Source organism: Pseudomonas plecoglossicida NBRC 103162 = DSM 15088, from assembly GCF_000730665.1.
In the GTDB taxonomy this organism is placed as follows: domain Bacteria; phylum Pseudomonadota; class Gammaproteobacteria; order Pseudomonadales; family Pseudomonadaceae; genus Aquipseudomonas; species Aquipseudomonas plecoglossicida.
On the sequence record NZ_BBIV01000032.1, the window covers coordinates 1 to 57,671 of the forward strand.

A 57,671-nucleotide genomic window follows, 5' to 3' on the forward strand; every position below is an offset into this window, starting at 1 on the left:
GCTCGCGATGCGCCGCGCGGGCGGCGCTCGATCTCAAAACCACCGTTATCCTCAAGACATGCACTTCGCCCCCATCACCTTCAGCGCTCACGCATGAAGAACCCCGCCACATACTTGCGGAAGGTCTCCAGGCTCTTGAAGTCGGCATAGCGCTTGAAATTTTCCGCATCCGGTTCCGGCCCGAGCGGTTGCTCCAGCAACGACACCGACAACACCCGATCCTGATCCGACGTCAACACCAGTTCATCCATCACTTGGCCACCGATCACGGGCCGGCGCATCTGCACTTTCACGCCCTTGCCGGCCATCCAGTCGATCAACGAGACCAACGCCTTGAGCGGCTCGCGCTCTTCGTCGCGATAGACCGGGAACATATGTGAACGCGACAGCACCGGTACGCTGGCCACGTGGATCAGCTCATAGAAATGGCTGCCTGCCGTGGCCGGGGAGTACAGTGCCAAAGCCAGCAGGGGCCCGGACGCGCGGCTGCCACCCCAGTACAGATGATGGCCCTGGAAGTCGAAGCCATCCTCGCTGCGGTTGTTGAACAGCTTGCGCCCGCGCACTTGATCGACGCAGTCGAGCATCAGCCCGTGGCGGCGGTGGTTGCCGAACACCGTGGCCTCGCGCAGGCGCGCCTTGAGCATCATCATGTGCTTCATGTCCAGCCGGGTTTCCAGGTAGTTGCTGGCCGGCACCCGCTCGAGCAACGGGTAGCGGCTGGCGACACTGCGCAGTTCGGCGAACTGGACGGTGAGGTCCTTTTTCAGGTGTGTGGCATACAGGTTCAGGCCGCTGGTCTCGATCCAGGTCAGCAGCAGCGAGAGCAGGCGCTGCTGTTCGCGCCGCTCGCTGGCGTCGCCGCTGCCACCATCGCCTTCGCTGGCCTTGCGAAAATCACCGATCAGGCGCAGTGGCGTATCCGGTGCCAGCCAGGCGGCGGGCGTGACGGGCTCGGCCTCGCGCTCGGCAGCCTCGCGTTCGTCCTTGGTGAACGGGCAGCCGGGTGCATGTTCGGCGGTGCCGGGGTTGTTCTTGAGAAACAGCGTGCCGGTGTTGCCGTTGAGGGTGACATTGAGCACCGGCAGCGCATCCTTGCGGCAATCGCAAGCCAGCCACTGGTTGGCGCTGCGCACCTTCATCAGCAGCTGGTTGGCCTGCAACAGGCGGGGGCCGGCGAGGCTACCGCTGGCGAAACCCGCCAGCAGCTCCTCTTCGGCCGGTGTCAGGCTGCGCACCTGCGCGGCGGTTTTGTCGATGATTCGCATGAGGCAGCTCCAAGCTACGAGCCCCAAGCTTCGGGCAAAGCCGCGTCGCTTTCAACCTGGCGTTCAGTTGCCGCCGAACATCTTCGCGGCGCGGGCGCGAATCTCCTCGGGGCTGAGGTCTTCCTTGTGAGTGGAGACGAACCACAGATTGCCGAACGGGTCTTTCAGCGTGCCGCTGCGGTCGCCGTAGAACTGGTCTTTGACCTCGTGCAACTGGGTGGCGCCGGCGGCAAGGGCCTGGGCGTAGACCTTGTCGCAGTCCTCGACATACAAGTGCAGGCCTACCGCAGCGCCGTCGAGCTTCTGGCTGGCGGTGAGGCCGCCTTCCATGTTGTCGCAGGGGTCGGCAAGCATCAGCGACGAATCGCCGATCCTGAGTTCGGCATGGCCGACGCGGCCGTCCGGGCCTTCGAGGCGGAACATCTCCTGCGCGCCAAAGGCTTTCTTGTAGAACTCGATGGCCTTGGCGGCGTCCTTGATGGCCAGGTAGGGGGTGATGCTGTGCTGGCCTTCGGGAATGGGTTTGACTGCCATGTTCGTTGCTCCTGTATGACTTCGGTTGCAAGGGGCACTCCACGCGCCCCTTTTGCATAGAGTCGTTTGCAGGGATGAAAGATCGACGAGCCGGCTAGACCGATTGTCTATAAACCCCAGGCCTTCAGAAGATGTAATCGGTAGTGAGGAAGCTCGACTGCCGATTGCGGATGATCTCGCTGATCAGCGTCTTGTTGGCGTCCTGGAAGCGGGTCGCCACCAAGGTGCGGATCGAGAACACGCGCAAGGCGTCATGCACCGACAGCGTGCCCTCGGCGCTGTTCTTGCGGCCGTTGAACGGGTAGGTGTCGGGGCCACGCTGGCACTGGGCATTGAGGTTGATGCGGCCGACCTGGTTGGCGAAGATGTCGACCAGGCTGCCGATGGTGGCCGGGTCGTTGCCGAACAGGCTCAATTGCTGGCCGTAGTCGGAGTCGAGCACGTAGTCGATCACGGTCTGCAGGTCGCGGTAGGGCACCACGGGCACCACCGGGCCGAACTGTTCCTCGTGGTACACGCGCATGTCGCGGTTCACCGGGTACAGCAGCGCCGGGTAGAAGAACGAGCCGCGGCTGAGCCCGCCGCCTTCATTGAGCACGCGGGCACCCTTGGCGGTGGCGTCGGCCACCAACTGGTCGAGGTAGTCGACCTTGCCGGGTTCCGGCAGCGGGGTCAGGGCGACGCCGGGCTCCCAGGGCATGCCTGGCTTGAGTGCGGCGAGCTTGCGCTGGAACTTGTCGATGAACGGCTCGACCACGTCTTCATGCACGAACAGGATCTTCAGTGCGGTGCAGCGCTGGCCGTTGAACGACAGCGCGCCGGTCACGGCCTCTTCGACCGCGTTGTCCAGGTCTACCTGCGGCAGCACGATGCCGGGGTTCTTGGCATCCAGGCCCAAGGCCGCACGCAGGCGGTGGGGGCGCGGGTGCAGCTTCTTCAGGTCGCTGGCGGCCTTGTGCGTGCCGATGAAGGCGAATACGTCGACGTTGCCGCTGGCCATCAATGCGCTGACGGTCTCTCGGCCACGCCCATAGATGACGTTGATCACCCCTGGCGGGAAGCTGTCGCGGAAGGCTTCGAGCAGCGGCCGGATCAGCAGCACGCCGAACTTGGCCGGCTTGAATACCACCGTATTGCCCATGATCAGCGCCGGGATCAGCGTGGTGAAGGTCTCGTTCAGCGGGTAGTTGTAGGGGCCCATGCACAGCGCCACGCCCAGCGGCGCCCGGCGGATCTGGCCGAGGGTGCCTTGTTCGAGCTCGAAGCGGCTGGAGCGACGGTCGAGGTCCTTGAGGGCGTTGATGGTGTCGACGATGTAGTCGCAGGTGCGGTCGAATTCCTTTTCCGAATCCTTGAGGTTCTTGCCGATCTCCCACATCAGCAGCTTGACCACGGCAGTGCGTTGTTCGCGCATGCGCGCGAGGAACGCCTCCACATGCTGGATACGCTCGGCCACGCGCATGTTCGGCCATTGGCCACGGCCCTTGTCGTAGGCCTGCACGGCGGCGTCGAGTGCGGTAAGGGCGGTGTCGGCGTCGAGCAGCGGGGCGCTGCCGAGGATCACTTGGCGCTCACCGTCGGCGTGCTTGAGCCACACCGGGCTGCGCACCGTGGCCAACGGCCCGTCCCAGCGCCTGAGTTCACCGTTGACCAGGTAATCACGTTGCTCCAGGGGAGCGTCGAGGTGCCACGCTTCGGGGATGTCGTCAGGGCTGGGAAACAGCGAATCGAGCAGGGAATCCATGGGTGCCGCACCTCGCAAGTCTGGGTAGGTGAATCGCTTCAGCTTCGAGCATGCACCTGGCCAAAGAAAAATACCAGTCTGGCTCAACATTGCCGGCCCTGCGCCGATACAGAAGCAATCGACCGCGTTCGCAGGCTTATGATCCCGTCCAAATCCCCCTTTCCAGAAGCGCAGGAACCGACCGTCGGCACGCTGCGCCAAGCCTTTTGCCGCTGGCTGCCAGTCGGATTCGCCGTGGTGGGTATTGGCGTCTCTGCGTGGCTTGGGCGGCTGGCTGTGCAGCGGCCAACGGATGGCCTGCCGGCCAATGCGTTCGCCTCGCCGGTGTTTTGGTTCGCCCTGGCCTGCACCGGCCTGACCTGCCTGTTTCTCACCCAGACCCATCGCAAGCAACGCCAGTTGCAGCAGCGCAACCGCGAATTGCGCCGCTCTCAGGCGCAGCTGGAACGCCTGGCCCATTACGACACCATCACCGGTCTGCCCAACCGGGTGTTGTTCCAGCGGCAGCTGGCCGAGGCTGTCCTCAAGGGCGACGGGTTGGCGGTACTGTTGCTGGACATCGATGGCTTCAAGCAGGTCAACGACAGCCTCGGCCATGCCATGGGCGACCTGTTGCTGCAGCAAGCCACTGCGCGTTTCCTGCAGGAGCTCGACAGCCCAGACCGGGTATGTCGCCTGGGGGGCGACGAATTCGTGTTCATGCTGCGCGGCACCCAAGGCCAGGTGAACCACCAACTGGCCGGCCTGCTGCGCTGCCTGCAGCGGCCATTCGACCTCAACGGCAATGCCGCGCTGGTCACCGGCAGCATCGGCCTGGCCTGGTGCCCCCAGCACGGGGCGGACGTCGACAGCCTGCTGCGTCACGCCGACACCGCCATGTATGTGGCCAAGGAAAGCGGTCGCAATACCTGGCGCCCGTATCATGCCGACATGACCGCACGCCTGCAGCAGCGCCTGGACCTGGAACGCAACCTGCGCCGGGCGTTGCAGGCGAACGAATTCGAGCTGTGGTACCAACCCAAGGTCGACCTGTTCAGCGGCTGCCTGGAAGGCGTGGAGGCGCTGCTGCGCTGGCGCGACCCGGTTCATGGGCTGATACCGCCTGGCGAGTTCATTCCGCTGGCCGAGCGCACCGGCCTGATCATTCCGCTGGGCGAGCGAGTGCTGGAGCTGGCGTGCGCGCAGATGGCGGTCTGGCGTGACCAGGACCGCATTCCCGGGCCGCTGGCGATCAACGTGGCGGCGCTGCAGATCGAACGCAGCGATTATGTCTCGAGCCTGGCCCAGGCCCTGGAGCGTCACGACCTGCCGCCCAAGCTCCTGGAGGTGGAAATTACCGAAAGCCTGCTGATGGAAAGCCAGCAACAGGCCTGCGCGGTGCTGGCCCAGTTGCAGGCCATGGGCGTGACCACGGCGGTGGACGACTTTGGCACCGGCTACTCGTCCCTGGCCTACCTGCGGGCCTTGCCGATCGATCACTTGAAGATCGACCGCGCCTTCATCAAGGACTTGCCGGACGACGACGATGCCGTGGCGGTCGCCAGGGCGATCATCGACCTGGGACATGCGCTGGGCTTTCGCATCACCGCCGAGGGTATCGAAACCCAGGCCCAGTACGACTTCCTGCGCAATGCCGGCTGCGACCAGGGCCAGGGCTTCCTGCTGGCCCGGCCGATGCCGGCGGCGGACCTCGCGCGCTGGCTGGCGGCCCGCCGCGAGCAGGGCGGCCAGGTCGGTGCGTGAGCCTTCAGAGATCCAGCAACAGCGAGGCCGACGTGGCCAGCGCCCGCTCGCGGAACTCGGCGTCTTCATTCATGCGCTCGAGCGCTGACCAGATTTCCTGATAGCCAGCAGCGACATCGTCACGTTCGGCAACGTCGTCGATCAGCAGGCGCAGTTCGCGGCGGTAGTGCAGCGGTACGCGCGACCATAGCTGTAACTGGGCGGTGCTGGCGTCCAGTAGCAAGGGTTCGTACTCGAAGTCCGAAACCAGCAGATCGGCGCCATGAAGCTGGTAGTAATCCTCGATCTGTTCGCGGATCGGCAGGCCCAGGGTTTCGCTTTCCAAGCTCAGGGCATTGGCGGTCGCGGTGGGCAATACGAACCCTGCGGGCAGTCGCACGAAAAGGTTGTCCGACAGATCGATGACCCTGGGAGAGGCGAGACGCTCCAGCCCGTTTGGCAGCTCCGAAAGGCCGCACTCGACCATGAACAACGACCTGATCGTGCTCATCCTGGTCATGTCGGGTGCGTTGACCAGCCGATTCAGTGACAAGTCCAGCACCTGCAGCGAGGTCATCTGCTCCAGTGTCGCCTGGGCATGGGCATCCCATGAAATACGGTTGTGCTCCATGTCCAGCCAGGTCAGTTGGCCGGGTTCGGCAAGCTGTGGCAGACGCTCGAAGGCGCAGCGACCCAGGATCAGCCTACGCAGGTTGGGCAGACCGTCGAGCCAATGCCCTGGCAACTCGCTCAAGGTGGCATTGCCGCCAAGGTCCAGCTCGATCACATGTTCCAGGCCGTTGGGCAGTCTCAGTGTGGCCAGATCGAGGTTTTCAAGCCCGAGGCCAGCCAGGTCCAGGTTCGGAATGTGCTCGCCATTGGGCAGGCGCAGTATCGAATTGTACCGCCAGCTGTTGAGTATGGCGGTACTGGCCCGTTGCCGACGCGCGGTGCCGGCAGCCCAACGCTCCAGATGAGTGCGAAATGCTTGCAAGGCGTTCTCGCGTATTTGCAGTTCCAGTTCCGGCGAGCGCATGGCGTGTTGCCAGCCACGGCGCAGTTGGTCGACCTGTTCCGGTGAGATGGACGGGTACAGCCTGCGCAACCGTGCTGGCACCGAGTCATTGAAGAACGGTGAAGGTGGCGGCAACGGGTCCAGCGGCGCTCCGCCGCGCAGTCTGAGCCGCGGCGCCGTGCGGCTGGCGGTCGGCCCCCACAGGCGATAGGGCCAGAACCGTCGCTCGCTTGCAGCCAGTCCCTGCACCCGTTCGCGCAGTAGGTCGAGGTCGCCCCAGGATTGCCTGAGCTGCGCTGGCACAGCGGCATACAAAGCCTGGTAGCGGTCGGCGAACACGGGGCCGGGTGCGGGGCGTTCAGCTCGATACACTTCGTAGCCTTGGCTTGATTTGAGCAGCAGCACGCGCCGGCCGGCCCGCGGGTCGCCGAGACTGGCCAGCAACTCGCCGTCAGGGCTGGCGGCACGAATCTCCAGGTGAAGCTCACTGGGCCATTGGCCCAGCCGCTGCATGCAGACGAGCAGCAAACGGTCGCTGTCGATGCTTCCCAGGCCGGGTTCATAGAGGCCCTCCAGCGCCCTGGCCAGCAAACGCTCATGCCCGGCTGGTTCAGCCGCTATTGTCAACGGCGATAGAAGGCTATCCCGTTGCGTGGCTGACAGCTCCGGCAGGCGCCTGGCCAATGCCATGCGCTGCAAGGTTTCGGTCAGCAGGGGAGGCGTGGCGGCCCCCGCCAGGTGGACTGCCTGCAACTGTGCGCGATCCACGCCGCTGATGATCAGCGCTTGCCGTAGCGCGGTGTCATCCAGTGCCGCCGTGTCCAGCCCCAGGCGCCGCACTGCCTGGCTGTCGGACCAGGCCTGTGGCACTTCGTGTTCTTCGCGCCAGGCACCTTGGCCATTGTGTTCGAGCAGCGGCGGGTAGGCCTTCGGGTTGTGCGGGTGGACGATGCGCCAGCGCTGGGTATTGTCGTCCCAGCGCACCTCGAACAGCTCATCCCTCATGCGCACGTACCGTGCGCCCTCATGCAGAAACTGGCCCGTGCTGTCAGCTGCAAGCTCCGCGGGGAGCTGGACGGCGCTTGCGTAACCGGAAAGGTCCGCGTCCCAGAGTCGCTTGCTGCCATCTGTCAGTTGCACCGGATTGAGCTTTTCCATCAATGGGCTGCTGAACAACCTGGGTAGTGCCTGGCCGGCCATGTGCAAGCCGCCCAGCAAGGCGAGGTTGAGGCCCACGGACTCCAGGTGCCGCAAGGCCAGATGGTGATCGCCGATGCTCCAGGCCTCGTAACCTTCATAGACCTCGCCCAGCAGCTGGCACACCATGACCGCCGTCATGCAGGTGCCAAGGCCGGGGATGAAGAAGCCGGCGAGCATCAAAGTGTCCATGCCCAGGCTCTGCCACTGGGCAACGCGACGCTGGCGAGCCTGCTCGTCGACCTGTGCCGTGGGCACGGCCAGCAGGGCAGCTTCCGCCTTCAGGCGGCGGACATGCTCGGCATAGAGCCAGGGGAACAGCGCCGAATCCAGCGCGGTCAGGCTCAAGTGCAGGTCGATGTCGTCGCCATCGATGTTCTGCTGCAGCAGGTCGAGGAAGCGGTAGTGCTGATCCTTGGCCACATGGCGCAGGAAGGCGCTGCGATGGATGGGCTGCAACAACCGTGCAGCCAGATGCTGGCGAAGGGGTTCAGCGCCATCGAACTGCAGCAGGCTTCGCTCGCCGCCGGGGTTGTAGAACAGCAGGCTGCCGCGCCGGTCGTTGATGACCAGCACTTCATGCAACGGGATGCCGAATAGTGACGGCTGCCAGCAAGGCACCGGTTCGTCGGCTACCAGCGCGGCGATGACATCTTGTGCCAGGCCGTCGATATCGTTACGCACAAAGGCCAGATCGGCTGCCAGCTGCAGTTGCTCGCGCTGGACGGCGATGAAGGCGGCGCCCACCGTCTGCGAATGGGTGTCGAAGCACACCTGCAGGTGCTGCTGATAGCGCCGGCCGATGTCCAGTTGCCGACAAGTGCTGGCGAACGCCTCGGGGGACAGGTCAAGCGGTTCGATCACGAACGTTTCGGAAGGCAAGTCGATATCGACGTGTGTGTCACTGTCACCCAGGGTGGTCTGGCCGACCACGGTGGTGGGGGTGAATTGTGCCTTTCCTGCCAGCGCCAATGCGCTGTCGCGACCGAACGCCGTGGCGTCTTCGAAGTTGTGCAGGGCGGCTTCAAGCAGGCTCACCGTCTTGTGCTCGGTGACATAGGTGCCGAACGTGAACAGATGGTGGACCTGCACCAGTTCGGTAGTGCGCAAGGGGACCGATAGCCCGTGTTGGGTCTGCATGGCGTGCATCAGCAGTTCTTCCGCGAACTCGCCAATGTTGCGCAGGTCTTTGAGTGTAACGGCCAACGCGTTTTGAGCGCGGTGCAGCCGCTGCTGACGGGTGAGCACGGCCTCACGCAAGTCGGGGGCGGCATTGGCGAACCAGGGCGCTTGTGCGTCGGCAAGGCCCTGATCAGGCAGGAGACTTTCGCGCAAGGCGCGCCATTGTTCGGTAGTGGCATGGGTGGACCAGGCAGGCAGTTGTTCTGCAATCAAGTGATGATGCGGATTGAGAGGGGACATGGCACGGCTCCTGCTGAAATGGACTCGCAGGAGGCCCTGAAGTCATGTCTCAGGCGCAGTAGATATTTATCAATTGAATAAATGAATGGATAAAACGCTCGTGTCCGCAAGTTTGACGTCATAAAACAAGGCAGGGTGCTAGCAAAATGCCGCTTGCCAAGCAGCAAACCACCATCTTAAATTGTTACTTAATGTAAGAGTGATCGCTGAAAGTTATTTCATTTTTATCAGTAACTTATGCAACTGTCTTAAGTAAATGACATCGTTTTCTCCGCCCAGGCCAAGGAATCTACAAAGGACGTCGAAGAAGCATGAAAACGCAACTCAAGGCAGTGGCCCGCAAACTCATCTCGCCCTCCCTGCGCTATGAAATCAGAACCGTTTCAAGCACGTTACGGGACATGGCCGGTCGTGCCTGTTTCTGGCGCTGGGAGATCGCCCGCTTCAAGCTGCAGCAGGCCAGCCCTTACGAAATCCTCTATATCGGCAGGAAGCAGCAGCGCGAAATGGCCAAGCTGCTGATTGGCGGCAAGGCGCCTCGCGATGCCGGGCAGCCGCAGGAGCCGGCGCCTGCGGCTGGCCAGAACCATGTGGTGGTGGTCAGCGAAATGCCCAGCGCCGGCGCACTGTCGGTGCCCCATTACCTGAGTGCAGTGGTGCCGCTGGGGCGTTCGCTGGACGATATCACCGGGCGCTATGACAGCGAATTGCGTCGCAGCATTCGCAAGAACCGACCGCTGTACGAGATGCGACAGACCTTTGACGACGATGAAATCGCCATGGCCGACCGTGAGTTGCTGCGGCCCTATGCCACCGCCCGCCAGGGCATCCATGCTGCGCAGTTTGCTACCGAGGAGGTGTTCAGGCTGGCCAAGGGCGTGGGCCGGCTTGACCTGATCAGCTTGAACGGTGAAGTGGTGGCCTGCCATTTGGGCTGCGAGATCACCCGTGGCGGCAAGCGCTACTGGAGCACCCTGCGTTTCGGTTACTGCGAAGCGGTGTTTTCCGACGCCAAGCGACTGCGTGAAGTCAACTCCATCACCACCTTCATGGCATTGGAGTGGGCCCTGCAGAATGGCTACGACTATTACGACATCGGCCTGTGCCTGGCGCGGCCGGATGACGGCTTGCTCAAGTGGAAGCGCCGGCGCGGCGGCGATATCGACTCGTTGGGCAATCACGCCTATATGTTCGTGCGCCTGCCCCGAACCGGCACAGCGCAATTTCTCTGGGACACACCGCTGTTTGCCATGGAGGGCAATAAATTGACGTTGCACCTGGGCCTTCCTGACGGCGCCACGGATGAAGAAGTGGCCAGCCGTTATCACGAAATGGTCTTTGGCGGGTTGCACAAGATCTACCTGTATGGCGCCAAAAGTGCCGGGGAGTCGTTCCTGGAAACCTTGCGCACGCGCTATGCCACGTTCAAGTCACCGCCCCAGCTGGAGCGCGTGGCGTCCAGCTGAGCAGATCCGCCAGGCCGGTAACAGTCCCTTTGCTGCAGATCCTTGTCCTGTGCCCCGAGGAGGCCGCTTCATGCAAAGCGATATCTCGAAACTCAGTGATCATCCGGTAGCCAGCGATCATGCCTGGACGTTGGCGGCCTACCGGCACATGGCGCGAAAGCGGCTGTTGCGCAAAGCCGATATCGATCTCAAAAACTTCGCCGAAACAACTTGGGATATCGCACCTGGGGAAACTACCGTGTCACCGCCAGCCATCTACCTGCCCGATCAGCTGGCACGGGTTACCGGCTGGGAGGCCAAGCGCTTCTTCCCGTACGTGCATCCGGCGCGGACCATGGAGGGCGGTATCCAGATGGAGCAGGGGCCGACTCGGGGTCATCTGTTCAAGGACGTCTGGCTGATCGATGGCGCACTCTACAAGGGCAATGCCAGCCATTGGCTGTCACTCAAGCCCAGCAATTTCCCGAGTATCGTCGTCGAGCATGAAATTGAGCGTGGCGCCGCCTACTGCACGCAAAACGGCAATACCTGGTTCGGCACCTGGTTGATGGAAGACTGTCCAACCTATGCCTTGGCCTGCAACGAGGGAGTGCCGATTACCACCGCGCCCTCGGCACGCTACCCGCTGTTCACCCAGGGGCCGGCCTATGAGCAGTGGCTGGGCATGCAGCCCTTGCGCTTGCGCAGCGCCTTCTTCCATGAGCTGGTGCTGTTCGATGATGTCAGCAACAACCGCAGTCGGCACCTGCGTTACCGTGCCATGGGTGACAAACTCTTGTCGCATGTGGATGCAACACCGCACCCAGGCGTGTTCATCCTGCGTGGAAGTGACGGCGACCTGCGTCTGTTGCGCAATGAGCTTGAAATCGCCGAGCACCTGCGAAAGCACCGCGGTTTTCGGGTGATCAACCCGATGCAATCGGATGTGCCGAGCATCGTGGCGGCCTGTGCAGGGGCCAGGACGGTGATCGGGGTGGAAGGCAGCCAGTTGGTCCATGGCGTCAACGTGTTGCAAACCGGCGGCAATCTGCTGGTGTTGCAGCCGCCGAACCGTTTCGTCAGCTACTACAAGTACCTCACGGATCGTGATGGCCAGCATTTTGCATTCGTTGTCGGTATGCCCCAGGGCGACGGTTTTACCGTCGACATCGATGAAGTCGAACGTACGCTAGACCTTCTGCCGTCATGAACGGTTTGGGAAACGCAATGATTCGTACCTGTTCTCGCCGGTGAAACAGTTCCATGCGGCTGAAAAACGGTTTTGCAGACTTTCAGCACCTTCGAGAAACGGCGAGATTGAAAATGCAATATCGCTCAATTTCAAATACTTGCTCGTTGGTTATATAGTGAAGTCTCAACTGCAATTTCTGGGTGGCAGTAAATTGACGAACAGTGAGGCGGGTCATTGAATTTTATTATGGTGTCGGATCATTGACGTAGTGTCATTGTGCCCATAAGCTCCAATCACCAGCAGTCAAATCTTCTGACAAATCCACAGTCACTGTCCTCTTTTCTGGAGGGGAACATGCGCTCGACCTTGTTCATCAAATCGATTTTCTTGTTGGTGTTACTGAGCGGTGCAGCACGAGCAGCTGATTCATACATGAACCAGTCGAATATTGTTCCTTTAACTACCGCAGGTTGGCTTTTTACCTTTGCAGTCATTGGCTTCGTGGCGGTAGCCAATAGAAAGAAGATCTAAGGTTTCATCCCGTTGGTAGTCCAGAAGTTTGTATTTATTACCGCAATGCCAGCAACTTGACGCAGTACCAGAGGTTTTGGGGTTTGGGACCTGGCAGCTCACTTGTCAATTTTCCAACCATTGCTATATTCCACTAGCCAGCGCCCCATGGGGGCGATGGGCAGCAAGGGCAGGCAAAGCGGCATCGCGGTAATGGGCCTCCAGGATTGGCAGGCCAGCGCAGCGGGTTCGAGGCTGCGTCGTGGAGCGAGAGGTTTGCAGTTGTTCTCATTCAGTGCTCTTAACCCGGGCCGTTTGGCCGGAGGGATCCCTCATGGCGCGTTTGCTGATTTCCATGTTCTGCGTTCTGCTCGCCTGGTCTGGCGCGAGCGTTGCCGATGACAAAGCGTACCTGCTCAGCCCCGGCGACAAAGTCCTGATTTCCGTGTGGCAGGAAGACACCCTGCGCCAGGAAACCGTTGTCCTTCCCGACGGCAGCATCACCTTCCCCCTGGCGGGCCGCATCGATGTGGCCGGTCTCGACGTGACCGCAGTCGCCAACAAGGTCACCCAAGGCTTGAAACCCTACCTCGCCGACCCGAACGTCAGTGTTGTCGTGACCGGCACAGCCGGCAATCTGGTGTACGTTCAAGGCAAGGTGATCAAGCCCGGCCCGGTCTCGATGACCGGTCCTACCGCAGTACTGCAGGCCCTGAGCATGTCGGGTGGAATGGACAAATTCGCCGACGAAAGTGCCATCAAGGTGATCCGCGGCCAAAAAGTGATGCCGGTACGTTACAACGACCTGGTTTCCGGGCGTGACATGTCCACCAACTTCCAACTGCAGGCTGGCGATACGCTGGTCGTACCTTGACACTTCTAACAATTAAGAATTTCTAGTGCCTATTTTTCGACCAAAGCGTGTTGCAGCAGCAATCATGATGATGCCGCTCGCAGGGGTGGTTAATGCCGCCAATTGGCAGTCTACAGTCGTGGTCCCGACGACTGTCGAGTACGACAGTAACCCATTGCTCCTGACGTCCGAGGAGAAAGGTGTGACGCGTACCATCATTGCACCTGACTACAACCTGATCGGTCAGTTCGACCGCGACCAGTTGCGCCTGGGCCTGGGGATGCATCTATTGCGTTCTTCCGACCGCTCGGTGGTCGACGACCGTGAAGACCCCAACCTGAGCCTGGGCTGGCAGCGCCAGACCGAAACCGGTGGCTTTGGCCTGCTGGCGCAGTACAACGAAAGCTCGACGCTGTCCGGCACGGTGCTCGATACCGGCGTGGTGACCACCGACGGCACGCAGAAGATGTCCTCGCTGACGGCCAACTGGAGCAGCGCGGTGACCGAGCGCAGCACCCTGGCCAACGAAACCCGCTACAACCATGCCCGCTACGACATCGACACCCTGACCGGCTACGACGAGTACTCCAACTATTCGAGCTGGACCTACGCCTGGAGCGAGCGCACCGACCTGATCACTGGCCTGGAGGCCCGGCGTTACGAGCCCCAGGACACCACCACGGCGATCGCCAGCAACAGTTACGTGCCCAGCCTCGGCATCAAGCACCTGTTTTCCGAACGCCTGGAAGGTGCCGCGCATATCGGCGTCAACAAAACCACAGGCTCCGGTGGTGGGCGCCGCGGTGAAGGGGGGGCGTCGCTGTTCTATCGCGGTGCGCGTGCCGAGGCCAGCCTTAGCGCCGATCGCAGCACAGTGGCCAGCGCCGAGGGCGGTTTCGCTGAACTGGACATGGTGCGCGGTGGCTGGAGCTACCTGGTCACCGAAACCAGCCGGGTGGGGGTCGAGGCTACTTGGCAGGACGCCAAGGGCGAAACGCCCAATACCCTGCAGACCTACAGCGTGTGGGCCAGCCGCGAGCTCTCGCGGGCCTGGGACATGCGGTTCTCGTTGATGTACAAGGAGCGTCAGCAAGATGGCTTGCCAGATGCTGAAGCAACGATTGTTGGAATGACGCTGACATACCGATATCCCGACATCTGACTTTCGCAAGGGTGGCCACTGATGAAATCCGAGTACGAGCTTTCCCTCAAAGACTACATCGCCATCATCAAGGACCGCGCCTTGTTGCTGGGGGTGAGTATCGTAGTCGTGCTGGCGGCGACCGTGGGCGTCGCGCTCAGCGTGCCGCCCCTCTACCAATCGACCGGCACCATCCTGGTGGAATCGCAGCAGATCTCCCCGGACCTGGTGTCGGCGGGCAACAACAGCTTTGCCGACGAGCGCATCGAGGTCATTCGCCAACGCGTCATGACCCGCGAGAACCTGCTGCGGATCATCGACAAGTACGGCCTGTTCGCCGACAAGGGCCGGCAGTTCAGCCAAACCGACAAGATCGAGCAGATGCGCAATGCGATCGTGGTGGCCACGCTCAGCACCTTCATCAAGGGGCGGGGCGAAGCGACCGTGGCCTTCACCGTGTCCTACGAGGACAAGCGCCCGGAAGTCGCCAAGGAAGTGGCCGACGAACTGGTGACACTGTTCCTCAATGAAAACATCAAGCAGCGTACCGAACGCGCCACCGAGACCACGGAGTTTCTCTCCCAGGAAGCCAACAAGCTGGGTGCGGAGTTGGCCGACCTGGAAAACCAGCTGGCCGACTTCAAGCAGACCCATGCCAATGCCTTGCCGGAAAACCAGCAACTGCGCATGAGCATGCTGTCGCGTGCGGAACTGGAGTTTCGCGAAGTCGATCGCGATTACAAATCGGCCCAGGAAGAACTGCGTTACCTCGAGCTGGAACTGTCGGCTGCCTCTGCAGGTGTGAGCAGCCAGGCTGCCAATGGCAAGCCGACAACGGCCGACCAGCCGCAGGACCTGGCGAGCCTCAAGGCCGAGTACGCCCGGCTGATGACCAAGTACAAGGAAGCGCACCCGGACGTGCAGGCGGTCAAGCGCAAGATCGAAGTGCTGCAGGCCTCGGGCGAGAAGGGCATCGCTGCGGCGGCATCGCTGAACCTCGATGCAGCCCGGGTGCGGACCAAGATGGCAGCGGCGCAATCGCGCATCGCCTCGCTGGCTGAGCAGAAGCGTCAGCTGACCACCAAGATGGAAGCCTACGAGGCCGACATCCTCGAGGCACCACAGGTGGAGCGCGGCCTGATCACCTTGATGCGCGACCACGACAACGCGCGCAAGAAGTATGAAGAAATCCGCAACAAGGAAATGGGCGCGAAGATCACCGAAAGCCTGGAGCAGGAAAACAAGGCCGAGCGCTTCGTGCTGCTTGAGCCGCCGCTGATGCCGGAAAAACCGGTCAAGCCCAACCGCAAGAAAATCGTCGCCCTGGGCCTGGTGCTGGCACCGACCGTGGGTGGTGGGCTGGTGATGTTGCTGGAGATGCTCAACCAGCGTGTGCGCGGCGTCGGCGCGCTGGAAAGCGTGTTGGGCAAGCGGGTGCTGGTGGCGGTGCCGTATATCGCGACCCAGGCCGACAGGGCCAGGCGGCGAAAATGGCTGATGATGCTTATCGTCGCCGGTTTGGTCCTGGTGGCTATGCTGATGGTGGTCGTCCATGTCTTCTACATGCCGTTGGACGTCCTGCTGTTTAAAGCTATGGCGCGGTTTGAATAGGGAACGCAGCGATGGACAGAATTACGCCCGCTATTGGAAAGAACCTTCACCAGATTGCACCCACGTCAGTGGAAACACCGAAAGCGCCGATGCTGGCGGAAAAGTCCGCACTTCCAGGCGAGTTCGATTATGTGCGGACCAAAGTGGTCCCGCTGCGCGCGGATCACCTGGAGCGCAATCGGATTGTGTCGTACAACAAGAATTCGAACATGAGCGCAGCCATCGACTTGTTGCGCACGCAAGTGCTCAAGACCATGGACGAAAACGGTTGGCGCACCCTGGGGATCACCTCGCCGACCCCCGAGGCCGGCAAGACCGTGCTCGCAGTGAACCTGGCCATGAGCATTGCCCACCACACCACCAAGACCGCTTTGCTGGTGGACTTCGATCTGCGTCGGCCGCGGGTCGGCAGTACCCTGGGCTTGCCGATGGACAAGGCGCTGAACGATGTGCTCAGCGGCAAGGCGTGGCTGGAAGAGGCGCTGGTCAACCCGACGCTGCCCCGCTTTGTGGTGCTGCCGACCCGCGAACCGATCCCGATGTCCACCGAAATGTTGTCCTCGCCCAAGGTCGACGACATGATCACCGAACTGCGCGACCGCTACGAGTCGCGCATCTGCATTTTCGACCTGCCACCGTTACTCAGCTCCGATGACGCAATGACCGTGCTGCCGAAGCTCGATTGTGTGCTGCTGGTAGTGGCAAACGGCATGAACAGCAAGAAGGACATCGAGGATTGCCTGTATCACCTGGCCAACGCCAATCTGGTCGGGGCGGTGCTGAACAAGGCGGATGAGCAGCCGCGGACTTACTACTAAACCGCGCCGCCCGCGAGGCCCGATCGCCGGCTTGCCGGCGATTGGGGCCGACCCGATCATGCATCCGTAAGCATGCTCAACGCCGCCACGGATACGCGCGTTCCCAGTTCCAGGCATGCCCGACAATGTCTTCCAGCCGTGCAAACTGCGGCGTCCAGCCGAGGATGGTTTTCGCCCGCTCGGCATCCGCGACCAGCCTCGCCGGGTCACCTTCTCGACGTGCGGCCTCGATCACAGAGATTGGCCGCTCCGTCACCGCCCGCGCGGTATCGATCACTTCCTGCACCGAGAACCCCAGCCCATTGCCCAGGTTGAATGCCGTGCTGGCACCCCTCTCGTGCAGGTACTTCACGGCCAGTGCATGCGCCGAAGCAAGGTCCGCCACATGCACATAGTCACGCACGCAGCTGCCATCCGGCGTGTCATAGTCGTGGCCGAACACGGTGACTGCCTCACGCCGCCCGGACGCTGCCTGAAGGATCAGCGGGATCAGATGTGTTTCCGGCTCATGGCATTCCCCTAGCAACCCCTCAGGGTCAGCCCCCGCCGCATTGAAATAGCGCAAGCACACCGACCTCAAGCCATAGGCGCGGTCGAAGTCTTCGAGTATCTGCTCGACCATCCACTTGCTGCGCCCATAGGGGTTGATGGGCGCCTTGGGGTGTTGCTCATCGATGGGGACATACTGCGGGTCGCCATACACGGCGGCGCTGGAGGAGAAGATCAGTTGCTTGATATCGGCCCGGACCATGGCCTGGAGCAAGGTCAGTGTGGCCGCGACATTGTTCTGGTAATACTTGCCAGGGTCGCTGACCGACTCGCCCACCTGGATGAAAGACGCGAAGTGAAACACGGCGTCGAAGTGGTAATCCGCAAACAACCTGTCCAGGGCACCGGCATCGGCGATATTCAGTTCGACCCATTCGATATCAGGCGCCGGGGCCTCGATATCGGCGACCACCACGTTATGTCCGTCAGCCACCAGGTGCTTGACCATGTGCGAGCCGATATAACCTGCACCGCCGACAACCAAGTACTTCATCCAATCCTCCTGGAACAGACGCAGCGTCGAATGCCTGGATTACAGGTCTGAATTGACTCTAGATGGCTATTTCAAGAACAGCCAGTTGGCCATGGTCTGGCCGTCGAAGGTGATCAGGTAGCGCCCGTCCTTGTAGGTCGAAGCCAGGGTCTGCTCGCTGCCATCGGTGCGGCGGCTGTAGAGCTTCAGGCCTTTTGGCGCCTGGATGCTCACGGTGCCTTCGAGTGGCTCGACATGGAATGGCGTCATGTCGTCGGGCCGTGGCACGGCACGGCTGCCGAGGGAAATCAGCAGGCTGTGCGACTGGTTCAACGGTTTGGCGTCCAGGCTTTGCACCACCACGCTTGCATAGTGGGTCTTCAGCTGCACGGCGACATCGCCCAGTTGCACCGACTGGCCACCGAGCCAGCCAGTGGCGGCTTGGGTCAGCGCGGTGTCGATGGTGTAGAGGCCTTGTTGCCAGTTGCGTTTGAGCTCGCCGGTATCGCTGGTCGATTCGCTGGCATTGGCGTCCAGCACCGACTGGTCCGGGTCGTTGAACACGTGCGCATCAGCGGGAATGGCAGCCGCCTGCAACCACGGCAGTTGCGCGGTCTGCGGCAGGGCGATCTGCAGCCGGCCCTTTTCCATGGCGGTACGCAGCAGCACCGAGTTGCCGGGGGTGATGGCCCGGTTGAACAGGGTCTCGGCACTGGGCGCGAAGACGTAGCGGGTGTTGGCCGGCTGCACGTCTTCACGGCGGTAGAGCAACGCCGAGGCGGGGAGTGTGGCGATCATTGCCGGGTCGTTGTAGGCATTCCAGTTGTCGGCCCGGCGCCAGCCTTCGAGGAACGCTTGCTGGCTGTAGGCGTATTGCATGATCGCGTCCCAACCCTGGTGGGCGGCGGTGCCAGCCACGTACAGCGGCAAGGAGTGGCGGTCGGGCAGGGGGAAGGGCTCGGCGTTCCACTCGGTGACGGTCATCGGCAGGCCCAGCACCTGAGCGGCGCCAAGCCAGTTGATCATGCCGTCGCTGGTCAGCGGGTTCTTCTCCAGCTGACCGCTGCCACCATAGCCGTGGGCGTCGATCACGTTGCCTGCAGTCAGGGCCGGCAGCGCGGCAAGGCCGTTGCCGCCCCAGGTACTGGTGGTGACGATGGGCACTTTCACGCCCAGGCTGTGCAGGTGGTCGATCATGTCGACGTTGAAGCGGTGCTCCAGGTCGTTGAGAAACAGCTTGCCGGGGCCGGGCTCCCAGGCGCGCCAGGTCTTGTCCGCAGGCAAGTTGGCGCGTGCGGCGAAGGCTTTGGCCTGGTCCATGAACAGCCGGTTGTGCTTGGGCACGCCCTTGTCCGGGAGCAGGGCATTGCCGAAGTGCTGGGTCACGTCGTTCTCGTTGGTGATCAGCACGGCGGCGATGGCCGGGTCGTCCTTGTAGGCCAGGCCAGTGAAGGCATTGACATGGGTCAGGTACTGCTGGGCAAAGCGTTTCATGGCCTGCTGGATGGCCACGTTCACATAGGCATAGCCCTTGATCCCGGCATACTGCTCACCCTTGGCCAGTTCGTCGAAGGCATAGATGTTGTCATTGATGGTGACGATGCGCTCCACGTGCAGGTCGAGCCACACGTAGATACCTTCGTCCTTCAGGCACTTGATCCACCAGTCGATCTTCTTCAGCGAGGCGGGGCTCAATTGCTGGGTGTCGCGCAGCGCCTTGACCTCGCCAAAGATGTTCGGGCTGACCCAGGGCGAATCATGGTGATGCAGCCGCACCAGGTTGAACCCCAGCGCGGAAAGGCGCTTGGCCTGTAGCTTGATTTCATCGTCGGGGGTGTTGAACAGGGCGTAGGCCGACAGGTTGGTACCCCAGAAGCGGGCGGGCGTGTTGTCGGCAAACTGCAACTGCTCGCCGACGGCCTTGACGAACCCGCGCTTTCCTGCAGGTTTTTCCGCAGCGTTGAGGAAGGACAAGTCCACTGGCGAAGTGCGCCAGCCCAGCTGGTCATCTGGCCAGCGCGTGGTATCTGCCAGGCCGAAGCGTTCGGTCGCGGTCGGGCCGACCTCGATGTCACCTGTCAGGTTCAGCGTCGCCTTGAACTGTTGGCGGCCTGGCTCGATCGGGTCGGTATAGAAGAACGCGCGGATTTCCGAGGTGTCGCCGCGTTCGAAATAGACCTTGGCCAGCGCCGGCTCGAAGCGCAGTTCGATGCGCCGGGTGGCACTGCCCCAGGTCCAGCCACGGTTGCCGGGCAACAACTGCGGCTCACCCATCTCGGCGGTGAACAGGGCAGGGTCGAAGCGGAACACCATGCCGCCACCCATCACGCCGCGGCGCAGGCTCTTGGCGGTGAGGTCGAAGGCCCAGCTCAGGGTCTGCGGCTGTGGCCTGCCGATGTCTGCCGCCAGCTCGAAATCCAGTTGCGGGTTCTTGCCGTTCAGGGTGTAGCTGTAGGGTGCGTTGACCTTGAACGCCGTGCCGAAGCCGGTCCAGCTCCAGTCGGGCCCCCAGAAATCGAAGCGTGACTGCATGGCCGGCCCGCCACCGCGGGTGACGCTGGGCAGGCCGTTCTGTTCGTCGACGCTGACGGTCCATGCCGAGGACCAGGCGAGCGCGGGAAACAGCAACAAGCCGATGAGTAGCGATGCCCTGACCTTCGGGCGCAGACCAATCCCTGTCATGAAAGTACCTGGTTCGAGGGCTGGGAAGTGCCCAGCACGGTGGTTTCACTGGCCCTGAGCCTGCGCACCATCTGCACATAGGCCACGCACAAGCCGCCCACCGACCAGTACACCACCGGGATGACGGTGATGCTGCTGACGGTGAAGATGATCATCAGGATGCCGAGCAGGGTGGCCAGCAAAGCACGCCCCAGTCGTCGGTGCTCGTCCTCCTTGTCGGGGAACGCCCGCAAGGCCTTGTACATCGACAGCAGCACGCTGGCGAAGAACGCCACGAACAGCGCCAGCCCGACCAGGCCGAAGCGCAGCGCCAGGCTGATGTAGCTGTTGACGATGTCGATGATGCCCTCGCCCTGGATCATCGACTGCATCTCCGGGGTGTTGCGGAAGTCGAACGAGCCGAACAGTGGGTTGCGCTGGATGGTGATCCAGGCGTTGTCGAGCAGTCGTTGGCGGTAGGTGATGTTCTCTTTTTCCAGGTTGCCGACGAATGGCAGCAGGTCGAGCACCTTTTCGCCGCCGGGCAACAAGGTCAGTAGCGGCAACGCCAGCAGGCCGGCGCAGGCCAGCAGCGTCAGGCGCTTGACCGCGCCCTTGCCGGTGGCGATGAACACGCCGATGATCAGGCCCGCGCCGATCCATGGCCCGCGCGACAGCGGCACGACCAGCCCGGCGGCCAGCAGCAGGGCGCCCATGTAGCGCTGCAGGCGGTTGCGTACGTAGCCTTGCACGAACAGGTACATGCCGATCGCCACGCTGATGACGTAGGCCAGGGCGATCGCCTGGCCGGTGGTGGCGCTGGCGCGCAGCGAGCCGCCGCGGCTGAGGTAGCTGGACATGCTCCATTTCACCCCCATGGCACTGATCAGGCCGTTGTACAGCAGCCAGTGACGGGCGAACTCGGCCACCGCGATGATCGACAGCAGGAACGCGGCGAGGACGAAGGCGAGCAGGGCGTCCTTGAAGTCCTGCACGGTCTTCAGCCCGCGGCTGGCGACGTAGTAAGGCAGGAACACATCGATGTACAGCGACACGGCCTGGCGCAGGGTATCGGTGACCGTGGTTTCGCGCAGGTAGAGCAAGGTCATCAGCACCAGGCTTGCGGCCAGCAGCTTGTCGGGCCAGAGGCGGCCGAAGCGCACCGTGTCGCCCTGCTTGCTCAGGGTCAGCGCCGTGGGCAGCAGCACGCACACGGTGAGGATGCGGATGTGGTTGAGCTCGATCAGGTAATTGATCACGCCAAAGCCCGGAATATCCACCGACGCCGGCGGAATGGCGAACACCAGCATGAAGAACAGCGTCATGGGGTTGTGTTCCCGGCGCCGGGCCAGCAGCAGGGTGACGATGGCCGCCGCGGTGTAGACCCAGAAACTGAAGGAAAAGAACGCCAGCAGGGTGATCAGCAGCCACAGGTTGCGCCGGCGCTTGAAGTCGCGATCGGGAATCAGGTCGCTGGCCGGCCGGCGCGCGAGGAAGAACACCACGCTCGCGACGAACAGGATGACGACGAGCGCACGAAATTGTTCAGGCATGGGCTACAGGCACCTATGAATTCTGTCGGTGGACGACGGCTAGCGTCATGGCTAATTGAAACTATAGTGAGGTTTAGCTATTCAGTCAGAGATTGAAATCATGCCGTCGATTGAAGTGTCAGCAGCTGGGAGTCTGCGCAAGCGAGCGATGGGTGCCGGGGCCTGGAACCTGGTTTCCCTGCTGGCCTCGCAGGGCATGCGTCTGGGCGGCAACCTGATCATGGCACGCCTGCTGTTGCCGGAAATGTTCGGGGTGATGGTCATCGCCACCACGGTTTCGGTCCTCCTGCACCTGCTGTCCGATGTCGGCCTGCGCCAGAACATCATCCAGAGCCCCCGTGGCGACGACCCGCTGTTCCTCAATACCGCCTGGACCGTGCAGATTCTGCGCGGCCTGCTGCTGTTCGGGCTGACGCTGCTGCTGGCGGTGGCCGCGTGGGTCGCCCAGCAGGCCGACCTGTGGCCCGCGGCGTCCACCTATGCTGCGCCCGAGCTGCCCCTGGTGCTGGCGGTAACCGGCCTGCAGGCGATCATCTGGGGCTTCCAGTCGACCAAGATAGACGTCGCCGTACGAACTTTCCAACAGAAGCGGGTGGTGCTGATCGACCTGGCGTCGCAAGTCATCGGCCTGGTGGTGATGCTGATGATCGGCTGGTTCACCCGTTCCATCTGGTCACTGGTTGCCGCCGGCGTGGTCGCCGCCCTGGCCGGCACGGTGCTCGGCCATACCGCCTTGCAAGGGCCGGGCAATCGCCTGCAGTGGGACCGCAGCGCGCTGACCGAACTGGTCAATTTCGGGCGCTGGATCCTGCTGTCTTCCATCGTTGGGGTGCTGGCGATGTACGGCGACCGGATCTGGTTCGGCGCCAGCATGACGGTCACGGAACTGGGCGTGTATTCGATTGCCGTGCTGATTCTCGGCTCGATCCAGACCGGCCTGATGAAGCTGTTCGGGGCAGTGGCCTTGCCAGCGTTCAGCGAGGCGACCCGCGACGGCGACAAGCACCGCCTGCGGACCCTGTACGACCGCTTCAAGCTGCTGGTCGACCTGGTCATGCTGTTCGTCTGCGGGCTGTTCCTGACCGGCAGCCCGCTGCTGATCGGCTGGATGTACGACGAACGCTATGCCGAGGCAGGCTCGATGCTGGCGATCCTGTCGCTGTCGTTCCTGATGCTGCGCTACACCTTGACCCACCAGATCTGGATCGCCCTGGGCCACACCAAGTACCAGGCCATGGACAACATCATCCGCGTGGTCTCGCTATGGCTGCTGCTGCCGCTGTTGCTGTACATCGGCGGGCCGCGCCTGGCGATCTGGGGGGTGGCGCTGCATGCCTTGCCGACGTTGGTACTGATCGTCTACGTCAACCGCAAGCTGGAAATCCTCAACATCAAGCGCGAGCTGATGGTGCTGCCGATGGTGCTGGTGGGTGCCCTCTGCGGCGAGCTGCTGGTGTGGTTCTTCGCCTGGCTCTAGCGGCCCGGACGAAAAGGCCGGTTGGCGTGATGAGCAGGGTAGCGCATCGCGGATAAGTGACTAGGATTCATAAGAAAATGGCACGGGTTTGGGGATCATGGGGAAGCTTGTGTATTGCGCTGCGCTGGGTCGTAGGGGCTTTCTGCGCAATTGTGTCCTGTTGGGGGTGGGTGGTGCAGTGTTCGGCGTCTTGCCTGGCACCGCCCGCGCCGCCGCAAGTGAACCTGCCGAGCCGAAAGGGTTTGTCGTGATCAACGGTTGGGTGTTGCCGTCCCAGTACTTCCGGAAGCAGTAGACATGATCAACGACTACCAGGCGCAGACAACGCTGCGCGAAAGCTATGACGTGTGCATCATCGGCGCGGGGCCTGCGGGCATTACCCTGGCCCTGCGCCTGGCGAAGGCCGGCTGGCGGGTGGTGCTGATCGAAGGCGGTGGCCACGAGTACGCACCGCGCTCGCAGGCGTTGTACCAATGCACCTCCTCGGGGCTGGAGCTCTACGCCGAAGAGACGCGCCTGCGATTTCTCGGCGGCACCTCCAATCACTGGGCGGGTCGTTGCCGACCGTTCACCGCGTCCGACTTCGCCGTGCAGCCACCGGGCGACTTGCCGGGTTGGCCGATCCCCTATGCCGAGATCGAGCGTTACCTGCCGGCCGCCATGGACATCGTCGACCTGCCGCAGGGCAAGGACTTCCAGGCGTTGAACGATGCCCTGAAAGGCGGCGACTTCGATGCCGATCGTTTTCTGCTCAGCCCACCCACGCGCTTCGCGCAGAAATACGCCACCGCGCTCAATGAGACCGACGGGCTCGATGTGTTCATCAACTGCAACTGCGTGGACCTTGAGTTCGACAAGGCTACCGGCAGTCTGACCTGCGTGCAGGTGTCCGACTACGACAACCACCGCCAGCGGCTGGTGGCCAAGCAATTCATCCTGGCGACCGGCGCCATCGAGAACGCACGCCAGCTGCTCAACAGCCAGTCGCTGCAGGCGGCCGGTGTGGCAAGCCGCGAGGGCCTGGTGGGGCGCTGTTTCATGGAACACCTGAACATCGACATGGGCACCTTCATCCTCGGCGACGGGCAGGACACCGCCCAGCACCAGTACTACACCACCGACGCCTTCGTCGCCGAGTACCGCGCGGGCAAAGGCAACGTGACCACGGCGGTGCTCGACGATGTCAGGACCTACGGCCGAACCGCCGAGGTCAAGCACTTCCTGGAGAACCTCGCCTGCGAAATGGGTGTGGCGAGCAAGATCGCCTTCATCGCCAACTTCAGCTGCCCCGGCGATGGCGTCATCAGCACCATGATCGAGCAGTTTCCCAATGTGCAGAGCCGCCTCTCGCTACTGGATGAGAAGGACGCATTGGGGATGCGAAAGATCAATGTCAACTGGGCACTGAGCGCCGAAGACCGGCATACCATCAAGTGCATCGGCAGCGAACTGGCCAAGCAGTTCGCCGAAATGGGGCTTGGCTTCGTCAAGTTGCACGACTTCGTCTACGACACGGCCTTGCCCCTGAGACTTCAGCCCCATGCCCACCACATGGGCACCACGCGCATGGCCGCAACGCCCGAGTTCGGCGTGGTCGACCGCGACTGCAAGGTGTTCGGTACCGAAAACCTGTATGTCGCCGGCAGCAGCATCTTCGCCACCAGCGGTGCGTCCAACCCGACGATGCCGCTGCTGCAGTTCGCCCTGCGCCTGGCAGACCATCTCGACGCCAAGATGAACACCACCAGCAGGGCGGTCGCATGAACCGCCAGGAGCGTGCCACGGCATGAAATGACAGCGATCAGCGCGGTTGACAAGGGTTGAGTGCGATGCGGTCAGCAACAAGAAGAACGAGACCGGGTTCGCCTCAGGAGCAGTCCAGGAAGACGTTACTAACGAGGCAGACAGCATGTTCGGATGGCTACGGAACGCCCTGTACCACTACGCCAACGCAACTGGGCGAGGCAGCTCGCTGTGGAGGAAATTCTGCAACCCCTCGCCCCTGCAATGGGGCACCTACCAGGCACGATGGGGCAAGTTTCATTCGATCGGCAACAACGTGCACATCAACTGCGGCGTTTGCGTCACCGATCCGACCCTGGTGCGCATCGGCAGCAACGTGGGCCTGTCGGACTGCACCCTGATCGGGCACGACGGCGTGGTGGCGCTGATCGAGGTGTGTTACGGCAAGCAGCTCGATTCGGTGGGCTACATTGATATACGTGACAACTGCTTCGTCGGCCATGGTGCCATCGTCATGCCGCGGGTCACCATCGGGCCGGACTCGGTGGTCGCCGCGGGTGCGGTGGTCACCAAGGATGTGCCACCGGGCATGGTGGTGGGGGGCAACCCGGCCAAGGTCATCTGCTCGACCGAGGAGCTGATCAGGCGGGTCGAGGAACGTTGCAATGCGTATCCCTGGATAGACCTCGTCAAGCAGCGCAAGGGGGCTTACGACCCGGCGCTGGAACCGACCTTGGCGGCAGTGAGGCGGCAGTATTTCTTTGGGGACGGAAACAATGGATAGCAAGCCCGTTGATGTGATGGTCGTCAATTTCAACACCGCATCGCTGTTGCAGCCGATGTTCGACGCGTTGCGCCAGGCCGACAGCGAGCGGTTGGCAAGCTACCTGGTGGTGGACAACGCCTCGGCCGACAACTCGCTGGAATGCCTGGCGCAGGTCTGCCCCGAGGCGCTGCTGTTGAGCAACAAGCAGAACGTCGGCTTCGGTCGCGCCAACAACCAGTTGCTGGCGCACCTCAAGGGCAAGTATGCGCTGCTGCTCAACACCGATGCCTTCGTCGCCCGCGACACCCTGGAAAAAACCGTCGCCTACATGGACGCTCATCCCGACTGCGGTGTGCTGGGCGTGCGCCTGGAAGGGCGCGAAGGGGATCTGCAGCCGTGCTGCCGGTACTTCCCGACACCCTTGAACATCTTCGTTGCCCGCACCGGCCTCGGGCGGTTGTTCCCCGGGCTGAAGATGGTCGACGAAATGAGCTGGGACCATGGCTCGGTGCGCGAATGCGACTGGCTGCCGGGGTGTTTCTACCTGGTGCGCCGCGAGGTGCTCGACAAGGTCGGGCTGTTCGACCCGCGGTATTTTCTCTACTACGAGGAAGTCGACCACTGCAAGCGGGTCAAGGAAGCCGGCTGGAAGGTGGTGTTCTACCCGCATACCACGGTCGTGCACATCGGCGGCGAAAGCTCCAAGTCGGTCGCCGAACTGGAGGCCGCCAGCCGGCAGATCTCCACCTACCAGATCGAAAGCGAACTGCTGTATTTCCGTAAGCACCACGGCGCGGCGGGGCTGGCCTTGCACATGTGCCTGGTCAGCCTGGGCGACCTGGTACTGGCGCTCAAGGCGCTGTTGAAGGGGCGTGGCCGGGCCGCCATCAAGGCCTGTTGGCAGCACACCCGCGCCACCTGGTCGCTGCTGTTCAAGACCCGCTATGCAACGCAGCCAACACGGTAAGGTGAAGCCATGTTCGAGAATATCCGCGCGGACTTGCGGGCATACGGTGGTGATTGGGGTGCCCAGGGCTTCTGGGTGATGCTGGTGTACCGCTTCGGCCGCTGGCGCTATGGCGTGCGTCCGGCGCTGCTGCGCAAGTTGCTCTCGTTCATCTACAAGGTGCTGTTCAAGTTCGTGCAGATCATCACCGGCGTCGAACTGCCGTGCGAAGTGGTGGTGGGGCGCAACTTCGTCATCGACCATTTCGGCGGCATCGTCATCAGCGGCTACGCCCGCTTCGGTGACGACTGCAGGATCCGCAACGGCGTGGTGGTGGGCCTGAAGAACGTCAGCGAGCCGACCGCTCCGGTGATCGGCAACAACGTCGATATCGGTGCCGGGGCCAAGTTGCTGGGCAACATCCGCATCGGCGACAACGTGGTGATCGGCTCCAATGCAGTGGTGCTGATCGATGTGCCGGACAATTCGCTGGCGGTGGGGGTGCCAGCTACGGTCAAGGCCCGCAAGCACAATGAGGCAGCGCAGTACTCATGAACCGTCTGCTGGATGGCGGTGATCGGCGAAGGGCAGTCAAGGGTGGCGAGTGAGGCGCATGGTGACAGGCATCGGAGTGGTGGTGATCGGTCGTAACGAAGGCATGCGCCTGGAGCGCTGCCTGGCTTCACTGGCACAGGGTGCGGATCAGGTCGTGTATGTCGACTCGGGCTCCACCGACGACTCGGTGCAAAAGGCGCGCAGTCATGGGGTCGAGGTGCTCGCGCTGGACTTGAGCACGCCGTTCACCGCGGCGCGGGCGCGCAACGAAGGTTTCGCCTGCCTGCTGCAGTTGCGCCCGGACCTTCGCCATGTGCAGTTCGTCGACGGTGATTGCGAGGTGGTGGCGGGGTGGCTGAACCGTGCCCAGCGGTTTCTCGACGCGCACCCCGAGGTCGCGGTGGTCTGCGGCCGGCGCCGGGAGCGCTTTCCTGAACGTTCGGTGTACAACCTGTTGTGCGACCTGGAATGGGATACCCCGGTGGGCGAAGCCAAGGCCTGTGGTGGCGATGCACTGATGCGGGTCGATGCCTTCATGGCCGTGTCGGGCTACCGGCCGGGACTGATTGCCGGCGAAGAGCCGGAACTCTGTGTACGCCTGCGAGCCCGTGGCTGGAAGATCTGGCGCCTGGGCGCCGAAATGACCTTGCACGATGCGGCCATGACCCGCTTCAGCCAGTGGTGGAGGCGCTGCGTGCGGGGCGGCTATGCCTTTGCCGAAGGTGCTCACCTGCACGGCTTTGCGCCCGAGCGGCACTGGCGCCGTGAGTCGCGCAGGGCCTGGTTGTGGGGCCTGGGCATTCCACTGGCAACGCTGCTGCTCAGTGGGCTGTTCGGCGGCTGGGGGCTGTTGCTGCTGTCGATCTACCCCTTGCAGGCCCTGCGCCTGGCGCGTCGCGGTGGACGCTCGCTGCGCGAGAACGGCCTGCAGGCAGTGTTCCTGGTACTGGCGAAGTTTCCTGAAATGGTCGGGCAGGTGAAGTTCCTGGTGGACAGGTTGACCGCCAGCAAATCTGCGCTGATCGAGTACAAGTGAGATGACCATGAACCTTGTATCACTCGCCAGCAGCTTGCCAGCGGTACACCCTGGCTACTCGCCGCGAGCGTTGAAGAACAGGCTTGCCCTGGCCTTGCTGATGGTTCGCCAGCGGCCACGGCTGCGGGTCTTCATGCAGCGCCTGAACACTGCCCTGGGCGAAGACTGCGTTGCTGTGCTGGGTGACGACTGCATCGGTATCCTGCAGTGGCCCTACATCAGCAAAGGCTGGGATGCACCTGAACGCCTTGCAGTGGTGGCCTCGCACTACGAGGTGGTGGCCGGGCAATTTCCGTCCCTGCTGCTGCTGGGGCGCGACGATCGACGTACCCTTGCGGACCTGTCGGCATACTCCCAGGGCTGCACCCTGGTGTTGGACCGGCCGATGTGGTTCAAGCGTGAAGGGGAACTGGTGCTGAACCTGTTCCAGGGCGAGTTGCGGGTAGCGTCGCTGGCCTTCAGCCTGTGCCGGGTGGACGGCGAACTGTGCCTGCTGATCGGTGCCGTGCAAGGGATACACAAAGGTATCGACAGCGAGACCTCGCTGAACATCTACCGCGACCTGACCAAGGACTTCGAAGGCCTGCGCCCACGCAGCCTGTTGATCGAGGCCACCAAGTGCGTGGCACGGCTGGTGGGCGCAGCGCATATCCATGCCGTCAGTGACGCCTACCGGCATCATCGGCATCCCTATTTCGGTGCGGACACGGGCCGCGAGCTTGCCGCCAACTACGACACCATCTGGCAGGAGAACGGCGCCCAGATGCAGTCGCGTGAAGGATTCTTCGCCATCCCTTTGATCGCGGCCAAGCGCTCGGCCGACGACATCGCACCCAAGAAACGGGCCATGTACCGGCGTCGGCACGCGCTGCTCGATGACCTGTTCGGGCAGCTCGAGGCTGCGTTGCCTGACCATGAGGTCGCCCGGCAACTGAGTGTGCACCACCAGCGCCTGGCCAGTGCGCTGGCGATGCAGCAGGACACGCAGGCCTGCGCCCCGCTCGGAGTCAAGGACCGGTTGACCAGGCTGCTGCGTCAGTTCATGACCGAGCCCCGCCCGGACCAGCGTTTCATCGCCTACCTGCGCAAGGCGGGTCTGTACCCGACGCTGAAGAAGGCATTTCGCGAACTGCTCAAGCATGGCCCGGCACTGTTGTGGAAGCCCGCCGACAGCAAGCGCAAGAGCCTGCCGCTGGACGACCCGAGCGTGCCGGCCAGTGAGTTGTTCCCACGTGAGCTGCTGGTGATCTGCGAAAGTGATCTGGCCCAGGGTTGCAGCGCTCGGCCCAGCTGGCTGCAGCACGCCCTGCAGGGCCTTGGTTACCATTGCCAGGTGCTCGACTGGCGCGATGGCGCGGCCTGCATGAACGCCTTGCAGACCGCGTCGGTGGTGATCTTTCATCGACTGCCGGCCACGGTCGAATTGCTGCAACTGCTCGAAGAGTCCAAGCGGTTGAAGGTGAGCTCGATCTGGGATGTCGACGCGTTGATCTTCGACCCGCAGGCGTATCGGTTGCACCATGACCTGAGCCCGTTCAGCGAGGAAACGTCCGGCCAGTTGCTGGCGGCGGTCAACTTGTACCAGCAGGCCTTGCTCGCCTGTGATCGTGCCATCGCTTCAACGCCGGCACTGGCCAAGGCCATGCTGGACATGGGCGTAGCCCATGTCACCCTGGTCGAGTGGGACGCGGCGGCCCAGACGCTGAACAGCGAGCAGCTCGGCCAGTTGTTCCCGACGCTGGCGCGTGATCGCACCCGGCGCGTGCTGGCAGCCAATATCTTCTTCGCCCCGCGCAGTTTCGGTGGCGCCACGGTGGTGGCTGAACAGATGGCGCGCTTGATGGTGGCGACCACCACCTTCCAGCAGTTCATCTTCACCTCGTTGCCGCAAGCCGACGCCGAGCCCTACAGCCTGTACCGCTACGAGGCCCACGGTGCCGCGGTGATCGGCATGGGCCTGCCGGACCAGCGCAGTGCCCATGAGGAATTCGAAAACCCGGCCACGCTGCCGGTGTTCGACACCGTGCTCAAACGCGTAGCCCCGGACCTCGTGCACATGCATTCGATCCAGGGCTTGAGCGCATTGCTGGCCGACAGCTGCCGGCGCGCGGGCCTGCCGTTCGTGGTGACGTTGCACGACTGCTGGTGGATCTGCGGGCGCCATTTCATGATCGACAACCATGGCAAGTACTGTGGCCAGACCACCATCCGCGCCGACGTCTGCGCGCGCTGCGTCGACGACCCGGAGCTCAACGACTATCGCCAGGCGTTTCTGGCCAGCACGCTGAAACAGGCCAACCTGTTGCTTGCGCCCAGCCACTTCGCGCGCAACCTGTACATCGCCAATGGCTTCGATGCCGCGACGATCCGCGTCAACCGCAACGGCATCCTGCCGCCGGCGGCCGATTACCACCGTCACCCGGGCAAGGCGATCCGCTTCGGTTTCGTCGGGGGCAATGCGACCATCAAGGGTATCGACGTGATCACCCGCGCCTTCGCCGGGCTGCAGCGCACCGACTACGAACTGAGAGTGGTCGATAACCTGCTGCACCTGGGCTTTCGCTCATTGAACCGTCACAGCATCAAGATACCCGGCACCGTCAGCATCGTGCCGGGCTACACCCAGGCCAACATGGACGAATTCTTTGCCGGCATCGATGTGCTGCTGTTCCCCACGCAGTCCAAGGAAACCTTCGGGCTGGCGGTGCGCGAGGCGCTGGTGCGCGATGTCTGGGTGATCAGCACCCACGCCGGTGGCACCGTGGAAGACATCGTCGATGGGGTCAATGGCACGCTGATCCCGCTCAGTGCCGACGAGAAATACTTGCGTCAGGCACTGGTCGACATCCTCGAGCACCCCGAGCGCTATCGACAGCACCGCAATACCTTCAAGCAAGGCATCACCCTGTGCAGCGACCAGGCACTGGAACTGCAGGCCATGTACGACGAAGTGCTCAAGGCGAGCGCGAAAGCCAAGGGCCTGTGCCCGCAACGTTGAGCGGGCGTCAATCACGCAGGTAGGGATCCGGATTCATATGCGCATCGCTTATTTCATCAATCAGTACCCGAAGGTCAGCCACAGCTTCATCCGCCGGGAAATCCTCGCGCTGGAGCGCCAGGGGGTGGTGGTCCAGCGGATCGCCCTGCGGGGTTGGGACGGCGAGCTGCAGGACGCCGAGGATCTGGCCGAGCGGGAAAAGACCCAGTACGTCCTGCAAGGCGGGGTCAAGGGCCTGCTCAAGCCGGTGTGGCAGGTCCTGCGGGCCGAGCCACGGCGCTTCGGCTCGGCCTTGTGGCTGGCCCTGCGCCTGGGCCTGCGTGCGGACCGGCCGCTGCCCTATCACCTGGTCTACCTGGCCGAGGCCTGCCGCGTGGTGCAGTGGCTGCAGGCATTCGGCGCGGAGCATGTGCATGCGCACTTCGGCACCAACTCCACCGAAGTGGTGATGCTGGCCAATGCCCTGGGCGGGCCGCCTTACAGTTTCACCGTGCATGGGCCGGAGGAGTTCGACAAGCCGCAGTTCCTGCACGTGGGCGAAAAAGTGCGGCGGGCCGCCTTCGTCGCCTCGGTCAGCTCGTATGGCCGTAGCCAGCTTTATCGCTGGGTGGCCCATGAGCACTGGGACAAGGTCAAGGTTGTGCATTGTGGCCTGGAGCCTGGCTTTCACCAGGTCGAGGCGCAGGCGGCCCCCGCTGCTCCGCGGCTGGTTTGCGTGGGTCGATTGTGCGAGCAGAAGGGCCAACTGCTGCTGATCGAGGCGGCGCGTCGGCTGGCCGATCAAGGCCAGGACTTCGAGCTGGTGCTGGCCGGTGACGGCGAAATGCGCCCGCAGATCGAGGCGCTGGTCGCCCGCCACCGGTTGCAGGCCCAGGTGCGGATCACTGGCTGGATCAGCAGTGCGCAGGTGCGCGAAGAGATCCTCGCTGCCCGTGCGCTGGTCCTGCCGAGCTTCGCCGAGGGTTTGCCCGTGGTCATCATGGAGGCCATGGCCTTGCGCCGGCCGGTGCTGACCACCTACGTGGCCGGCATTCCCGAGCTGGTGAGGCCAGGGGAGAACGGCTGGCTGTTTCCCGCTGGCGCCGTCGACGAACTGGCCGCGGCGATGGCCGACTGCCTGACGCAACCGGTCGACGTCCTGCAGCGTATGGGCGAGGCAGCGCGTCAGCGGGTGCTCGAGCGCCATGACATCGACACCGAGGCGGCCAAGCTGGCCCACTACTTCAAGGCTCCCGCATGATCACACTCATCACTGGGTTGCTGAGCGCCCTGGCGATCCTGATCCTGGTGCCGGTGACGGTACTGTTCACCCAGGTGCTGCTGGCCTGCCTGCCCGCGCGCGCACGGCAAGCGGGCACCACAACCCGGCCACAAGTGGCCGTGCTGGTGCCTGCGCACAACGAGGCGTCCGGCATCGTCGCGACGGTGCAAGGCATCCGCCGTCAGTTGCGCGAGGGTGACCGCCTGCTGGTGGTGGCCGACAACTGCAGCGACCAGACAGCGGCGCTGGCTCGCGTCGCCGGTGCGCAGGTCGTCGAACGCCAGCACGCGCAATTGCGCGGCAAAGGCTATGCGCTGGACTGCGGTGTGCGCCACCTGGCCGACGAGCCGCCGGAGGTGGTGGTGATCATCGATGCCGATTGCCAGGTCAGCGAAGGTGCCATCGAGCATTTGGCACAACGCTGCATCGAAGCCGCGCGCCCGGTGCAGGGCCTGGACCTGATGTGCGCGCCGGCGGGCGCGGGGCTCAAGGTGCAGATCGCCGAGTTCGCCTGGCGCGTCAAGAACCTGGTGCGTCCGCTAGGCTGGGCACGTGCGGGGCTGCCGTGCCAATTGATGGGCACGGGCATGGCGATTGGCTGGCAGGACATCGCTGCCGCCAACCTGGCCACCGGGCATCTGGTCGAAGACCTCAAGCTGGGGCTGGACTTCTGCCGTGTCGGCAAGCCCCCATTGTTCTGCCCCCAGGCCCGGGTCACCAGCCTCTTTCCAACCAGCCAGGAAGGTCTCAGCGGCCAGCGCACGCGCTGGGAGCATGGCCACCTGGGCGTGCTGCTGGCAGATGGGCCGAAACTGCTCGTCAGCGCCCTGGTCAAGCGCAACTGGCCGTTGCTGGCCATGAGCCTGGACCTGATGGTGCCGCCGCTGGCGCTGTTGACCTTGGCGTTGGCGGGCGTGTTCGGCGTGTCATGGCTGATGTTCCTGCTGCTGGGCATCGCGCTGCCGGCTGCGCTGGCGACGCTGGCGCTGGCCATGCTGGGCTGTGCTGTCTGGCTGGCCTGGAGCCGTTTCTCCCGGGAAGTGATCCCGTTTTCGGTGTTGATCTATGCACCGCTATACGCGTTGAAGAAGATCCCGCTGTACCTTGGGTTCCTGGTCAAGCGCCAGGTCGAGTGGGTGCGTTCGAAGCGGGATGATGGCTGATGGACAAACCAGGCTGGCAAGGCCGCTGGCAGGCGGTGACCGAGAAGATGCGCCGGGTGATCGACCCGGCAGACGAGCAGCGCGTGCTCCATGCGCTGACTGTACCGGATCGTGCGCTGGTGCTGGGTTTCGTCAATGCCCATGCGCTGAACCTGGTGGCCCGGGATGGCGCCTTCCTGCAAGCGCTCACGGCTGCCGATGTGCTGTTGCGTGACGGCTCAGGGGTCGCTCTGTTGTTCCGCCGCATGGGAGCGGACCCTGGGTTGAACATGAACGGTACCGATTTCATTCCCAAGTTGCTGGCCGCGTTCAAAGGTCGTCGGGTGGCATTCTGGGGCACCCGGCAACCGGTGTTGGCAGAGGCAGCCAGGCGCAGCGAGGCGCTGTACGGTGTCACTCCGGTGTCGTTGCACGATGGTTTTGCCGAGGTCCGCACCTACCTTGAACTGGCGCAGGACTTGCAGCCTGAACTCATTGTGCTGGGTATGGGCATGCCCAGGCAGGAGCTTGTCGCCCGGCAGCTGGCGGCCAGCGGCGGCCCGTGTCTGATCGTGTGTGGGGGGGCGATCCTGGATTTTCTCGGCGGCAAGGTGACGCGGGCGCCGCGGTGGATGCGGCGCCTGGGTGGGGAATGGCTTTTCCGACTGATGAAAGAACCCAGACGGCTGTTCATGCGCTATGTTGTGGGTAATCCGATGTTTATTTGTCGCACATTGATGTTTACGGCAAACCGCCAGAAAGACGTCACCGATAATCCGTCGGCATGATCGTTGCGGGCGTAATGGCAATATACTGCTACCCTAAGATCAAATGAAATTATCCGCCTCGGGGCATGTAAGTTTTCGATATATATACAAAGTTATAGTGTTGCTGTCGCCGACCCGGTGAAAAGTTTCTGCTGCGCTTAAATTTGATGAGGCCTGAGAATGGTTTTCGAACCCAGAAGCAGTCGTTCCTTGCTCCAGCGAAGAAGCAGCGTCAGCAACGCCGTCCAGGCGGGCCTCGACGGCATTGCCGTGACCGGCGTGGCCTGGTACCTGATCTACGATCAGATCGGTTACATCACTTCCGACTACGTGATCATGCTGCTGCTGCTGATCGGCGCCCTGGCGGTGATCTACGACCACTACGCCATCTATCGTACCAACGTGGGCTTGTCGATCAAGGCGTTCAGGCTGTTCAAGGCCTGGTCGGCGACCTTCTGTTTCCTCGTGGTGCTGGCGTTCCTGACCAAGCAGAGCGAGACCTATTCACGCATGGTGGTGGGGCAGCTGTTCGTGATCGGCTATGTGGTGCAGCTGTTCCTGCACTATGCCGTGCGCGAGGTGCAAAAACGCTTTACCGCCCATGCCCGGCTGGATAATGCCCTGATCATCGGGTCGGGTGATCTGGCCAACTTCCTGTATCAGAAGATCAGCAACAACCCGTGGTTTGGCGAGCGGGTAGTGGGTTGCGTGCTGATTGATGAAATGGCCGAGCAGGGCAAGGAAACAGCCGACGGCAAACAGCGCTTGCCCATTGTCGGGCATATCGATGAACTGGATGAGCTGGTCGCGCAACATGCAATAAGAACTGTTTATCTGGTTACCCCGCTGGGCGGTTCGGAAGTTATCAACGAAGTGTATTTGAAGTTGCTCGACAAGTGCATCGCGGTCAATTGGGTACCCGATATCTTCTCGTTGCGACTGATCAACCACAGCGTGCGTGAAATTGCCGGTATCCCGGTGCTGACGTTGTCGGAGACGCCGCTGACCGGCATGAGCCTGTTCCTCAAGAACCTCGAGGATCGGGTGCTGGCGGCGCTGATCCTGCTGTGTGCATCACCGGTACTGCTGGCCGTTGCCCTGGCGATCAAGCTGGACAGCCCGGGGCCGGTGTTCTTCCGTCAGGAACGCACGGGCTGGACCGGCGAGTCTTTCCGCATCTGGAAGTTCAGGAGCATGCATGTGCATCAGCCCGAGCAAGGCGTAGTCAAGCAGGCCCAGAAGAACGACCCGCGCTTGACCCGAGTAGGGGCGTTTATTCGGCGCACCAGCCTGGACGAACTGCCGCAGCTGTTCAATGTGCTGACTGGCGAGATGTCCCTGGTCGGGCCGCGTCCCCATGCCTTGCAGCATGATTCGCTGTATTCGCAGGACATCGTCGACTACTTTGCCCGCCACAACATCAAGCCGGGCATGACAGGTCTTGCCCAGGTGCGTGGGTTCCGTGGCGAAACCCGTGACATCGAGCAGATGATCCAGCGGGTCGACTCGGACATCGAGTACATCAACAATTGGTCACTGTGGCTCGATTTCGTGATCCTGGTGCGCACGCTCAATGCCTTCACGGGCAAACAGGCGTACTGACCTCTGCGCGCGGGGGATCAAGCCAACGGGTGCAATGCCCTGAAACTCTGCGCTTCCTCGACCAGCCAGTCATGCACCGCTCGCGCGCCAGGCTGGTTCAAGCCGCCTGGCGGGTAATGCACCACGTAGCGCTTGTAGTTGGCGATCGGCACCCCGAACGGCACGATTAGCGCCCCGCGTTCCAGTTCGTCGTTGAGCAGCGTGCGCCGAGCAATGGCCACGCCGATGCCGGCGATCGCCGCCTCGATGGTCAGGTGATTGCGGTTGAAGGTATGCCCGCGGCGTACATCCAGCCCGCCTGCGCCGATGCCGTCCAGGTAGAACTCCCATTCGGCGTATTCCGAACTGCCGCGCCAGGCGGTGATGTCATGCAGCAGCGGGTAATGCACCAGGTCCGCCGGGCCGTGCAGGGGCGGGCGGCCGCGAAGCAGGGCGGGCGAGCAGACCGGGAAGATCTGCTCGTCCAGTAGCGGTGTCGACAGCATGCCGGGGTAGCTGCCGTCGTTCAGGTCGATGGCCAGGTCGAAGTCACCGGGGTGCAGGGCCTGGGCGCTGTCTTCGGCCACCAGGCGCAGTTCGATGTCTGGGTAGCGTTGCTGGAAGCGCGGCAAGCGCGGCGTCAGCCACTTGGCCAGGAACGACGGAATCGAACGCAGGCGCAGGGTGCCACGGATTTCCCCGGCATCCAGGCGCAGCAACTCGGCCTCGATGCTGCCATAGGCTTCGGCCACGGTCTGCGCCAGGCGCTGGCCCTCGGCACTCAGTTCCACGCCACGCGCCCGACGCAGGAACAACCGATAGCCCAGGCGCTCTTCCAGTTGACGCATCTGTTGGCTGACCGCGCCCGGGGTGATGTGCAGTTCCTCCGCGCAGCGGGTGAACGACAGGTGCCGTGCCGCGCAGCTGAAGACATGCAGCCAGACGAACATCTGGCCATTGAGTTGCCGTCGCATCGTTTAGCACCACTAAAGACATGCTTAGGAAATTTCGTTGGTCATCTGCAGATGAGCGCGGCAGTATCGCTCAAATCAGCAGTACCGTTCAATTTTCCCAGAGAGCCGTGCAGCGGCGCGTACGCGTCGGCACGGTCAGGCATTAGCATGGCTATCAGTGTTTTCGACCTTTTCAAGATTGGCATCGGCCCATCGAGCTCCCATACCGTCGGCCCGATGCGGGCCGCGGCGACCTTCGCCCAGGCCTTGCGTGAGCGTGGCCTGCTGGCGCAGGCAAGCCGGGTGGAGGTGCGCCTGTATGGTTCGCTGTCGGCAACCGGGGTCGGCCACGCCACCGACCGGGCCTGCCTGCTCGGGCTGATGGGCCAGTGGCCGGACCGCATCGACCCGGCGACCATCGAGCCGCGCATCGGCCACGTGCTGCAGGAGAAGTGCCTGATGCTCGATGGCAGCCATCCGCTGGAGTTCGACTACGCCCGCGACCTGTTGCTGCTGGACGAGAGCCTGCCTTATCACCCCAATGCCATGACCCTTGAAGCGCAGGGCGGGCAGGGCGTGCTGTTCAGTCAGACCTATTACTCCATCGGCGGTGGTTTCATCGTCGAGCAGCAACAGGTCGACGCCCCCGAAGCCGCGCTCGGCGCCGTCAGCCTGCCGTACGAGTTTTCCAGCGGCGCCGAATTGCTGGCCCTGTGCAAGGGCCACGGCCTGAGCGTCAGCCAGCTGATGATGGCCAATGAATGCGCCTGGCGAGCTGAAAGTGAAGTGCGCGAGGGGCTGCTGCGCATCTGGGCGGCCATGCGCGAGTGCGTCGACAACGGCTTGCGCCACGAAGGCGTGCTGCCTGGCGGGCTCAACGTCAAGCGCCGCGCCGCCCGTTTGCACCGCAGTCTGCAGGAGCTGGGCAAACCCAATGTGATCGGTTCGACCTTGAGTGCCATGGAGTGGGTCAACCTGTTCGCCCTGGCGGTGAACGAGGAGAACGCCGCAGGCGGGCGCATGGTCACCGCGCCGACCAATGGTGCCGCTGGCATCATCCCGGCGGTGTTGCACTACTACATGAAGTTCAACCCGGCTGCCTGTGACGACGATGTGGTGGCTTTCCTGCTGGCCGCGGCCGCGGTAGGCATCCTGTGCAAGAAGAACGCCTCGATTTCCGGTGCCGAAGTCGGTTGCCAGGGCGAAGTGGGTTCGGCCTGCTCGATGGCCGCCGCGGGCCTGGCCGAAGTGCTGGGCGCGACACCACCGCAGCTGGAGAACGCTGCCGAGATTGCCCTTGAACACAACCTGGGGCTGACCTGCGACCCGGTGGGCGGCCTGGTGCAGGTGCCCTGCATCGAGCGCAACGCGATTGCCGCGGTCAAGGCGATCAATGCCGTGCAGATGGCCTTGCGTGGCGACGGCGAGCACTTTATCTCGCTTGATCGGGTGATCCGTACCATGCGCGACACCGGGGCTGATATGCATGCCAATTACAAGGAAACTTCGCGGGGTGGATTGGCTGTGGCTTTTGTGGAGTGTTAAGGCCCCGCGCGAAACTAGCTTAGGAAATTTCCCACGATTCACTCGGTATCCACCGACTATGCGCTTGTGGCCCTTGCTGGAAAACTATGCCCGTTTCGGGTATGGTTCTGGGGTTCTCATGGAAGTGTTCAAGCGCAAGGATTTCGCGCGTTGGCAAGTAGCCCAACGGCTCTCGGACAGCCTGCTGTGCCAAGCCGTGGAAGAGATGCGTCAAGGGTTGGTGGATGCCAACCTTGGTGGCGAGTTGTTCAAGAAACGTGTGGCTGGCCATGGCGCGGGCAAACGAGGCGGATATCGAACGCTGCTGTCGGCCCGGATCGGCAATCGCTATGTTTTCCTGCACGGTTTTGCCAAAAGCGACAAGGCCAACATCACCGTCGAGGAAAGGAAGGCATTGCAGTTCGCTGGCAAGGTCTTCCTGGAGCTTTCACCTGTAGCACTTGGCAGGGCCTTGCAGTCAGGTGTGTTAATGGAGGTCAGCTGTGAGCCAAATCATTGAGTCGTTGCGTGAAGATCTCGTAGCGCTTCATGAGGCCGGGGCTGTCGGCAAGGTCACCTTGCGCGATTACGACATGCTCTGTCCTGCGCCAGTACAGGAGTTCAGTGCGCTGGATATCCGTCGTTTGCGAGAGGCACTGAACTTCAGCCAGCCGGTGTTTGCCCTGCACTTGCACACCAGTGCTTCAACCATCCGCAAGTGGGAGCAGGGCGAGACGAGGCCGGCGGGACCGGCGTTGAAGTTGCTGAACGTGATTGCCAGCAAAGGCTTGCAAGCGATCCTATGAACTTGAAGTAGTTTCTAGAATTATAAATTCGTTATAAAACAGACTATTACGATAGGTATTTAAATTAAATTCTTGCTTGTGCGGTAACCACCGGCGCGCCGTAGGTACGCTGCGGTGGTTACCTTCAGGCGTCGTTATCCCAACGCCTCACGCAAGCGATACCACAACATCCCCAACGCCAGCAGCGGCGAGCGCAATGCCTTGCCCCCAGGGAAGGTCAGGTGTGGCACGGCACTGAACACGTCCAGCCCGTGGCTCTGACCGAGCGCAATGCCTTCCGCCAGCAGTTTCGCCATCCAGTGGGTCACGTTCAGCCCATGCCCGGAATAGCCCTGGGCATAGTAGACATTCGGGTACTGACTCAACCTGCCCACCTGCGGGAAGCGGTTGGCGGTGATGCCGATCATGCCACCCCACTGGTAGTCGATGCGCACGTCGGCCAACTGCGGGAATACCTTGAGCACTTTCGGCCGCATGTACGCCGCGATGTCGCTGGGGTCGCGGCCGGAATAATGGCAAGCGCCGCCGAACAGCAAGCGGCGGTCGGCTGTCAGGCGGTAGTAGTCCAGGCCGACTTTCTGGTCGCACAGCGCCATGTTCTGCGGGATCAGCGTGTACGCAAGCGCTTCGGGCAGCGGTTCGGTCGCCACCACATAACTGCCCGCCGGCAGCACCTTGCCGCTCAGCCGTGGTTCCAGTTCATCCAGGTGAGCGTTGCAGCCCAGTACCAGGTTGCGCGCACGCACCTTGCCACGTGAGGTGTGCAAGGTAACCGTGCTGCCATGCTCGATGCGCAGCACCGGGCTTTGCTCGAAGATGCGCACCCCCAGGCCGTGTGCCGCCCGCGCTTCGCCCTGGACCAGGTCCAGTGGGTGCAGATGGCCTGAGCCCATGTCCACCAGGCCACCGGCATACTGGTCGCTGGCAACCACCTCGTGCATGCGCGTCGCTGGCACCAGGCGGGTTTCGTGGCGGTAGCCGAGGGCAGCGAGGTCGTCTTGTTCTTCCTTGAAGGCAGCGAATTGCGCAGGCGTGTTGGCCAGTTCGCAGAACCCCCAGCGCAGGTCGCAGTCGATGCCGTATTGCTCGATGCGGCTGGCCACCAGGGCCACCGAATCGATGCCGGCCTGCTTCAGGTAGCGCACGCCATCCTGGCCGACGTAGCGGGCGAAGCCGCTGACGTCATGGCCGATGCCGCGGATCAGCTGGCCGCCGTTGCGCCCGCTGGCGCCCCAGCCGATGCGTCGGCCCTCGAGCAAGATCACCGAGAGGCCCCGCTCGGCCAGTTCCAGGGCGGTGTTGACGCCGGTCAGGCCGCCGCCGACCACGCACACGTCGGCCGTCAGTTCGCCGTCGAGGCTGGGGTAGGGCGCCGTGTTGCGTGCCGTGGCAGCGTAGTACGACGCGGTATGTTGGGTATCGAAAGGCATGGCGCGTTCTCGGCTCAGCGGTTGGACTTGATCTTGCTCCAGGAGCGGGTCATGACGCGCATGATCTTCGGGCTCGGGGTGCTGGAGATGTACAGCTTGTCCAGTACATCCTGGGGTGGGTAGATCTCGGGGTTGTCGACCAGTGCCTGGTCCATGTAGGCCTTGGCGTCGGGGTTGGCGTTGGCGTAGCCGACGCTGGCGCTGACCTTGGCGATGACCTGCGGCTGCATCAGGTAGTTGATGAAGGCCAGTGCCTGTTCGGGGTTGTTGGCATCCTTGGGAATGGCCAGCAGGTCGAACCACAGGTTGCTGCCTTCCTTGGGGATGCTGTAGGCGACTTTCACGCCGTTGTTCGCTTCCACAGCGCGGTTGGCCGCCTGGAACACGTCGCCGGAGTAGCCGAAGGCCACGCAGACATCGCCGTTGGCGAGGTCCGACACGTACTTGGAGGAGTGGAAGTAGGTGATGTAGGGACGCAGTTCGAGCAGGCGAGCCTCAGCCTTGGCGTAGTCGCCTGGTTTCTCGCTGCGCGGGTCCAGACCCAGGTAGTTGAGCATGGCCGGGAACAGCTCGTCGGGCGAGTCCATGAAAGCGACGCCACATTGCTGGAGCTTCTTCAGGTTCTCGGGTTCGAACAGCACCGCCCAGGAATCGACATGGTTGATGCCCAGCGCGGCCTTGACCTTGTCGACGTTGTAGCCGATGCCATTGGTGCCCCACAGGTAAGGGACGGCGTACTGGTTGCCTGGGTCGTTCTGTTCGAGCTGCTGCAAGAGTTTCGGGTCCAGGTGCTTCCAGTTCGGCAGCTTGCTGCGGTCCAGCGGCAGGAAGGCGCCGGCTTGTGCCTGGCGGGCGAGGAAGTGGTTGGACGGCACGACCACATCGTAACCGGTGCGGCCGGCGAGCAGCTTGCCTTCGAGGGTTTCGTTGGAGTCGAACACGTCATACACCACCTTGATGCCGCTGCTGGCCTGGAAATCAGCCAGCGTCGTATCACCGATGTAGTCGGTCCAGTTGTACACGCTGACGCTGGGCGTGGCCTGCGCGGCGGCGCCGAATAGCAGGGTGAATGCTGCGGGAACCAGGGATTGCAGATGACGCATGTCGACACCTCGTTGGTCTTGTTCTTCGAATTCGGTGTTTTGGGGCTGCTGTGCAGCCCAATCGCCGGCGAGCCGGCTCCCACAGGTACAGCGATGATCATGTGGGAGCCGGCTTGCCGGCGATTAGCGTTAAACGCTGAGCAGCAGGAACTCACGCTCCCACGAGCTGATCACGCGCTTGAAGTTTTCATGCTCGGCACGCTTGACCGCCACATAGCCCTGGACGAACTGCTTGCCCAGGTACTGCTGCACGGTCTCGCAGTCTTCCATGTGCTGCAGGGCATCCTCGATGGTGATCGGCAGCCTCAGGTTGCGTCGCTCGTAAGCGCGGCCTTGCACCGGTGCGCTCGGATCGAGCTTCTCGACCATGCCCAGGTAGCCGCACAACAGGCTCGCGGCGATCGCCAGGTACGGGTTGGCGTCGGCGCCCGGCAGACGGTTTTCCACCCGCATCGCCTCGGGGCTGGAGGTCGGCACGCGCAGCCCGGCGGTGCGGTTTTCCTCGCCCCATTCGACGTTGACCGGCGCCGAAGTGTCCGGAAGGAAGCGGCGGAACGAGTTGACGTTCGGTGCGAACATCGGCAGCAGCTTGGGTATGTACTTCTGCAGGCCGCCAATGTGGTGCAGGAACAGCTCGCTCATGCTGCCATCGTCATTGGCGAACACCGGTTTGCCCGTGGCGATGTCGATCACGCTCTGGTGCAGGTGCATGGCACTGCCCGGCTCGTCGGTGATCGGCTTGGCCATGAAGGTGGCCGCCACGTTGTGCTTGAGCGCGGCCTCGCGCATGGTGCGCTTGAACACCGTGATCTGGTCGGCCAGGTCCAGCGCGTCGCCGTGACGGAAGTTGATCTCCATCTGCGCCGGGCCGTCTTCGTGGATCAGCGTGTCCAGGTCCAGGCCTTGCAGTTCGCACCAGTCGTAGACGTCCTCGAACAGCGGGTCGAATTCGTTGGCGGCATCGATGGAGAACGACTGACGCCCGCTTTCAGCGCGGCCCGAGCGGCCCATCGGTACTTGCAGGGGAAGGTCCGGGTCTTCGCAGCGCTGGGTCAGGTAGAACTCCATCTCCGGCGCGACGATCGGCTGCCAGCCCTTGTCGGCATACAGCTTGAGGACTTTCTTCAGGACGTTGCGCGGCGACAGCTCGATGGGATTGCCGTGCTTGTCGAAGGTGTCGTGGATGACGATCGCCGTCGGCTCGATGGCCCACGGAATCTGGTAGACGGCCGTCGGGTCGGGGCGGCAGACCATGTCGATGTCGGCGGCGTCGAGCAAGTTGTAGTAGATGTCGTCGTCGACGTAGTCGCCGGTGACCGTCTGCAGCAGCACGCTTTCGGGCAGGCGCATCCCGCGTTCGTGGAGGAATTTGGCGGTCGGCGCGATCTTGCCGCGGGCGATGCCGGTCAGGTCGCTGATCACGCATTCGACTTCAGTGATGCGGTGCTCTTTCAGCCAGGTGGACAGCTGATCGAAGGGGGCGTTCATACAGACCTCTTGGTTGGGTTTTTGTGGCACTTGCGGGTAGGAGCCTTCCCACCCGGCGTGCTGGCGACTATCTTGGTCGCAGGCCCCGTGGCTGATCTATCCACTTTATTCGGCAATGAATGCACCAAAAGAGTGCAAATAGGACCAAGCGTGACAACGCCCAATGCCTTGCAAGTCCAGGCTTTTCACACCACCGATGTCACCGACCAGGTGCGTGCGAGCCCCGGTTGGCAGCAGCAATACCGGCAAATGTCGCCGGGCCACTTCAGCGGCCAGCTGCGCTGCCTGGGGCTCGACGGCGTGGAGGTCTATGAAGAGCGCCTCAATACCCGCGTCGAGCAGTTCTTCCGTGCCCCGAGCGGCGCCCTGGCGTTCTGCTTCGACCGCAGCGAGAACAGCCTCTACCTGCTCAACGAGCAGAGCCGCAATATCTGGATCACACCAGAGAACTATCAGGAAGTGGCGGTGGTGTTCGACCAGGCCTTCCTTGCTCGGCACGGTCTCGATCCGCAGCGTCTGGAAGGCTTGTTCATGGTGCCGTTGGGCAGTGGCCAGAACGCACTGTTCGGCAGCTGGCTCAGCGCTACCCTGACGCGGCTGAGTGACGCCGACTGCCCGCTCGAGGGCCAGGCGCTTGCCGAGCAGCTGCTGGAAGACTGCCTGTTCATTCTCGACAATGCCTGCCAGCGCCTGCAGGGCGGTGCCCTGGGTCGGCGCGGGGTGGAGCGGGGGATCATGCAGCGGGTCAGCGAATGGGCGGCGGACTGCCCGGAGGAAACCCTCAACCTGGTGGAACTGGCAGCTGTTGCCGGCGTGTCCCTGCGCCAGCTGCAGGATGCCTTCAAGGCCTTTACCGGCATGCCGCCTGCGCAGTGGTTGCGCCTGCGCCGCTTGAACGGTGCTCGGCGCGACTTGCTGCGCGGTGGCGAGCTGACGGTAGCGGAAGTGGCCATGCGCTGGTCGTTCTGGCATTTAGGAAGGTTTTCAGAGAGTTACCGGCAATTGTTCAAGGAGTTACCGAGCGAGACGCTGCGGCGCGGCAAGGGTTAAAACCTGCTATCGTGCGGGCAGTTTCCACCCGAGGTTGCGATGTTCTACCTGCCTTTGCCCAGCGACCAGGCCGACCGCCTGGCCAGCGGGCCTACCGACTTCTTCCACACCGCCAGCCTGCTTGAGGCCGCCGCCGTGCTGTTCGTGCAGAACCTGCCACGCCAGCCTGCAAGCGTTTCGGCCGATGCGCAGGAACGGCGTTTTGCCGAGATGGTGCGCATCGCCAATGAAGTGGAAGCAGCCGCACCCGGGCGTTTCCAAGGCCAGGTGGCGCAGCATTTCGACCGCGAAGCCTTCGCCATGGGGCTTGGCATGCTGGGCGAAAATGGCGTCGGCCTGGTTTCGTCCGAGGTCGACTACGCAGCTGATGATTTTCAGGACAGCGAAGGCCAGTGGAACTATCGGTTCGCCGACAGCTACCGCCAGCGTGTGACGCCGTTGCACCCGGTGCACCTGCCGTCCCTGGCCAGCGACTTGCTGCTCAGTGACCAACAGAACCGCCTGCTGCGCGAGTTCCTTTCCGGCGTCGACGAGTCGGTGGCGGTGCAGGGTTTTGCCGGCACCGGCAAGACCTTCCTGATCCAGCAGTTCGCACGCCTGCTCGACCCGCCGCGGACCTTGTTGCTGGCCCTCACCGAAGGCCAGTTGCGCGCGTTGCAGGCGCGAGTCAAGGATGCCACGGCCTACACCGCGCTGACCTTCGGCCAGCTGGCCGACGAAATTCTCAATCGCGACCTCACCAGCAACGGCTGGCGCCTGCGTGACCCGTACCGGACCAAGCTGTCATGGCGCCCGCAGGAAGCGCAGGTGGTGAAGTGGCTGGCCATCCCCGATATCGGACCGCTGGCGGCACGTGATGTGGTGGCCTTGTGCATCAAGGCCGTGCGCAGTTTCTGCCGCAGTGTCGACAGCCAGGTGCAACTGCACCATCTGCCCTGGGCCGGCCCCGGCACCACGCCGCTGGACCAGGAAGTTCTGCTGGAAAAGGCCCGGCTGTACTGGCAGGAGCTGATTCGCCCCTCGGCCCGTGAAATCCAGCTGCCGGTGCGCGACTACCACCGGGTCAAGCTGTTGTCGCTGACCGCCGAGGTGATCGACAGCCGCTACACCCATGTGATCGTCGACGAAGCCCACGAGCTGTCCGCGCCGATGCTCGCCGTACTGGACCGCAGCCCGCAGTCGGTGATCGCGCTGGGTGACGAGCTGCAGAACCTCAATGGCTTGAGCCCGCACCACGGCGGCTTCATCCGCCAGCGCTACATCGACCACTCGCTGCGCGCAGGGCCAGCCATGGACAACGTGCTCAACCCGCTGATCCAGGCGCACCCGGCGGCTATCCAGGCGGCGTTCAGCGGCAGCGCCGAGCATTACACCCGGGTCAGCTTCTTCGACGCGGTGACGGTGCCCGAACAGCCCACTGCACTGATCGTCGATGACGAGTGGGGGCTGTTTGGCTGGTTTCAGCGCCTGACTCACCAGGGCGTGCCGTTCGTGCTGTTGAAAAGTGCGCGCAAGGACTTCGAACTGTTCGTCGAGGACTGCATCGAGCTGTACCGCCATGGTACGCGGGCCCGTCACCCGATGTTGTTCCGCTATCCCAGCTGGCAGGCGCTGGAACAGGACAAGGGCGACGACAAGGCCTTTGCCGCCGTGGCTGGCATGCTGCGCAAGGGCTACACCCCCGAGCACTTCGCCAAGGCCAAGAGCCGTTACCGCTGGGACAAGGCGCCGAAGCTGTTCCTGGGGCGCGTGCGCGATGTGAAGAACATGGAGTTTGCCCGGGTGATGGTGTCACCGGAGCTGATGGTGGCGCCGACCACGGCGGGCAATCGCAATGAACGGGCGCGGATGCTGGCGGGGTTGTATACCGCGTGTTCGCGGGCGCGGCATGAGCTGATCGTGCCCGGGGGGATGCTGGACTGGGTCAAGGACCAGGTCAGGGATTGAGGGGGTAGGGGCCGCTGTGCGGCCCCCCCGTGCATCGAATCAGTTACGATCCAGCCAAACCGTCTGCGCGTTGGTGAACTCACGCACGCCAAAGTGCGATAGCTCGCGCCCGAAGCCGCTCTTCTTCACGCCGCCAAACGCCACGCGGGGGTCGGAAGCGCAGTAGCCGTTGATGAACACGCCACCGGTGTCCAGCGCCGCAGTCATGCGCTCGGCCAGGGCATAGTCGGCGGTGTAGATGGTCGACGCCAGACCGAACTCGCTGTCGTTGGCCAGTTCCACGGCATGGTCGGCATCACGGGCAGTGATGATCGCCGCCACCGGCCCGAACAACTCCTGCTTGAACGCAGTCATCTGCGGGGTCACGTTGGCGAACACGGTCGGTGCGTAGAAGTTGCCCACGCCCTCGACCTTGCTGCCACCGAGCAGCAGGGTGGCGCCTTCGGCGAGGGTCGCCTGGACCTGGCCATCGAGCTCGTCGCGCAGATCGAAGCGGGCCATCGGGCCGATGTAGGTGTCGTCCTGCAGCGGGTTGCCGACTTTCAGCTGGCGCGTCGCTTCGACGAACTTGCGCGTGAACTCCTCGACGATGCTGGCTTCGACGATCAGGCGCTTGGCTGCGGCGCAGACTTGGCCAGTGTTCTGGTAGCGGCCGATCACCGCAGCCTTGACCGCAGCGTCCAGGTCGGCGTCGGCCAGGACGATGAACGGGTCGGAACCGCCCAGTTCGAGCACGCACTTCTTCAGCGCGGCACCGGCCTGGGCACCGATGGCCATGCCGGCGCGCACGCTGCCGGTGAGGGTCACGGCGGCGATACGCGGATCGTTGATGGCGCGGGTGACACCTTCCGGCGTGACGTTGAGCACCTCGAACACACCTTCAGGCACGCCGGCATCCTTGAACAGTTCGCCCAGCAGGTAAGCACTGCCCATCACGTTCGGGGCGTGCTTGAGTACGTAGGTGTTGCCGGCCAGGATCGCCGGTACCGCGCCACGCAGCACCTGCCAGATCGGGAAGTTCCACGGCATCACGGCCAGGATCGGGCCCAGCGGGCGGTACTCGATACGCGCTTTTTCCACCTGGGTCGGCTCGGCAGCCAGCATGGCCGGACCGTGCTCGGCGTACCAACGGCACAGGCCGACGCACTTGCTCACCTCACCGCGGGACTGGCCGATCGGCTTGCCGATTTCGTGGCTGATCATCTGGGCGAAGGTTTCAGCCTTGGCTTCCAGCGCCGAAGCCAGGGCCAGCAGGTATTCGCTGCGCTGACCCAGCGACACCTGGCGCCACTGGCGGTAGCCGACCGTGGCGCGTTGCAGCGCCGCTTCCAGTGCGGCGTCGGTGTCGAAGGGGTAGGCGCCGATCTGTTCGCCGCTGAAGGGGTCGACGGAGATGGCGTGGGTCAGGCTGCTGATCGCGCTCATGGCGGGGCACTCGTTGTTGTTAATCAGTGACGCCAGACTAGTGGGCTATGGGTTTAATGAAAACTGAATAATAATGAGCGAAACATTCACGTTTGGAGAATGACTGTGGACCTGGTGCAACTGGAGATCTTCAAGGCCGTGGCCGAGCAGGGCAGCATCAGCGCCGCCGCCCAGCACATCCATCGGGTGCCGTCGAACCTGACCACACGTATCAAGCAGCTCGAGGAAGACCTCGGGGTGGAGTTGTTCATTCGTGAAAAGAGCCGCCTGCGCTTGTCGCCGGCCGGCTGGAACTTTCTCGAATACACCCGGCGTATCCTCGACCTGGTGCACGAGGCGCGGCTGACCGTGGCCGGCGAAGACCCGCAGGGCACCTTTGCCCTGGGCTCGCTGGAAAGCACGGCGGCGGTGCGCATTCCGGCGCTGTTGGCGGCCTACAACCAGTGCTACCCCAAGGTCGACCTGGACCTCTCCACCGGGCCGTCCGGGACCATGCTCGAAGGCGTGCTCTCCGGGCGCCTGGTGGCGGCATTCGTCGATGGGCCGGTGCTGCACCCGACGCTCGAAGGCATGCCGGTGTTCGAAGAGGAAATGGTGGTCATCTCGCCGCTCAACCATGCGCCGGTGACCCGCGCCCAGGACGTCAACGGCGCGAGCATCTACGCGTTTCGCGCCAACTGCTCCTACCGCCATCACTTCGAGAACTGGTTCGTCCAGGACCAGGCGGTGCCCGGCAAGATCCATGAAATGGAGTCGTACCACGGCATGCTCGCCTGCGTCAGCGCAGGCGCAGGCCTGGCCATGCTGCCGCGCAGCATGCTCGACAACATGCCCGGCTGCAGCACGGTCAGTGCCTGGCCGATGTCGGAGGACTTTCGCTACCTCAAGACCTGGCTGGTCTGGCGGCGTGGCACCGTGTCGCGAAGCCTGAGCATGTTCGTGAAGTTGCTCGAAGAACGGCGCGGGGCATGAACCTGGCCGCTGGCCAGGGTTCAAATGTCAGGTAAGCCATCTCCACAAGGAGGAGCTGACCATGCGTAATCATCACCATGCCCTGGGGGCAGCACTGCTGCTCGCCCTGGCACTACCCTGGACCCTCGCCGCTGCAGCGGACCCGAATGCACCGATCGACATGCAGGGCGTACAACTTCAACAGCAGGAGCAGAACGGCATTCGTTACCTGGAAGGCGGTATCGGCCAGGATGAAGCCAATGCTCTGCGCAAGACCGGCGGCTACGATCTTCATGTAGAGCTCTCGACCGGGCCTGAAGGCGAGTTCCAGAGCGGCGCGTCGGTCGACATCCAGAACGCGCAAGGCAAGTCGATGCTCAGCCTGCAGGATGCCGGGCCACTGCTTTACGTACAGCTGCCGCCAGGTCAGTACAAAGTGATCGGGCAGGCTGACGGCAGGACGGTGCAGCAGCATGTGACCGTCAACGACAAGTCACCGGCCACGGTGAGCCTCAACTGGCGTTAGATCCAGCAAGGGGTACATTTGTACTCCAGTGATGAAAGGAGCACATCGCCATGGGCCTGGACGTTCAAGTGCAGCAGTTGCAAGAGCAGGGCTATGTGCTGCTTCCCGGCGTGATCGACCTTTTGCAAGTCGCGTTGCTGCGGTGCGCCATCGACGACTTGCAGCCCATCCACTGGGATTACCAGGGGCAGCTCGAACACTACAAGTGCGTCTTCAATCGGCACCCGCTGTGGCTGCCTTTTCTCGACCTGCCACCGCTGATCGCCCTGGCCGAGGCGGTGCTTGGCCACGATTGCCATGTGATCGGCCAGACCGCCTGGCGCAGCCATCCCGGCTACCCGGGCATGGGTTTGCACCTGGACCATCTGCCCATGCAGCTGCCGACATGGATCAGCGGGCGGGACGACTTCGTCCAGCCGGTGCAGATTCTTACGGCGCAGCTGTACCTTTGCGATATCGACCTCGCCATCGGGCCGACCTGCATCGTGCCCGGCAGCCACCGTGCGGCACGCCCGCCGCAACCCGGCGAGCTGCAATGGCAAGGGCGCGAAGCGAAAACGGTGTTGTGCCAGGCAGGCGATGCACTGGTGTTTCGCAGCGATGTCTGGCACGGCGCGGGCGCCAACAGCAGCACCAGCGGCGAGCGCGACATGCTGCAGGTGCACTACGGACGGCGCATGGTGGCGCAAAAGTTTTCCCCGTATTTGAGCTGGCAGTTCAACCCGCATGTGCTGGAGGCAGCGACCCCCAGGCAGCGGCGTTTGCTGGGTGAACATGAAGAGGCCGAATACGACTGAATCCCGGGTGGGGTGGGGGCGGCAACGAAGATTAGCCATTAGTGGCAAATCACTTTCAACTTTCTGATTATCTAGACAATAATCAGAAAAATATTACGTCGAGTGACTACTAGATCCACTTGTCACCGAATCGAAATCGAGGGGTCCAAGCCCCCGCTTGTCGAGTTGACCATCAGGAGAAGTCATCAATGAATACCCGTCTAGCCGCTTCGCTGGCCGCAGCCGTATTGGCGTTCACCGCGGCCAACGTGGCTCAGGCAGCGCAGGTGTCGGGGGCCGTTGGCGCCACCGGCCAGGGGGACATGACCTACCGTATCGGCATATCCTTCGACTGGGACAGGAAATGGCTGGAAAGCAGCACCGGCTTCGTCACCGGCTATTGGGATGCGGCCTACACCTACTGGGAAGGGGGCGACTACAGTGGCGCCCACTCGCTGTCGTTCAGCCCGGTGTTCACCTACGAGTTCAGCGGTTTCACCTACACCCCCTACATCGAGGCAGGCATTGGCCTGGCGGCGTTCTCCAAGACCGACGTGGGCAATCAACGCCTCGGCTCTTCGGTCAACTTCGAAGACCGTATCGGCTTTGGACTGAAGCTGCCAGGAGAGCAGAAGATCGGCCTGCGTTTCATGCACTACTCCAATGCCGGTATCAACCAGCCGAATGACGGCATCGAGTCGTACTCACTGTTCTACAGCAAAGATTTTTGAGCGCCAGCAGCCAGGGGCAGTGCCGCCCCTGGCTGCTGGCAGTTCAAATAAATAGCTTCATCCCTGCATGCCTGTCGTTATAAAAAACGACCAACCGCAGTTCGTCGTTTCCATGGAGCTGTGAATAAATTAGGATCTCCGAATTTTTATAGTGTCCGGACATGCCGAAGCCGTGATCAATTGCACCATCAGGTAGCAGGCGTGTGACGACGCCGGTGGAGCGGTTGCCTACCCGGTGATTGGAAGCAATCATGATATTGCCTGCGGCATCGGTATCAATACCCACGACAGCGATTGATTCATCGTCAAAGAACAGGGTCACTGCTCCATTCGTGCCAAATGAAGGGTCGGGCATGCCGTTGAGGTCGAAGCCACGCAAAAGTATGACCGTTTTACCTAGGTCGCGCGGTGTACCGGCGCCAACTAGAATGCGATTCTTGCTGACATCCACATGCAGTTTAATTGAGTTTCTAAAACCTGTTATATCTTGTTGTCCCGCCACGCCGAATGTGCGGTCCAGCACGCCTCGCTTATCGAATTTGACAATAATCTGTTTCCAGTTAATCGAGGCTGCGACCAGGAAACTACCATCGTCGAAGAAGTGACTGTCCGATATGATCATCGAATAAGCTGGCAGGTCCGGGTCGTATCGGAGTCTGGGCAGCGCAAGCTGGCTTTGTGACAGATCCTCACCTAGCCCGTTGACCGGCAGACCGGTGGTAGGGCCGAGCAACGCAATCCACGAGGTGGGTTCATCGTCGACCCTATCCCGTTGGGACATGTACAACGATCTGATCTCCCCATTCACCCATTGGCTTTTGACAACGGCAGCTTCCATCAGTTTGAGGTCGGTAGCGGTTTTCTCATGATCGGGAAGCAAGGCCTTGATCCCTAAGTCACCGAAATCTGGCTGAGGATCGAAGTTGGAGCGAAAGTGTCCCACTGCTGCCGAATATAATAAATAATAATTTGTTATCTTCGGTCAAGGACCACGTCTGTGACTGTGCAACATAGGACGGTTCGACATTGTTGCTGCGCGTAATTAGGCCGAACAGCTGGCTGCCTTCTGGCAGTGATGGCGATATTTCGATTTTTTTGTGGCCTATCTCTTCGTTCCAACTACCGTCTGCATTCAGTCTTACGAAATAGCGCGTCGGGCTTGTACTGGGCGAGCCGCCGCATGCCGATAAACTGCCGTCTGGGTCTACTGCCACAGCGGCGCCTACATGAAAAGACTCATTGGGTTGCACGCCCGGAAATATGGCATACCCATTGGAGCCATAAGTGGTGTCAATTTCGCCTGGTTTAATCATGGTGAGGACCTCGTGCTTGAGGAGACCAGATTAATCGCGGCTCATGTTGAAAGTAACTGTTAATTATAACGGTTGACAAATGAACATTTCCAAAACCGTCTTGCAACAACTGTGGCGAGGAGCTGCAGAGCAGCCCCTGTTCGATGATGTGTGCGTTGCAAACTTAACGCGTCCCCTTGATCGCCAGCACGTTGCACAGCGGATGTTCCAGCACATGGGCGGTGGTGCCGCCGAGGAAGGTCTGCATGGCGTCGTGCCGGTGGCTGCCCATCACGATAACATCGATCCGGCTATGGCTGACGAACTGGGCGATCGCACGCGTCGCTGTACCTTCCAGGAAGTGCCGTCGCTCCAGCTCGATCTGGTGGTGGTCGCCGAGCCGGTTGAACGCCGCGCGCTGGCCATTGCGCACGCTGGCATCGAAACCGGGCATGGTCACCGTGCCGGCGCCGAAGTCGGCGATGTGGGTCTTGGCCGCATCACAGACATGCAGCAAGTGCAGTTCGGCGTTGCACTGCAGGGCCAGGGCATGGGCGCAGTGGATCACCTGTTCATCCAGGTGTTCGCCGGCGCCATGGCTGTTGAGGTCGACTGCGGCGGCGATCTGCCGGGGCAGCGGCAGGCGGATGTCACTGACCAGGTGCACGGCGATCGGGCTGTCCTTGAGCAACTGCCAGTCCAGCGGGGTCACTAGGAGGCGCTTGAGCACCGGTTCATGCTGCACGTCCTTGACCAGCAGGTCGCAGCCAACTTGTTCCACCCGTTCCAGCGCGCTGCCCAGCGGGTCGCGGGTCAACAGCAGCTCGGTGGACACATCGAGCCCGGCAGTGCCCAGTTGCTCGGCCTGGTCGGCCAGCCACTGGCGATTGTCGGCGAGCAGCCGCTCGCGTTCACGACCGTCGCTCATCAAGCCAAAGGTGTCGACATCGTCGACGAACACATTGATATCCAGCAGTGCGCCGTTGGACTCCGCCAGTGCCGCTGCACGTTGCAGGGCTGGCGTGTGGCGCATCTGTGGGCCGAGCATGACGAACAAACGCTTGAACTGACTCATCGCACACCTCCTCGTGTGGGCAGCCCCCAGGTTCTTGCCGCGTTGTCTGTACAGTCTAGACCCAGCTTCGGCTGGCACGCACAACCGGTCTCTCGGGTATGATGCGAGCCCCGACTTCTACCGAGAGCCCGCCCCATGTCCCTGAACGCCGAACAGATCGCCGAATACCGCGCCTTCGCCGAGCAACTGGCCGATGCCGCTGCCGCCGCGATCCAGCCGTACTTTCGCGCCAGCCTGGACGTCGAGGACAAGGGCGGGCGTTTGTACGACCCGGTGACCGTGGCCGACAAGGCGGCTGAAGACGCCATGCGCGCGTTGATCCAGGCGCGCTACCCCGAGCACGGCATTCTCGGTGAAGAGGCGGGCGTGGCCGTGGGCAGCAGCCCGCTGACCTGGGTGCTCGACCCCATCGACGGTACCCGCGCCTTCATCACCGGCCTGCCGCTGTGGGGCACATTGATTGCCTTGAACGATGGCACCCGCCCGGTGCTGGGGGTGATGAACCAGCCGTTCACCGGCGAGCGTTTCGTCGGTACCCCAGCGGGTGCCTGGCGCAGTGGCACGCCGCTGAAGACGCGGGCCTGTGCCGACCTGGCTTCGGCCACCCTGATGTGCACCACACCCGACATGTTCGACACGGCTGCGCGCAAGACCGCGTTCGAGACCGTGGCCGGCAAGGCGCGGCTGATGCGCTACGGTGGCGACTGCTATGCGTACTGCATGCTGGCCTCGGGCTTCGTCGACGTGATCGTCGAGGCGAGCCTGCAGCCTTATGACGTTCAGGCCCTGATGCCGATCATCGAAGGGGCAGGCGGGGTGATGACAGCCTGGGACGGCAGCTCGGCGCAGGATGGCGGGTGCGTGGTGGCCTGTGGCGATCCGGTGCTGCATGCGCAGATGGTGGAGATGTTGCGCCACGCCATGTGAGGGTTTGGCTGACTGTACCGGCGATGAGGCCATGACAGGCATCGCACTTTTTCCATTTTCCGGGCTCTATGCTTGGTCAGGCCGCGTCGATCCCCAGCACGGCCGCCGATCCTGTCCCGGTGCCGATGGTTGCAAGCAAACCCGAATTCTTCCCCCGGCTGCTGCTGGCAGCCGCCCTGGTCTGCCTCGGCGCCTGCACCCAGCAACAAGGCCGCGACATCGTCAGCCAGTTCGGCGACGGCAAGCCCAGCGAGCTGTTCCAGACCAGTGTCGACCGCATGGCCACCCTGGCGATGCGCGACAACCTGCAGAGCCTGTACTTGCTGATGAGCAAGCTGTACCTGCGCAACCCCAACCAGTTGAAACTCTCCGGCTACCTCGACGCCGCCACCGCCGAACGCCAGATCCGCCTGGCCATCGAACAGCGCCAGCCCTTGCCGCAGCTGGGCAACCGGCGCGACCTGGCGGCCCTGAGCTATGCCCTGAGCCCCGAGTTTCGTGGCGACCGGGTCGGCGCCTTCATCTACGCGATCGGCAGCATGCTGGTCACCGCGCACGGCGGGCGCACCGAGTTCTACATGACCGATACCCTCGACCCGCTGTTCATCAACAACGCCGCCCGCAACATCGAGAAGGCGACCTGGATGCTGAGCCAGCGCCAGGATGCCAATGGCGTGCTGCTGCTGTTCTCCAACGAGATCTCCGAGGAGGGCAGCAACCTGAGTTTCGCCGTCGAGTTCGGCAAGATCGTGGCCCGTCTGGATCTGCTGGCCGAGTTGCTGGACGAGCGCTACCGGCGCATCGGGCTCAACTACGCGCAAAGCCTGTTGCTGATGAACTTCCTGCCGGTGCAGTGAAAGGCGTCACGCGCTGGGGTTGAGCAGGGCTCGAATTCCTCCAGCAGCCACTCGCGCAAGCGTCGGCAACTGGAGTCATGTTCCTTGTCTTCGTTGAACGCCAGGAAGTGGAAGGTGTCCTTGAGCACCAGTTCCTGCGCCACCGGTCGCACCAGCAGGCCCTGTTCCACCAACGGCGACACCAGGTGATGCCAGCCCAGCGCCACGCCCTGGTTGCTCAGCGCCAGTTGCACCAGCAGGTTGTAGTCGTTGGCATTGAAGAAATGCGGTGCGGTGCTGGCGCGGCTCTTGAGGTCGACGTCATGGAAGGCCAGCCAGACGTTCCAGTCCACGTGCTCGGCCACCTGCGAGCGGCCATAGGGGCTGAGGTTGAGCAGCGAGCCATCGCGCAAGCCCTCCAGCGTGCGCAGCTCGGGGTGCGCGGCCAGGTACTGCGGGCTGCACACTGGGTAGATCACGTCGTGGTTCAACGAGTGGCAAGCGTAGCCGGCCTGGATCTTGCCCAGCTTGGTGATGTAGATGTCCGGTCGTACCCCCGGCTCCATGGCAAGGAAGTTCTGGGTGGTCACCAGGCTGATGTCGATGTCCGGGTTCTGCGCGAAGAACTTGGGCATCCGTGGCCCCAGCCACAGGGCGGCAAACGCCGGTGAGCAGCACAGGGTGACCACGTGCTTGGGGTTGGTGTTGCTGCGGATGCGCTCGGCGGCCTGGGAGATGTTGACGAACGATAATTGCACCGCATCGAAGAAGATCGAGCCGGCCACGCTCAGTTCCACCGCCCGGCCCGGCCTGGCCCGGGCACTGGCCAACGACCCGACCATCCTGCTGATGGACGAAGCCTTCTCCGCCCTCGACCCGCTGATCCGCAGCGAGATGCAGGGCGAGCTGATGCGCCTGCAGGCCGAGCAGCAGCGTACCATCATCTTCATTTCCCACGACATCGAGGAAGCCATCCGCATCGGCCATCGCATCGCGATCATGGAAGGCGGCCGCGTGGTGCAGATCGGCACTCCGCAGGAGCTGATCAACCAGCCGGCCAATGACTACGTGCGCACCTTCTTCAAGAGCTTCGACAGCTCGCGGGTGCTCAAGGCCGGCGATGTGGCCCGGCTGGACCCGGCGGTAGTGTGCAAGGTCAACGGCAAGGCGCCGAGCTTCCAGCCCGGGGTGCCGTTCGGCTACCTGGTGGACGAGCGCGGCCAGTTGCTGGGTGTGGTCGACACCGACGCCCAGGGCGCCAGCGTCAGTGAGCGCTACAGCCTGCACGAGCAGCAGCCGGTGTACACCGACACGCCGCTGCACGAGGTGCTGGGGATCGCGGCGAACCTGCCGTATCCGGTACCGGTGCTCGACCGCCAGGGCGCCTTCAAGGGCACCCTGTCGAAGAACGAGCTGCTGCAGACCCTGAGCCGCCACTAATCCACCAAGAGGTTTGCCCTCATGTCCGAATTCAGCCTGCTCGACCCGTTCCAGGCGGCCACCATTCCCCTGGGCGACTGGGTGACCGCCACCCTCAACTTCCTTGTGCACAACTTCCGTGAAGTGTTCCGCGCCATCCGCTGGCCGATCGACCAAGTACTCAACGGCATCGAATTCACCCTGTAGAGCATCCCGCCGACCATCGGCATCCTGCTGTCGTCGCTGCTCGGCTGGCAACTGGCGGGCAAGCGCATGGCCTTGCTGTGCTTCGTCACCCTGACGCTGCTGGGCTTGATCGGTGTGTGGTCGGAGTCGATGACCACCTTGGCGTTGGTGCTCACCTCGGTGTTCTTCTGCGCGGTGATCGGCATTCCCTTAGGCATTCTCTGCGCCCGCAGCGACGCCGTGGAACGCATCATCCGGCCGTTGCTCGACGCCATGCAGACGCTGCCGGCGTTCGTCTACCTGGTGCCGGTGGTGATGCTGTTCGGCATCGGCAACGTGCCCGGGGTGCTGGTGACCATCGTGTTCGCCTTGCCGCCGCTGGTGCGCCTGACCAACCTGGGGATACGCCAGGTACCGGAGGACAAGATCGAAGCCGCCCGCGCCTTTGGCTGCACACCGCGGCAGATGCTGACTCGGGTGCAACTGCCGCTGGCCACCTCGACCATCATGGCCGGCCTCAACCAGACCCTGATGCTGTCGCTGTCGATGGTGGTGATCGCCTCGATGATCTCTGTCGGCGGCCTGGGCCAGATGGTACTGCGCGGCATCGGCCGCCTGGACATGGGCCTGGCCACGGTCGGTGGCGTTGGCCTGGTGCTGCTGGCGATCTTCCTCGACCGCCTGACCCAGGCCATGGGCGCGCGCAGCAGTGCCGACCCGAGCCTGCGCTGGTATCACACCGGCCCCGTGGGCGTGGTCCTGCGCCTGTGTGGTGCAGGGCAGGTGCAAGGGCGGCGCAAGACCGCCTGACTGCTGACACATTCGAACTGCCGCACACGACAAAAACACAAGAAGGTACGCGACGATGTTGGAATCCAAGTTCTCCCGCAGCATCCTGCAAGGCGCCAGTGCCCTGGCCCTGGTGATCGCCTCGCTGTGCGCAAGCGCAGCCTCGGACAAGCCCGGCGAAGGGGTCAAGGTCACGCCGATCTTCCCGTCCATCGCCGAAGAACGCTTCCGCGGCGAAGTCGCCATGGAGGGCCTGCGCGAACTGGGCTACAAGGTCCAGGAGCCGAAGGAGACCGAGTACGGCGTGATGATGGTAGCACTGGCCAATGGCGATGCCGACTTCACCGTGCACCTGTGGGAAAAGCTCCACGACAAGTTCTACCAGCAGGCCGGTGGCGATGAGGTGATGGTCAAGACCGGCAACATCCTGCCAGGCGTGAGCCAGGGCCACCTGATCG

At 62.8% G+C, this 57,671-nt stretch carries 46 protein-coding genes and 3 pseudogenes (1 of these 49 running past the window's edge); 34 read left to right on the forward strand and 15 right to left on the reverse strand.

Annotation, left to right across the window (positions count from 1 at the left end; all coding sequences use genetic code 11):
• Positions 1-80: 80 nt before the first annotated feature.
• From PPL01S_RS17570 to PPL01S_RS17580, 3 genes are all read right to left on the reverse strand, one after another.
• On the reverse strand, positions 81-1,268 hold the full coding sequence (locus PPL01S_RS17570) for a DUF8534 domain-containing protein (protein ID WP_016394750.1): 1,188 nt from the start codon (positions 1,266-1,268) through the stop codon (positions 81-83).
• Positions 1,269-1,331: 63 nt separating this feature from the next.
• Complete coding sequence (locus PPL01S_RS17575) at positions 1,332-1,802, reverse strand: VOC family protein (protein WP_016394749.1); 471 nt, start codon at positions 1,800-1,802, stop codon at positions 1,332-1,334.
• Positions 1,803-1,926: 124 nt separating this feature from the next.
• Positions 1,927-3,546, reverse strand: coding sequence for an NADP-dependent glyceraldehyde-3-phosphate dehydrogenase (locus PPL01S_RS17580; protein ID WP_016394748.1), 1,620 nt, complete (start codon positions 3,544-3,546; stop codon positions 1,927-1,929).
• A 276-nt stretch (positions 3,547-3,822) separates the two neighbouring features.
• On the opposite strand from PPL01S_RS17580, the gene PPL01S_RS17585 reads away from it, so the two are divergent.
• Positions 3,823-5,289 (forward strand): putative bifunctional diguanylate cyclase/phosphodiesterase, encoded by a 1,467-nt coding sequence (locus PPL01S_RS17585; RefSeq protein ID WP_415639458.1) that lies wholly within the window; start codon positions 3,823-3,825, stop codon positions 5,287-5,289.
• A 4-nt stretch (positions 5,290-5,293) separates the two neighbouring features.
• On the opposite strand, the gene PPL01S_RS17590 is transcribed toward PPL01S_RS17585, so the two are convergent.
• Complete coding sequence (locus PPL01S_RS17590) at positions 5,294-8,902, reverse strand: dermonecrotic toxin domain-containing protein (protein WP_028625360.1); 3,609 nt, start codon at positions 8,900-8,902, stop codon at positions 5,294-5,296.
• A 311-nt stretch (positions 8,903-9,213) separates the two neighbouring features.
• On the opposite strand from PPL01S_RS17590, the gene PPL01S_RS17595 reads away from it, so the two are divergent.
• From PPL01S_RS17595 to PPL01S_RS17620, 7 genes are all read left to right on the forward strand, one after another.
• On the forward strand, positions 9,214-10,368 hold the full coding sequence (locus PPL01S_RS17595; protein ID WP_016394745.1) for a GNAT family N-acetyltransferase: 1,155 nt from the start codon (positions 9,214-9,216) through the stop codon (positions 10,366-10,368).
• A gap of 70 nt (positions 10,369-10,438) precedes the next feature.
• A complete protein-coding gene (locus tag PPL01S_RS17600) occupies positions 10,439-11,557 on the forward strand; it encodes a glycosyltransferase 61 family protein (RefSeq protein WP_016394744.1) in 1,119 nt (372 codons plus the stop codon).
• A 336-nt stretch (positions 11,558-11,893) separates the two neighbouring features.
• Complete coding sequence (eppA, locus tag PPL01S_RS25420) at positions 11,894-12,070, forward strand: EPS-associated small membrane protein EppA (RefSeq protein WP_016394743.1); 177 nt, start codon at positions 11,894-11,896, stop codon at positions 12,068-12,070.
• A gap of 313 nt (positions 12,071-12,383) precedes the next feature.
• Positions 12,384-12,923: a polysaccharide biosynthesis/export family protein gene (locus PPL01S_RS17605; RefSeq protein WP_016394742.1), complete on the forward strand. Its 540-nt coding sequence runs from the start codon at positions 12,384-12,386 to the stop codon at positions 12,921-12,923.
• Between the two features lie 64 nt (positions 12,924-12,987).
• Positions 12,988-14,064: a hypothetical protein gene (locus PPL01S_RS17610; RefSeq protein ID WP_100933417.1), complete on the forward strand. Its 1,077-nt coding sequence runs from the start codon at positions 12,988-12,990 to the stop codon at positions 14,062-14,064.
• A 21-nt stretch (positions 14,065-14,085) separates the two neighbouring features.
• Positions 14,086-15,654: a GumC family protein gene (locus tag PPL01S_RS17615; protein ID WP_028625362.1), complete on the forward strand. Its 1,569-nt coding sequence runs from the start codon at positions 14,086-14,088 to the stop codon at positions 15,652-15,654.
• An 11-nt stretch (positions 15,655-15,665) separates the two neighbouring features.
• On the forward strand, positions 15,666-16,472 hold the full coding sequence (locus tag PPL01S_RS17620) for a CpsD/CapB family tyrosine-protein kinase (protein ID WP_028625363.1): 807 nt from the start codon (positions 15,666-15,668) through the stop codon (positions 16,470-16,472).
• 76 nt (positions 16,473-16,548) lie between these two features.
• On the opposite strand, the gene galE is transcribed toward PPL01S_RS17620, so the two are convergent.
• The 3 genes from galE to PPL01S_RS17635 form a co-directional block, all read right to left on the reverse strand.
• A complete protein-coding gene (galE, locus tag PPL01S_RS17625) occupies positions 16,549-17,514 on the reverse strand; it encodes a UDP-glucose 4-epimerase GalE (protein ID WP_028625364.1) in 966 nt (321 codons plus the stop codon).
• A 66-nt stretch (positions 17,515-17,580) separates the two neighbouring features.
• Positions 17,581-20,175, reverse strand: coding sequence for a glycosyl hydrolase family 5 (locus tag PPL01S_RS17630; protein WP_028625365.1), 2,595 nt, complete (start codon positions 20,173-20,175; stop codon positions 17,581-17,583).
• Positions 20,172-21,707, reverse strand: coding sequence for an O-antigen ligase family protein (locus tag PPL01S_RS17635; protein ID WP_016394736.1), 1,536 nt, complete (start codon positions 21,705-21,707; stop codon positions 20,172-20,174). The genes PPL01S_RS17630 and PPL01S_RS17635 overlap by 4 nt, the downstream gene beginning before the upstream one ends.
• Before the next feature lie 100 nt (positions 21,708-21,807).
• Between PPL01S_RS17635 and PPL01S_RS17640 the strand changes: the two genes are divergently transcribed.
• The 12 genes and pseudogenes from PPL01S_RS17640 to PPL01S_RS17695 all read left to right on the forward strand — a co-directional run bounded on the left by PPL01S_RS17640 (position 21,808) and on the right by PPL01S_RS17695 (position 36,000).
• Positions 21,808-23,184, forward strand: a complete 1,377-nt coding sequence (locus tag PPL01S_RS17640) for an oligosaccharide flippase family protein (protein ID WP_028625366.1) — start codon at positions 21,808-21,810, stop codon at positions 23,182-23,184.
• 297 nt (positions 23,185-23,481) lie between these two features.
• Positions 23,482-24,948: an FAD-dependent oxidoreductase gene (locus PPL01S_RS17650; protein WP_016394734.1), complete on the forward strand. Its 1,467-nt coding sequence runs from the start codon at positions 23,482-23,484 to the stop codon at positions 24,946-24,948.
• A gap of 145 nt (positions 24,949-25,093) precedes the next feature.
• Positions 25,094-25,711: an acyltransferase gene (locus PPL01S_RS17655; protein WP_016394733.1), complete on the forward strand. Its 618-nt coding sequence runs from the start codon at positions 25,094-25,096 to the stop codon at positions 25,709-25,711.
• Positions 25,704-26,660: a glycosyltransferase family 2 protein gene (locus PPL01S_RS17660; protein ID WP_016394732.1), complete on the forward strand. Its 957-nt coding sequence runs from the start codon at positions 25,704-25,706 to the stop codon at positions 26,658-26,660. The genes PPL01S_RS17655 and PPL01S_RS17660 overlap by 8 nt, the downstream gene beginning before the upstream one ends.
• Positions 26,661-26,669: 9 nt before the next feature.
• Positions 26,670-27,194, forward strand: a complete 525-nt coding sequence (locus tag PPL01S_RS17665; RefSeq protein ID WP_016394731.1) for a serine O-acetyltransferase — start codon at positions 26,670-26,672, stop codon at positions 27,192-27,194.
• Positions 27,195-27,252: 58 nt separating this feature from the next.
• Entirely contained in the window at positions 27,253-28,230 is a 978-nt protein-coding gene (locus PPL01S_RS17670; protein WP_016394730.1) for a glycosyltransferase family 2 protein, read from the forward strand.
• A 7-nt stretch (positions 28,231-28,237) separates the two neighbouring features.
• Positions 28,238-29,140 (forward strand): annotated as a pseudogene (locus tag PPL01S_RS25920) (DUF535 family protein); the annotation flags it as partial.
• A gap of 741 nt (positions 29,141-29,881) precedes the next feature.
• Positions 29,882-31,228, forward strand: a complete 1,347-nt coding sequence (locus tag PPL01S_RS25925) for a glycosyltransferase family 4 protein (protein ID WP_308300913.1) — start codon at positions 29,882-29,884, stop codon at positions 31,226-31,228.
• Between the two features lie 37 nt (positions 31,229-31,265).
• Positions 31,266-32,468 (forward strand): glycosyltransferase, encoded by a 1,203-nt coding sequence (locus PPL01S_RS17680; protein WP_016394728.1) that lies wholly within the window; start codon positions 31,266-31,268, stop codon positions 32,466-32,468.
• Entirely contained in the window at positions 32,465-33,652 is a 1,188-nt protein-coding gene (locus PPL01S_RS17685; protein ID WP_016394727.1) for a glycosyltransferase family 2 protein, read from the forward strand. The genes PPL01S_RS17680 and PPL01S_RS17685 overlap by 4 nt, the downstream gene beginning before the upstream one ends.
• Complete coding sequence (locus PPL01S_RS17690) at positions 33,652-34,419, forward strand: WecB/TagA/CpsF family glycosyltransferase (RefSeq protein WP_028625368.1); 768 nt, start codon at positions 33,652-33,654, stop codon at positions 34,417-34,419. Before PPL01S_RS17685 ends, PPL01S_RS17690 begins: the two co-directional genes overlap by 1 nt.
• A 159-nt stretch (positions 34,420-34,578) precedes the next feature.
• Positions 34,579-36,000, forward strand: coding sequence for an undecaprenyl-phosphate glucose phosphotransferase (locus PPL01S_RS17695; protein ID WP_016394725.1), 1,422 nt, complete (start codon positions 34,579-34,581; stop codon positions 35,998-36,000).
• A gap of 17 nt (positions 36,001-36,017) precedes the next feature.
• Here PPL01S_RS17695 and PPL01S_RS17700 read toward each other — a convergent pair whose 3' ends face one another.
• Positions 36,018-36,953 (reverse strand): LysR substrate-binding domain-containing protein, encoded by a 936-nt coding sequence (locus tag PPL01S_RS17700; protein ID WP_016394724.1) that lies wholly within the window; start codon positions 36,951-36,953, stop codon positions 36,018-36,020.
• A 147-nt stretch (positions 36,954-37,100) separates the two neighbouring features.
• Here PPL01S_RS17700 and PPL01S_RS17705 point away from each other — a divergent pair, with 147 nt between their 5' ends.
• From PPL01S_RS17705 to PPL01S_RS17715, 3 genes are all read left to right on the forward strand, one after another.
• The gene (locus PPL01S_RS17705; RefSeq protein ID WP_016394723.1) at positions 37,101-38,477 is read left to right on the forward strand and encodes an L-serine ammonia-lyase; all 1,377 of its coding nucleotides are present in this window, start codon (positions 37,101-37,103) and stop codon (positions 38,475-38,477) included.
• Positions 38,478-38,595: 118 nt separating this feature from the next.
• Positions 38,596-38,976 carry a type II toxin-antitoxin system RelE/ParE family toxin gene (locus PPL01S_RS17710; RefSeq protein ID WP_016394722.1) on the forward strand — a complete coding sequence of 127 codons (381 nt, stop codon included), beginning with the start codon at positions 38,596-38,598 and terminating at the stop codon, positions 38,974-38,976.
• Positions 38,960-39,262, forward strand: coding sequence for a helix-turn-helix domain-containing protein (locus PPL01S_RS17715; RefSeq protein WP_016394721.1), 303 nt, complete (start codon positions 38,960-38,962; stop codon positions 39,260-39,262). The genes PPL01S_RS17710 and PPL01S_RS17715 overlap by 17 nt, the downstream gene beginning before the upstream one ends.
• Before the next feature lie 134 nt (positions 39,263-39,396).
• On the opposite strand, the gene PPL01S_RS17720 is transcribed toward PPL01S_RS17715, so the two are convergent.
• The 3 genes from PPL01S_RS17720 to PPL01S_RS17730 form a co-directional block, all read right to left on the reverse strand.
• On the reverse strand, positions 39,397-40,692 hold the full coding sequence (locus tag PPL01S_RS17720) for an NAD(P)/FAD-dependent oxidoreductase (RefSeq protein ID WP_028625369.1): 1,296 nt from the start codon (positions 40,690-40,692) through the stop codon (positions 39,397-39,399).
• Positions 40,693-40,706: 14 nt separating this feature from the next.
• Entirely contained in the window at positions 40,707-41,795 is a 1,089-nt protein-coding gene (locus PPL01S_RS17725) for a polyamine ABC transporter substrate-binding protein (RefSeq protein WP_028625370.1), read from the reverse strand.
• A 129-nt stretch (positions 41,796-41,924) separates the two neighbouring features.
• Positions 41,925-43,283: a glutamine synthetase family protein gene (locus PPL01S_RS17730; protein WP_016394718.1), complete on the reverse strand. Its 1,359-nt coding sequence runs from the start codon at positions 43,281-43,283 to the stop codon at positions 41,925-41,927.
• Positions 43,284-43,433: 150 nt separating this feature from the next.
• Here PPL01S_RS17730 and PPL01S_RS17735 point away from each other — a divergent pair, with 150 nt between their 5' ends.
• Together PPL01S_RS17735 and PPL01S_RS17740 are read left to right on the forward strand one after the other, a co-directional pair.
• A complete protein-coding gene (locus tag PPL01S_RS17735; protein ID WP_016394717.1) occupies positions 43,434-44,333 on the forward strand; it encodes a helix-turn-helix domain-containing protein in 900 nt (299 codons plus the stop codon).
• A 39-nt stretch (positions 44,334-44,372) separates the two neighbouring features.
• A complete protein-coding gene (locus PPL01S_RS17740; RefSeq protein ID WP_028625371.1) occupies positions 44,373-46,280 on the forward strand; it encodes a DEAD/DEAH box helicase in 1,908 nt (635 codons plus the stop codon).
• Between the two features lie 39 nt (positions 46,281-46,319).
• Here the strand turns inward: PPL01S_RS17740 and PPL01S_RS17745 are convergent, their stop codons facing one another.
• Positions 46,320-47,705 (reverse strand): aldehyde dehydrogenase family protein, encoded by a 1,386-nt coding sequence (locus PPL01S_RS17745; protein WP_016394715.1) that lies wholly within the window; start codon positions 47,703-47,705, stop codon positions 46,320-46,322.
• 105 nt (positions 47,706-47,810) lie between these two features.
• On the opposite strand from PPL01S_RS17745, the gene ptrR reads away from it, so the two are divergent.
• The 4 genes from ptrR (at position 47,811) to PPL01S_RS17765 (ending at position 50,689) form a co-directional block, all read left to right on the forward strand.
• Positions 47,811-48,677, forward strand: coding sequence for a putrescine utilization regulator PtrR (ptrR, locus tag PPL01S_RS17750; RefSeq protein ID WP_016394714.1), 867 nt, complete (start codon positions 47,811-47,813; stop codon positions 48,675-48,677).
• A 61-nt stretch (positions 48,678-48,738) separates the two neighbouring features.
• A complete protein-coding gene (locus PPL01S_RS17755) occupies positions 48,739-49,182 on the forward strand; it encodes a hypothetical protein (protein WP_016394713.1) in 444 nt (147 codons plus the stop codon).
• A gap of 50 nt (positions 49,183-49,232) precedes the next feature.
• Positions 49,233-49,979, forward strand: coding sequence for a phytanoyl-CoA dioxygenase family protein (locus PPL01S_RS17760; protein ID WP_016394712.1), 747 nt, complete (start codon positions 49,233-49,235; stop codon positions 49,977-49,979).
• Positions 49,980-50,167: 188 nt separating this feature from the next.
• Entirely contained in the window at positions 50,168-50,689 is a 522-nt protein-coding gene (locus PPL01S_RS17765) for an acyloxyacyl hydrolase (RefSeq protein ID WP_016394711.1), read from the forward strand.
• A 43-nt stretch (positions 50,690-50,732) separates the two neighbouring features.
• Here the strand turns inward: PPL01S_RS17765 and PPL01S_RS17770 are convergent, their stop codons facing one another.
• Together PPL01S_RS17770 and PPL01S_RS17775 are read right to left on the reverse strand one after the other, a co-directional pair.
• Positions 50,733-51,569, reverse strand: a complete 837-nt coding sequence (locus PPL01S_RS17770; RefSeq protein WP_016394710.1) for an NHL repeat-containing protein — start codon at positions 51,567-51,569, stop codon at positions 50,733-50,735.
• A gap of 596 nt (positions 51,570-52,165) precedes the next feature.
• Positions 52,166-53,056 (reverse strand): universal stress protein, encoded by an 891-nt coding sequence (locus PPL01S_RS17775; protein WP_016394709.1) that lies wholly within the window; start codon positions 53,054-53,056, stop codon positions 52,166-52,168.
• A 135-nt stretch (positions 53,057-53,191) separates the two neighbouring features.
• Here PPL01S_RS17775 and hisN point away from each other — a divergent pair, with 135 nt between their 5' ends.
• Both hisN and PPL01S_RS17785 read left to right on the forward strand, forming a co-directional pair.
• On the forward strand, positions 53,192-53,983 hold the full coding sequence (hisN, locus tag PPL01S_RS17780) for a histidinol-phosphatase (RefSeq protein ID WP_016394708.1): 792 nt from the start codon (positions 53,192-53,194) through the stop codon (positions 53,981-53,983).
• Between the two features lie 125 nt (positions 53,984-54,108).
• On the forward strand, positions 54,109-54,840 hold the full coding sequence (locus PPL01S_RS17785) for a hypothetical protein (RefSeq protein ID WP_016394707.1): 732 nt from the start codon (positions 54,109-54,111) through the stop codon (positions 54,838-54,840).
• Here PPL01S_RS17785 and PPL01S_RS17790 read toward each other — a convergent pair.
• A complete protein-coding gene (locus PPL01S_RS17790) occupies positions 54,795-55,661 on the reverse strand; it encodes a LysR substrate-binding domain-containing protein (protein WP_248694073.1) in 867 nt (288 codons plus the stop codon). The genes PPL01S_RS17785 and PPL01S_RS17790 overlap by 46 nt on opposite strands.
• On the opposite strand from PPL01S_RS17790, the pseudogene PPL01S_RS17795 reads away from it, so the two are divergent.
• The 3 genes and pseudogenes from PPL01S_RS17795 to proX form a co-directional block, all read left to right on the forward strand.
• A pseudogene (locus tag PPL01S_RS17795) lies at positions 55,621-56,259 on the forward strand (ATP-binding cassette domain-containing protein); the annotation flags it as partial. The gene PPL01S_RS17790 and the pseudogene PPL01S_RS17795 sit on opposite strands and share 41 nt — an antisense overlap.
• A gap of 21 nt (positions 56,260-56,280) precedes the next feature.
• Positions 56,281-57,234 (forward strand): annotated as a pseudogene (gene proW / locus PPL01S_RS17800) (glycine betaine/L-proline ABC transporter permease ProW).
• Positions 57,235-57,289: 55 nt separating this feature from the next.
• A protein-coding gene (gene proX / locus PPL01S_RS17805) for a glycine betaine/L-proline ABC transporter substrate-binding protein ProX (RefSeq protein WP_028625373.1) crosses the window boundary here: on the forward strand, positions 57,290-57,671 show its beginning. It continues 647 nt past the right edge of the window; the window shows 382 of its 1,029 coding nt (coding positions 1-382); it begins with the start codon at positions 57,290-57,292; the stop codon falls past the right edge of the window.

Bases quoted from the DNA above. Each gene is read 5' to 3' on its own strand.
- PPL01S_RS17570 (WP_016394750.1), bottom strand. From the start codon at position 1,268: ATGCGAATCATCGACAAAACCGCCGCGCAGGTGCGCAGCCTGACACCG.
- PPL01S_RS17575 (WP_016394749.1), bottom strand. From the start codon at position 1,802: ATGGCAGTCAAACCCATTCCCGAAGGCCAGCACAGCATCACCCCCTAC.
- PPL01S_RS17580 (WP_016394748.1), bottom strand. From the start codon at position 3,546: ATGGATTCCCTGCTCGATTCGCTGTTTCCCAGCCCTGACGACATCCCC.
- PPL01S_RS17590 (WP_028625360.1), bottom strand. From the start codon at position 8,902: ATGTCCCCTCTCAATCCGCATCATCACTTGATTGCAGAACAACTGCCT.
- PPL01S_RS17595 (WP_016394745.1), top strand. From the start codon at position 9,214: ATGAAAACGCAACTCAAGGCAGTGGCCCGCAAACTCATCTCGCCCTCC.
- PPL01S_RS17600 (WP_016394744.1), top strand. From the start codon at position 10,439: ATGCAAAGCGATATCTCGAAACTCAGTGATCATCCGGTAGCCAGCGAT.
- eppA (WP_016394743.1), top strand. From the start codon at position 11,894: ATGCGCTCGACCTTGTTCATCAAATCGATTTTCTTGTTGGTGTTACTG.
- PPL01S_RS17605 (WP_016394742.1), top strand. From the start codon at position 12,384: ATGGCGCGTTTGCTGATTTCCATGTTCTGCGTTCTGCTCGCCTGGTCT.
- PPL01S_RS17610 (WP_100933417.1), top strand. From the start codon at position 12,988: ATGATGATGCCGCTCGCAGGGGTGGTTAATGCCGCCAATTGGCAGTCT.
- PPL01S_RS17615 (WP_028625362.1), top strand. From the start codon at position 14,086: ATGAAATCCGAGTACGAGCTTTCCCTCAAAGACTACATCGCCATCATC.
- PPL01S_RS17620 (WP_028625363.1), top strand. From the start codon at position 15,666: ATGGACAGAATTACGCCCGCTATTGGAAAGAACCTTCACCAGATTGCA.
- galE (WP_028625364.1), bottom strand. From the start codon at position 17,514: ATGAAGTACTTGGTTGTCGGCGGTGCAGGTTATATCGGCTCGCACATG.
- PPL01S_RS17630 (WP_028625365.1), bottom strand. From the start codon at position 20,175: ATGACAGGGATTGGTCTGCGCCCGAAGGTCAGGGCATCGCTACTCATC.
- PPL01S_RS17635 (WP_016394736.1), bottom strand. From the start codon at position 21,707: ATGCCTGAACAATTTCGTGCGCTCGTCGTCATCCTGTTCGTCGCGAGC.
- PPL01S_RS17640 (WP_028625366.1), top strand. From the start codon at position 21,808: ATGCCGTCGATTGAAGTGTCAGCAGCTGGGAGTCTGCGCAAGCGAGCG.
- PPL01S_RS17650 (WP_016394734.1), top strand. From the start codon at position 23,482: ATGATCAACGACTACCAGGCGCAGACAACGCTGCGCGAAAGCTATGAC.
- PPL01S_RS17655 (WP_016394733.1), top strand. From the start codon at position 25,094: ATGTTCGGATGGCTACGGAACGCCCTGTACCACTACGCCAACGCAACT.
- PPL01S_RS17660 (WP_016394732.1), top strand. From the start codon at position 25,704: ATGGATAGCAAGCCCGTTGATGTGATGGTCGTCAATTTCAACACCGCA.
- PPL01S_RS17665 (WP_016394731.1), top strand. From the start codon at position 26,670: ATGTTCGAGAATATCCGCGCGGACTTGCGGGCATACGGTGGTGATTGG.
- PPL01S_RS17670 (WP_016394730.1), top strand. From the start codon at position 27,253: ATGGTGACAGGCATCGGAGTGGTGGTGATCGGTCGTAACGAAGGCATG.
- PPL01S_RS25925 (WP_308300913.1), top strand. From the start codon at position 29,882: ATGGGCGTAGCCCATGTCACCCTGGTCGAGTGGGACGCGGCGGCCCAG.
- PPL01S_RS17680 (WP_016394728.1), top strand. From the start codon at position 31,266: ATGCGCATCGCTTATTTCATCAATCAGTACCCGAAGGTCAGCCACAGC.
- PPL01S_RS17685 (WP_016394727.1), top strand. From the start codon at position 32,465: ATGATCACACTCATCACTGGGTTGCTGAGCGCCCTGGCGATCCTGATC.
- PPL01S_RS17690 (WP_028625368.1), top strand. From the start codon at position 33,652: ATGGACAAACCAGGCTGGCAAGGCCGCTGGCAGGCGGTGACCGAGAAG.
- PPL01S_RS17695 (WP_016394725.1), top strand. From the start codon at position 34,579: ATGGTTTTCGAACCCAGAAGCAGTCGTTCCTTGCTCCAGCGAAGAAGC.
- PPL01S_RS17700 (WP_016394724.1), bottom strand. From the start codon at position 36,953: ATGCGACGGCAACTCAATGGCCAGATGTTCGTCTGGCTGCATGTCTTC.
- PPL01S_RS17705 (WP_016394723.1), top strand. From the start codon at position 37,101: ATGGCTATCAGTGTTTTCGACCTTTTCAAGATTGGCATCGGCCCATCG.
- PPL01S_RS17710 (WP_016394722.1), top strand. From the start codon at position 38,596: ATGGAAGTGTTCAAGCGCAAGGATTTCGCGCGTTGGCAAGTAGCCCAA.
- PPL01S_RS17720 (WP_028625369.1), bottom strand. From the start codon at position 40,692: ATGCCTTTCGATACCCAACATACCGCGTCGTACTACGCTGCCACGGCA.
- PPL01S_RS17725 (WP_028625370.1), bottom strand. From the start codon at position 41,795: ATGCGTCATCTGCAATCCCTGGTTCCCGCAGCATTCACCCTGCTATTC.
- PPL01S_RS17730 (WP_016394718.1), bottom strand. From the start codon at position 43,283: ATGAACGCCCCCTTCGATCAGCTGTCCACCTGGCTGAAAGAGCACCGC.
- PPL01S_RS17740 (WP_028625371.1), top strand. From the start codon at position 44,373: ATGTTCTACCTGCCTTTGCCCAGCGACCAGGCCGACCGCCTGGCCAGC.
- PPL01S_RS17745 (WP_016394715.1), bottom strand. From the start codon at position 47,705: ATGAGCGCGATCAGCAGCCTGACCCACGCCATCTCCGTCGACCCCTTC.
- PPL01S_RS17755 (WP_016394713.1), top strand. From the start codon at position 48,739: ATGCGTAATCATCACCATGCCCTGGGGGCAGCACTGCTGCTCGCCCTG.
- PPL01S_RS17760 (WP_016394712.1), top strand. From the start codon at position 49,233: ATGGGCCTGGACGTTCAAGTGCAGCAGTTGCAAGAGCAGGGCTATGTG.
- PPL01S_RS17765 (WP_016394711.1), top strand. From the start codon at position 50,168: ATGAATACCCGTCTAGCCGCTTCGCTGGCCGCAGCCGTATTGGCGTTC.
- PPL01S_RS17775 (WP_016394709.1), bottom strand. From the start codon at position 53,056: ATGAGTCAGTTCAAGCGTTTGTTCGTCATGCTCGGCCCACAGATGCGC.
- hisN (WP_016394708.1), top strand. From the start codon at position 53,192: ATGTCCCTGAACGCCGAACAGATCGCCGAATACCGCGCCTTCGCCGAG.
- PPL01S_RS17785 (WP_016394707.1), top strand. From the start codon at position 54,109: ATGGTTGCAAGCAAACCCGAATTCTTCCCCCGGCTGCTGCTGGCAGCC.
- PPL01S_RS17790 (WP_248694073.1), bottom strand. From the start codon at position 55,661: ATGGTCGGGTCGTTGGCCAGTGCCCGGGCCAGGCCGGGCCGGGCGGTG.